Genomic DNA, 55,891 nt, shown 5'->3' with positions numbered 1-55,891 from the left:
CAGCGACGTGAGACCGCCGAGCAGGCGGCCGATCGGGGTGCGGGCGCCGGCGACGATGACGCTGGGGTTGTCGGACATTCTTCCTCCGGTGACGACGAAATGGTGAACCTTGGTGACTGTACTCGCGGGCGCCGAGGCCCGGCGAGGGGTCTCAGTCGGCGCGGGGTGAGTCACTCGTCACAGCGCCAGATCGGCACAATGTCACCATGAGCCTGAGCGACGTGCAGCACCTCTTCACCGCCATCGACCATGTCGGCATCGCGGTGCCCGACCTCGACGAGGCGATCGCCTTCTACACCGAGAAGTACGGCATGACGGTGGCCCACGAGGAGACGAACGAGGAGCAGGGCGTCCGCGAGGCGATGGTCCGGGTCGGCGAGAGCGACTCGATGATCCAGCTGCTCGCCCCCCTGTCCGCCGACTCGACTATCGGCAAGTTCCTCGACCGCAGCGGCCCGGGCCTGCAGCAGCTCGCCTACCGCGTGGCCGACATCGACGCCGTCTGCGCCACGCTCCGCGAGCGCGGCCTGCGGCTGCTGTACGACGAGCCGAAGCGCGGTACGTCGAACAGCCGGGTCAACTTCATCCACCCCAAGGACGCCGGCGGGGTGCTGGTGGAGCTGGTCGAGCCCGCCGCAGAGGGTCACTGAGCCCAGACGAACCTGACCTGCTCCCCCGGCCGCAGCTGGGCGAGCCGGTCAGTGTCCGCGTCGACGACCACGGCCACCACCGGGTAGCCGCCGGTGACCGGGTGGTCGGGACCGAAGACGACCGGCTCGCCCCCGGACGGGACCTGGATAGCGCCCCGGACGGCACCCTCGCTCGGGAGCTGCCGTGCGGGATCGGCCAGGTCGAGCCGGCCGCCGGCGAGGCGCACGCCCACCCGGTCGGAGTCCGGCGCCACGGTCCAGGTGCTCGACGTGAGCAGGGCCGCGTCGCGCACCCAGTCGTCGCGCGGGCCGCGGACCACGCGCAGGACGGGGCGGTCGTCGTACTGCTGCGCCGGTACGGCGTCGACCCTCATCTCGTCGGCGACCTCGTCGCCGATCGGCAGCACGTCGCCGGCGGCGAGCGGCGCCGGCCCGAGCCCGGCGAGCGTGTCGCGGGAGCGGGAGCCCAGGACCGGCGCGACGTCGAGACCGCCGCGGACCGCGAGGTAGGAGCGGAGCCCGTTGGGAGGTACGCCGAGCGTGAGCCGGCTGCCGGGGCGCAGCACGAGCACCGCACCGGTGGGCTCGGGACGACCGTCGAGCAGCAGCGGGACCGGAGCGCCGGTGACCGCCAGCCAGATGGTCCCGTCGACGGCCTGGACCTCGAGCCCGCCCAGCACGACCTCGAGCGCAGCGGCGCCGGGAGCAGTGCCGACCAGCCGGTTCGCGAGCTCGTACGACGACCGGTCGGCCGCGCCGGATCGACCGATGCCGATCGCAGCCCGTCCCGGGCGCCCGGCGTCCTGGAAGAGGGCCATCCCCGCCTGGTGGATCAGGAGTCCGGTCATGCGCGGCTGAACCGGACGGTCGTGCCGGCGTCGAGGAGCGCGGGCGGGTCGCGGTCGAGGTCCCACATCGCGACGTCGGTGCGGCCGATCAGCTGCCACCCGCCCGGAGACTCGCGGGGATAGACGCCGCTGAACTCCCCCGCCAGGCCGACCGCTCCGGCCGGGACCTTCGTGCGTGGACTGTCGCGGCGCGGCACCTCGAGCCGCGAGTCGCCGCCGACCAGGTAGGCGAAGCCCGGCGCGAACCCACCGAACGCCACCCGCCAGGTGGTGCCCGTGTGCGCCGCGACCACCTCGTCCTCCCCGAGCCCCGTCAGCCGCGCGACCTCGGCCAGGTCCGGTCCGTCGTACGTCACGGGGATCTCGACGGTGGATAGTCCCTGACGTTTCTGTCGCGAATCCGCCCGATCGACGACAGAAAAGTCAGGGACTATCCCGATTTCGGCCCGCGAGCGCAGATCGGCGAGGGGTACGCCGGGGCGGGCGACGAGGAGGACCGAGCGGGCGCCGGGCACGACGTCCTCGACCAGCTCGGCGAGCGCACCGGTCCTGACGGCGTCAGTGAGATCGACCACCTGGGTGACGTCGTCGACCTCCACGAGGAGGGCGCGGTCGCCGTACGGCAGCAGGCGGGGGCCTCGTCGAACAGTCATGCGAACGCCGCGACCGTCACTCCGGCGTCGGACAGGGCAGCGCGTACGGCGGCGGCCAGTGCCGGGGCCCCGGGTGAGTCGCCGTGGACGCAGACGGAGCGCACGTCGCCGGCGTCGGCCAGCCGGACCGCCTGCGCAGCGGCTGCGGCGGGATCGGTGATGAGCGCGCCAGGCTCCGCACGGGGCACCAGCGAGCCGTCGGGCCGGTAGGCACGGTCGGCGAAGCCCTCGCCGACTGTGGGCAGCCCCGCCTCCTCCGCGACGGTGAGGAGCAGCGAGCCCGGCAGGCCGAGGACAGGGAGGCCGCCGTACGCCACGACCGCGGCCACGACCGCCCGTGCCTGGCCCTCGTGCCGGGTCACCGCGTGGTAGAGCGCGCCGTGGGGCTTGAGGTAGCCGACCCGGCCACCGGCCGCCCGCGCGATGCCGTCGAGCGCCCCGAGCTGGTAGAGCACGTCGGCCGCGAGCTCGTCGGACGCGACGTCGACGAACCGGCGGCCGAACCCGGCCAGGTCGCGGTAGCCGACCTGGGCGCCGATCACGACGCCGTGGCGTACGGCGCTCTCACAGGTACGGCGCAGCGTCAGCGGATCGCCCGCGTGGAACCCGCAGGCGACGTTCGCACTCGTCAGGTGCGGGAGCAGCGCCTCGTCGTCGCCGAGCTGCCAACGGCCGAACGATTCCCCCACGTCGGCGTTGAGGTCCAGCGTGGACGGGCGACCCTGATGCAACGTCACGCCCCTTATCGTGGCCCACGCGGCAGTGAGACGCCTGTCACGAACCACCCAACCCGCGATTACCCACGGGTAATCTTCGCGACGGCCGCGCCAACACTCGATGCCACCCCACGCACAGGAACCAGGGAGACAACGACCGTGCAGCACATCCTCGATGCCATCCTCGCGGACGAGACGTCCTCGGCGGACTTCGCCAACCTCGAGCTTCCGGAGTCCTACCGGGCCGTGACGGTCCACAAGGACGAGGTCGACATGTTCGAGGGCATGACCGCCAAGGAGAAGGACCCCCGCAAGTCGCTGCACCTCGACGACGTACCGCTCCCCGAGCTCGGCCCGGGTGAGGCGTTCGTGGCCGTCATGGCCTCGGCGATCAACTACAACACCGTGTGGACCTCGATCTTCGAGCCGGTCTCGACCTTCGGGTTCCTAGAGCGCTACGGCCGCGAGTCCGAGCTCGCCAAGCGTCACGACCTGCCCTACCACATCGTCGGCTCCGACCTCTCCGGCGTCGTGCTCAAGACCGGCCCCGGCGTCAACAAGTGGAAGCCCGGCGACCGCGTCGTCGCGCACTGCCTCTCTGTCGAGCTCGAGGCGCCCGACGGCCACAACGACGCGATGATGGACCCCTCGCAGCGGATCTGGGGTTTTGAGACCAACTTCGGCGGCCTCGCCGACGTCGCGATGGTCAAGGCCAACCAGCTGATGCCCAAGCCCGAGCACCTCACCTGGGAGGAGGCCGCCTCGCCGGGCCTGGTGAACTGCACGGCCTACCGCCAGCTGGTCTCCGCCAACGGCGGCAACATGAAGCAGGGCGACAACGTCCTCATCTGGGGCGCCTCCGGCGGCCTCGGCGGCTTCGCCACCCAGTACGCCCTCAACGGCGGCGCCAACCCGGTCTGCGTGGTCTCCAACGAGGAGAAGGCGCAGATCGTGCGCAACATGGGCGCCGACAAGGTCATCAACCGCTCCGAGATGGACTTCAAGTTCTGGAACGACGAGGGCACGCAGCAGAACCCGAAGGAGTGGCTGCGCCTGGGCAAGGCCATCCGCGAGCTCACCGGCGGCGAGGACATCGACATCGTCTTCGAGCACCCGGGCCGCGAGACCTTCGGCGCCAGCGTGTTCGTCACCCGCAAGGGCGGCACCATCACCACCTGCGCCTCCACGTCGGGCTACATGCACGAGTACGACAACCGCTACCTGTGGATGAACCTCAAGAGGATCATCTCCAGCCACTTCGCCAACTACCGCGAGTCGTGGGAGGCCAACCGCCTCATCGCGCAGGGCAAGATCCACCCCACCCTCTCCCGCGTCTACTCCCTCGACGACGTCGGCCAGGCCGCCCTCGACGTGCACCACAACCTCCACCAGGGCAAGGTCGGCGTCCTTGCCCTCGCCCCCGAGGAGGGCCTCGGCGTGCTGAACCACGAGCTCCGCGAGCAGCACCTCGACAAGATCAACCTGTTCCGCGGTATCTGACCCGACCGCGGGGTCCGAGCGACCCACCGTGATTCCTTCGTAAGACGGACGCGCGGTGGGTCGTTCGGCACTAGATTGCGCACGTGATCGACCGCTGGGCGGGTCTGGTCGGGCGCCACGCCCGGCTGGTCCTCGCTGTCGCGGTGCTGATCGTGGTCGCGGCCGCCGGCTACGGCGCCGGCGTGTTCGACGACCTGGGCCGTGGCGGGTTCGAGGATCCCGACGCCGAGGGCTACCGGGCCGTCGAGGCCGAGCAGGCGCTCTTCGGCAACCACGCGATCGACGTGGTGGCGATCTACTCCAGTGACGAGCTGACCGCCGACGAGCCGGAGTTCCGCGAGGCGGTCGAGGCCGTCGTGGCCGACCTCGACGTACCCGAGGTCGTCGGGACGGTGCCGTACTACGCCCTCCCGGACGGCTCCGGCCTGGTCACCCCCGACGGCGACGCCGCCCAGGTCCACATCTCCCTCGCCGGCGAGACGCTCAACGAGCGCCTCATCAATTACGACGAGATCGAGCCACTGCTCCACGCCGAGGGCCTGGAGACCCACCTGGCAGGGCTGTACCCCGCCCACGCCGACGTCAACGTCATCACCGAGGAGGACCTCAAGCGGGCCGAGCTGCTCTCGCTCCCCCTGGTCGTGCTGCTCGCACTCCTGATCTTCGGGAGCCTCACCGCGTCAGCGATGCCGGCCCTGCTCGGCATCGTCGCCCTGCTCACCTCGATCGCGGTGATGCGCGTGCTGACGCTCTTCACCGACGTCTCGATGTTCTCGATCAACGTCATCTCGCTGCTCGGCATCGGCCTCGCCGTCGACTACTCGCTCTTCGTCGTCAGCCGGTTCCGTGAGGAGCTCGCGCTGCTGCCGCCCGACGATCCTGCGTCGGCGCGCACGGCCGTCGCGCGCACGCTGGCGACTGCGGGCCGCACCGTGATGTTCTCCGGGCTCGTCGTAGCGGCCGCGATGTCGAGCCTGCTGGTCTTCCCCCAGGTGTTCCTCAAGAGCATGGGGTACGGCGGCATCGCGGCGGTCCTGATCGCGATGCTGGCCGCGATCACGGTGCTTCCCGCGATCCTGGTCCTGCTCGGGCGTCGGATCGACTCCGGCCGGCTCCCGTGGCGGAAGGGCTGGGACAAGCCCGCCCCCGCGGGGGACGACGGCCGCTGGGCCCGGCTCGCCCGTGGCGTGATGCGGCACCCGATCGCGGTGCTGACCGTGACCGGGGTCTTCCTCCTCCTCGTGGCGTCGCCGTTCCTCGGCGCCAAGTGGGGCGGGATCGACCACCGGATCCTCCCCGAGGACGCACCCTCGCGGATCGCCGCCGACGAGCTGCTGGAGTTCGGGCCGGAGAAGTCCGTGGCCACCGCGGTGCTGCAGGACCTCGACGCGGCGGCAGTGACGTCGTACGTCGCGGAGGCGAAGGGCGTCTCCGGCGTCGAGGACGCCGTCGTCCTCGGGGTGGAGGGCGACGCCGCCCTGGTCCGGGTCGTCTGGGAGGGCAACAGCCAGTCGGAGGCCTCGCAGGAGATCGTCAAGGAGCTCCGGGAGATCGACCCGGAAACCGGGTCGGCGCTCGTCGGCGGCGTCACCGCCGACACCGTCGACCTGATCGCCTCCGTGCACGGCCACCTGCCGCTCATGGGCGGGATCGTCATCGGGGTGATGCTGGTGCTGCTCTTCATCGCGTTCGGGTCGCTGGTGCTGCCGATCAAGGCCATCGTGATGAACGCGTTCTCGATCACCGCCTCCTTCGGCGTCGTCACCTGGATCTTCAACGACGGCCACCTGTCCGGCCTGCTCGGCTTCACGTCGCCCGGGTTCCTCGAGGCCACCAACCCGATCCTGATGCTGGCGATCCTGTTCGGCCTGTCGATGGACTACGAGGTGTTCCTCCTCTCCCGGGTGCGCGAGCGCTGGGACGCCACCGGCGACCACGAGCTGTCCGTCGCCAGCGGCGTCCAGTCGACCGGGCGGATCATCACCAGCGCCGCGCTGCTGCTCGGTGTGGTCATCGGCGCGTTCGCCACCGGCGACATCGTGCTCATGAAGATGCTCGGCGTCGGCATGGTGGTGGCGCTGATCGTGGACGCGACGATAGTCCGCGCGCTGATGGTGCCGGCGACGATGGCCCTCCTCGGCCGGCTCAACTGGTGGGCGCCGGGCCCGCTGCGGCGGTGGTGGGAACGCTACGGGTTCCGGGAAGGGGCCGCCCTGGCCCCCGCCGGTCCCCCGCTGGCCGCCGCGGCGATGCCACCTCCGCCGCCCTCGAGCCCGCCGCCACCTCCGGCCCACCTCCCCACCGGCACCGATCTCGGGCAACAGCTCCGCGCCACCGGGCCGCTATCACTGCGGGCCGCGGTCGAGGTCGTCTCGGCGATCGCCCGCGCGCTCGCGGACCAGCCGCCGCCGGGCGGCGCCCACGGCGAGATCCGCCCGGGCGCCGTCCTCCTGCTGCCGGAGGGCAGCGGACCCCGCGCGGTGCTGGTGCCGCCGACGCGGATCTTCGGCCCGGACCCGGCGTTCGCGCCACCCGAGCCGTACGCCGGGCCGACACCCGCCGCCGACGTCTACGCGCTCGGCTGCCTGCTGTGGACCGCCGCGACCGGCGGCGCGCCGTTCACCGGCGCCACCATCGAGGAGGTCCGGCAGGCCCACCTGAGGCAGCCGGTGCCCCAGCTCCCCGGCAGGGAACCGCTGACGCTGGCCGTGAACCGCCTGCTGCGGCTGGCGCTGAGCAAGGACCCGATGCGGCGCTACTCCGGCGCCGAGGCTCTCCATGCCGACCTGCAGGTCGCACTGGGGCTTCCTGACACCGCGCCGCCGACCTCAGTTCCCGTGGGTTGACCGAAACACGCGCGACACGTGGCGATTTGCGAGGGGCGGGGGTGGGGAAACCGGAGTGGATCAGGGATCATGGACCGGACCTCGTTCACCTCGACCGCAAAGGGAGCTTCCCCCGCATGAGCGACCAAGGTCTTTCGATCTTCGACAACGAGCCCGGCACTGCCCCGCCGGAATCCGAGCCGGGGACCCCCCAACCCGACAACGAGACGACCCAGGTGATGCCCGTGACCACGTCCGCCCCCACCCAGCCGGCACAGCCCGCTCGCCCTGCGAGCCCGAGGCCCGCACCCCCCAGCGCAGCGGCGGCTTCCACAGCCTCACTGCCGGTGGTCAGGCGCGGCGGCTACGACCAGGCGGCGGTCGACGCCCAGATCCGGCAGCTCGCCAGCGAGAAGTCCGCGCTGGGGGCGAGCCTGACCGAGTCGGAACAGCGCGTCATCGAGCTCGAGGCAGCCCTGAAGGCCGCCAAGGCCGAGCTCGCCGAGACGGACAACCCGTCCTACGCCGGCCTGGGCGGCCGGGCGAGTGCGATGCTGCGACTGGCCGAGGAGGAGGCCGAGGAGATCCGCGGGACCGCCGAGCGCGACGCCGCCGAGATCCGCGACCAGGCCTCCCGCGACGCGAAGGCGGTCCGCGCCGAGGCGGCCCGCGAGGCCGAGGACATGCGTGCGGTCCAGCTGCGCGAGCTCGAGGAGAACCGGACCCGGCTGCTGGCCGACGCCGAGCAGGAGCTCGCCCTGGCACGCAGCACCGCGACCGACGAGCTCGCGGCCGCGAAGCGCGAGGCCGACCAGCTCCGGCTGGCCGCGCAGCAGGAGGCCAGCGAGCAGCGCAGCGCCGTGCAGCGCGAGGTCGAGCAGGCCCGCGCAGCTGCCGACCGCGAGGTGCAGGAGGCCCGGCGGATGCTCGCGGTGGAGAAGGAGCGGCTCGCCCGCGAGGCGACCGACCACCACAACACCGCCGTCGGCGAGACCCGGCGCCTGGTCGAGGAGGCGGAGCAGCGCGCCGCCGCCGCCGAGCAGCGCGCCGCCGAGGCGTCCCGCCAGGCGGCCGAGAACCGCGCCGCCGCGCAGTCCGAGTCGGAGGCGCTGCTGAGCCGGGCCCGCCGCGAGGCCGAGCAGATCGTCGCGTCGGCGCGCACGCAGGCGGACTCGATCACCGCGAGCGGCGAGGCCGACGCACAGCGCCAGCTGGCCGCGACCAAGGCCGAGCTGGAGCGGGTCAGCAAGCGACGGGCCGCGATCACGGCGCAGCTGTCCTCGCTGGCCGACCTCGTCGCCGGGTTCGACGAGAACGACGCCGAGGACCAGAGTTGAGGGTCGGCCGGCGGCGGACGACCGCCCAGGAGGGCGACGCGTCCGCAGCCGGCCAGGGGGCGGCCGAGCAGACGCTCGTCGACGGCTCGGCCGCCGTCCCCATGCCGTACGGCGAGCCGGGCGCGCCGTTCGACCGGCGCTCGCCGTTCTACATGGGCTTCGTCGGCGGTCTCGGGCTGCTGGTGGCGTACTGGCTGTTCCAGGCGCTGATCGGCATCGGCTCGGTGCTGATGCTCGTCGTCATCGCGTTCTTCCTCGCCGCCGGGCTCAACCCGTCGGTCGAGTTCCTGGAGCGACGCGGGGTCCGGCGCTCGTTCGCGTGCGCCCTGGTGATCGTCGCGGCGGTCGGGGTACTCGCGCTGTTCATCGTCGCGATCGTGCCGGTGATCGCCGACCAGATCTCCGCACTGTCGGCGAACGCCCCGATCTGGCTGGATGAGCTCCAGGAGAACAAGAAGGTCCAGGAGCTCAACGAGGAGTACGAGATCGTCGACAAGGCCAAGGCCTTCGTCACCGACGGCGACTTCGTCTCCACCCTCTTCGGCGGCGCGCTCGGCTTCGGCCTCAAGATCATCTCCGCGCTGTTCAACGCGTTCATCATCCTGGTGCTGACGCTCTACTTCCTCGCCTCGCTCAACACGACCACCCACGCGATCTACCGCCTCGCCCCCGCGTCGCGCCGCGAGCGGGTCACGAAGCTCGGCGACAAGGTGATCCACAACATCGGCGGATACGTGTCCGGGGCGTTCGTGGTCGCCCTGTGCGCAGGCTTCTCGTCGCTGATCTTCCTCTGGTTCACCGAGGTGCGGGAGTACGCCGTGGCGCTGGCGTTCGTCGTCGCGGTGCTCGACGTCATCCCGATGATCGGCGCCACGATCGGCGCGGTCGTGGTCTGCGCGATCGCGTTCGCGACCGACGTCAAGAGCGGCATCGCGGCCGTGATCTTCTACGTGATCTACCAGCAGATCGAGAACTACGTGATCTACCCGCGGATCATGGGGCGCTCCGTCGACCTCCCTGGTGCGGTCATCGTGATCGCCGCTCTGGTCGGCGCCGCGCTGCTCGGTGTCGTCGGCGCGCTGCTGGCGATCCCGGCCGCGGCAGCGGTCCTGCTGATCATCCGGGAGGTCGTCGTCAAGCAGCAGGACCTGCGCTGAGGAACCGGCGGGTCGCAGCCCTGGTTGCCGGCGTGGTCGCGACCGCGTTGGGACTGGTCGGTGCGGCCCGCCCCACCATCTGGTACGACGAAGCGGTCACCCTGAGTCTGCTGAGGCGCCCGTTCGGCGACACCTGGACCGTGCTCCGCGAGGTCGACGCGGTGCACGGTCTCTACTACGTGGTCCTGCGTGCCTGGACCCTGGTGACGGGCGACTCGATCGAAGCGGTGCGGGCGTTCAGCGCGCTCGGCGTCGGCGTCACTGCCGCAGCGACCGTGCTGCTCGTGGCGCGACACCAGCGACTCCGGGTGGCGGCGGCCGCTGGCTTCCTCACCGGCGTGGCGCCCGGGCTGGCATGGACCGCGGTCGACGGTCGCAGCTATGCCTGGTCGGCCGCGTTCGCCGTACTGGCCACGCTGGCGCTGGACACCGCCTGCCGGCGGCGGCGTCGACGCTACTGGGTCCTCTACGGTGCGGTCTGCCTGGTGGCCTGCTGGTGGCACCTCTACCTGGTCCTGCTCGCGATCGCTCATGGCGTCGCGATCTTCGTCGGGCTGCCCCGGGCGCGCGTCGCCTGGGGCGTCACCACGGCCGCCACCGCGACCGGCCTCGCACCACTGGCCGTCGTCGCCTGGAGCCAGCGGAGCCAGGTCGCCTGGCTCCTCAACGTCGAGTTCACCTGGCACCGGATGCTGCTCAACGAGCTGACCAGCGGTCAGGCGGCCGATCCGCCTGGGATCCGGGCGGTCCTCCTCGTCGGGATGCTCGCGCTCGGCGCCTTCGGCGTCTACCACCTGTGGCGCGACGGACGCCGCTGGCTGCCCGCGGTGCTCGCCCTGTGGGGCGGGCTGCCGACGCTGGTCGCCATCGGGTGCGCACTTGCGGGGGGAGGCATGCACCCGCGTTACGTGACGTTCGCTGTGCCGGCCGTCGCCATCGCGGCCACCGTCGGCGGAGCGGCGTTGCCGAAGCGGACTCCGTTGGTCGCCGCGCTCGCCGCGGTCGTCGTGATCACCCCGTGCGTGCTCGCCCAGCGCCACCCCGACGCGAAGCCCGGCAACCTGCGCGACCTCTCCGCCGCAGCCGGCGAGGTCGATGCCGACGCGGTCTACTACACCGCCACCACCGCTCGCAGCATCGAGTTCGCCTACCCGGGTCCGCTCGAGGGCCTGCCGGACCTCTCCGCACCATCCGACACCGCGCCGGACCCGTTCTTCGCAGGCATCCGTGACCCCGCGACGATCGACGAGACCGACGTCGCCGGACTCGAGATCCTCGTCTACGGCACCCGGAAGGTGCCCGTCGCGACCCGTCTCGTCGAGCTCGGCTGCCATCGACGGCAGGTCTCCCGGGACGACTTCTTCCTGGTCCGGCTGTACACCTGTCCCGGGGTCTAGCGACTCAGCCCTGCGGCCCGATGAAGTACGAGAGCGCCGCGCGGATGCCGCTGCGGGCCCAGGGGTCGACGCCGGCGGCCACCATCTGCTTGCTCACGCCACCGCCGAGGTGGACGGTGCCGTCGGCGCACCCGGTCTCGTAGACCGTCACCCGGTCCGTGCTGCCGCTCACCCCGTCCTTCAGGACGACGAACTCGACCGGCTCGTAGTCGCAGTCCACGCGTTGGTCCGGCGCAGCCTGCTGGGCCTCGATCGCCGCCTCCGCAGCCGAGGGATCGACCTGGGCGGCGTACGACAGCCCGAACCTGCCGTCGTCGGTCCGGCGGTAGGCACACACCCACGCGTACGGCTCCGGCGACGGGTCCTCGACGTCGATCACCGAGGTTCCCGCGCGCGGGAACCATCGAAGGCTCGGCTCGCAGAGCGTGTCCTCGCTCGGTCGCGCGCTTCCCAGGATCTCCTCGCGCAGCCCGGCGTCGTCGCTGGCGACCGTGACCGGGACGCCGTCGACCTCGACCGTCTCCTGGACGTAGCCGTTGGCGTACTCCACGACGCCCGGCTCGACCGCAGCGCCCAGCCAGACGTACGGCTGGGTGGGCTCCTCCTGCGGAGAGTTCTCGATCCACGGGTACCGGGCGCAGACGTCGGTCATCGTGATCGGCCGGCCGACCCAGCCCCGTTCGCCGGGGCGGCTGAGGTGGCTCCCGTCCGGGCCGACGTACGCCTCGGGGAAGCAGGCGACGACCTCACTGCCCGACTCGGCTGGGGCGCCGCCGTACCCCCAGTCGGCGGGTATGTCGACCGCGATCCCCTGCCAGTACTCCGTGCGCCGGTCTCCGTCGACGGGCGGCGCGTCGTCCGCGGTCGGGTCGGTCACCACCGGAGGCTCCTTCGAATCGCGTGGCCCGCCCTGGGTCGCGACCGCCACTCCGCCGGCCACCAGGACCACCGCGGCAGCGGCAGCGACCGAGCCCCAACGGGTACGGCGCCGTCGCCCCACCTCGGTCCGCACGCGCGCCGCCACCGGCGCGGTCACGTCGGCCTCGGCCGCGTGCCGCTCCAGGCCGGTCCGCAGCACCTGCTCGATCTCCCGCTCGTCCATCACGACTCCCCTTCTCGCGAAGCCTCGAGCTCGCGGCGCAGTGCCGCGAGCGCCCGGTGGACGTGGGAGCGCACCGTGGGCTCGGTGACATCGAGGATCGCGGCGATCTCGCCGTACTCGAGGTCCTCGTAGAACCGCAGCACCACCGCGGCCCGCTGCTGGGTCGGCAGCCGCGTGCACATCCGCCAGACGGCGTCCTGCTGGGCGACCGTCTGCGCCGGGTCGGTGCCCGCGGTGTCGCGCACCTCGGCGACCGGCGACTCCCGGCGCCCGCTCCGCCGCCAGGCGGAGATGTGCGCGTTCACGATCATCCGCCGCACGTAGGCGTCAGGGTCGTCATGCCGGCTGACGCGTGCCCACTTCTCACAGGCGCTGACCAGCGCCGTCTGCACGGCGTCCTCGGCTGCCTGCTGCGACCCGGTCACCAGGTAGCCGAACCGCAGCAGCGCGGCGGCCCTCGCCTCGACCCATGCGTCGAAGCCGGGCTCAACGGCCGCGCTGGGCTCGGTCACCCCCACATCCATGCACGACTCACGCCGTCACAGAGGGATCTGTTGCACCTCGACCGCAGATTTCTCACCGAGCTTGACCCCGACCACGCCGACGAGGACCAGCAGCCCGCCCACCAGCTGGAGCGGACCGGGCAGCTCACCGAGCAGCGCCCAGGCCCACAGCACGCCGGCCACGACCTCGGAGAGGGCGACGAACGACGCGAGCCGCGAGCCGAGGAGCCGGGCGGCGGCGATGCCGGCGACGTAGGCGAAGGACGCCGTCACCAGGCCGAGGAGCACCAGCGGCACCCACCAGGCCACGTCGGCGCCGCCGTACGACACCGAGGTGCGCTCGGCGCGCATCGGCAGCAGGCCGACGGCGCCGAGCGCCCCGAGCACGAGTCCACCGACGACGAGGCCGCCGGCCGCCAGCGTGATCGGCGGCAGGCCGGTGGTGTCGTCGGCCGAGATGACGAAGTACGCCGCGGCGCCGACCATCGCGGCCAGCGCCCACGCGACGCCGCCCGCGTGCAGGCCGAAGCCGGCGAACACGTCGAGCACGAACAGCAGCCCCAGCCCGGCGACGGCGGCGCCGGCGATCGTCAGCCTGCCCGGGCGCTGGTGGTGCCGCAGCCACAGCCAGATCACGACCGCTGCGGGGGCGGTGTACTCGATCAGCAGCGCGGGGCCCACATCGAGGTGCTGGACCGCGGAGAAGTAGCAGAACTGGGCTCCGGCCACCGCGAGCAGCCCGTAGAGCACGACGGTCGGCAGGCTGCGCCACAGCAGGTCCCACCGGCCGCGGAGCGCGACCAGCCCGAACGGGAGCACGACGAGCGCGCCCAGGCCGATCCGGACCAGCACGACGGCGCCGGCGCTCCACCCGTGGTCGAGCAGCGGCGAGGCCAGCGCCCCGGACAGCGCGAACGTGACCGCAGACAGCAGCGCGACCGTGATCCCGGTCGCGGACCGGGGCGGGACCGCCACCGGTGCGTCATGAGTCATCGTCGCCATGACCAATGACACTACTGGCGCGTGCGGTAACGTGTCAATGTGGTTTTCGCCCATGACACCGCAATGGCACTCCAGGCGGCCGTGACGCTGGTCAACTCCGACCTCGAGCCGGTCTCCCTGACGACCTCCGACGAGCTCGACGAGTTCCTCTCGGACTTCGGCTACACCGGCCGCCACGACGGCGACCAGGCCGAGGTCGACTCCGTCCGGGCCATCCTGCCGGTGCTGCGCGAGCTGCTGACGAGCGACCGGGACCGGGCGGCCGTGCTGGTCAACGAGATGCTGTTCAAGGCCAAGGCTCTCCCCCAGCTCGCGCGCCACGACGGCTACGACTGGCACCTGCACGCGGTCGCGCCCGACCGCCCGCTCGCGGACCGGATCATCGTCGAGACCGCGATGGCGATGATCGACGTCATCCGGGCCGACGAGCTGTCCCGGCTCGGGGTCTGCGCCGACGACGACTGCGAGGGACTGGTCCTCGACCTGTCGCGCAACCGCTCCCGCCGGTTCTGCTCCACCGCGTGCGGCAACCGCAACGCCGTCGCGGCCTACCGCGCCCGCCAGGCGTCGGGCGCCTGACAACAGCACGCCGCCCCTCGCACCAGTGGTGCGAGGGGCGGCGTGACCGTCGTCAGTGGGCTAGCTGCGAGTGCAGAACCACACCTGGATCTGGCCATCGTCCGTGAGGTCCAGCTTGAACGAGGCCTGCCCCTTCTTCTTCGCCCGGGTCTTGAACCGGGTGCCGTTGCAGGGGATGTCGCGCCCGGCCTGGAGGGTCGTCCCGAACTTCCCCGTCCGCGACGTGCGGACCCGGGCGATCGTCGTCCAGTCGTGGCCGTTCGCCCTGGCGCGCTGGATCAGCACGATCTTGCGCCGGAACCGGTTCGCCTCGCCCTGAGCCACGAGCGTGTTGTCGTCCTTCGCGAACACGTTGTACCGGCCGAAGCCGGCGCGCTCGGACGTCACCTCCTCGGCCTGGACGGGGCCGACGGACATCCCGAGGGTGACGGCCGCGGCGGCGACGGTTGCCGCCAGAATCTTGAGCATGCGCATGTAGAGCCTTTCGTTCATCAAGACGTGGGGGGTGGACAGACCCTAACTACCCCCGGTGTCCCCGCCCCACACACGGCCTGTCGATCAGTCAGCCGTCGAGGAAACGCCGCACGATCTCCCCGAAGACCTCCGGCTTCTCCGAGTGCACCCAGTGGCCGGCACCCTTGACGGTGACCCGGCGGACGCGCGGGAAGTAGCGCTCCATCGCACCGGCGTAGTCATCGAGGACGTAGCGCGACTCCGAGCCGCCGACCCACAGCACCGGTCCGTCGTACGGCGACGCCCCGTCGAGTGCGGCGGCCGGCCAGCCGCCGACCTCGTCGATCTCGGCGCGGAGCAGCTCCAGGTTGGGCTGCCAGCGCCAGACGCCACCCTCGCGGCGCAGGTTCTGCAGCAGGAAGCCGCGGACCCCGTCGTCCGGCACCGCGTCGCGCAGCGCGGCGTCGGCCTGGCCGCGGCTGCTCAGCGTCGTCAGGTCGATGGCCAGCATCGCGTCGATGTAGCGCACGAACTCCGACGCATGCTCGTAGGCCACCGGCGCGACGTCGACCACGCACAGCCGCTCCACGAGCTCCGGGCGGCGCAGCGCCAGCGCCATCGCGGTCTTGCCGCCCATCGAGTGTCCGACGAGCACGACCGGGTCGTCGGCCGTGAGCAGCTCCGCCACCTGGTCGGCGGCCGCGAGGAAGTCGAACCGGTCGCTCCACGGCGACCGGCCGTGGTCGGGCATGTCGACCAGCAGCACCCGGTGGTCGGTCGCGAGCGCCTTGGCCTGCTGGGTCCAGTTCCGCCCCTGCCCGAACAGGCCGTGGCAGAAGACGACCCGGCTGCCGTGCTCGCCGTACGACGTCGTGTGGAGTGGCACGGCGTCAGTCTCTCAGGCGCCCGCGCCGGCGCGCCCGTCCCTCGATCAAGCGAGCGAGCCCGACGGCGATCCAGGTGCCGATCCGGGCGGCCGGGCGCATGCAGAGATGCTCGGCGGCGGCATGCAACCCCGCTCGCAGACGCGACGTTCTCCATACTGAACGCGAGAGAAGGAGGTCGGCGTGGCTCGGGATGACGCTGAGTACGTCGAGTTCGTCGAGGCCGTGCAGGACCGGCTCCGGAGAACGGCGTACCTGATGACCGGCGACTGGACGCTGGCCGCCGATCTCACCCAGGAGGCGCTGATCAAGGTCTACGTCGCATGGCCGAAGCTCGAGCGCAAGGGCGGCCTGGCGTCGTACGCCCGTCGAACAGTGGTGTCGGCCGCGATCGACCACCACCGCAAGCGGGCCCGCCGCCCCGAGGTGCTCGTCTACCACCACACCGACCACGCCGTCGGTGAAGGCGACGGCGCCGGCGACCGGGCCGACCGCGCCCTGGTCGTGCAGGCGCTGCGCAAGGTTCCCGAGCGCCAGCGCGCGTGCATCGTGCTGCGGTACTTCGAGGACCTCTCGGTCGCCGAGACCGCAAGCATCCTGAAGTGCTCAGAAGGCAACGTGAAGAGTCAGACGTCGCACGGGATCGCCGCGCTCAAGCGCGAGCTCGCCGCCCTCGGAATGCCGAGCCTGACCCTTCCGATGGGAGCCTGAGATGAACGACCTCAACCAGCTCCTCCACGACGCGGCCGGGTCCGGCGACGACCACCGTCTCGACCCGCGGGACCTCCTCACCGCCGGCAAGCGCAAGGTCCGCAACCGTCGGCTCGCCCTCGCAGGCGGCGCGGTGGCCGCCGTCGTCGCGGCGGCCGCGCTCGTCACCGGGCTGCCGTCCGACGACGACCGCCAGGACGTGGTCGACGACCCGGACCAGCGCAGCTCGTCGTACGAAGAGGTCCGGATCCCCGTCGACGAGGTCGAGCGCCGCTGCAGCGTCGTTCTCAACGGCGAGGGCGAGAGCACCCGGTGGGTCGGCGGCGTCGACGAGGACGGCACCGCCGTGTCGGCGGCGACCACCGGTCAGCGGATCGAGAACCGCGAGGGTCACATCGCTGAGCTCCTGCCGGCCGGCACGAAGGGCGTCTCCTACTTTCCGCCCCCGCGGCGGAGGGAAGGGTGGTCCGGATCGGCGCTCCCCGACGCAGACGAGATCGGCGGGCTCTGCCTGATCCCGCAGGCGGACCTTCTCGACGGGGTCGAGAACGCTCAGGCCGCACCGCTGCCACCGGCGGACGACCACGCAGCCGTCGCCGACCTCTGCGCCCACCGCGCCGCCTACGACGTCGGCGGCTGGCAGGTGGTCGCAACAGCGGAGACGACCGACTACCTGTTCGCGATGCTGAGGTCGGACAACGGGTACTACGCGGCGTGCATGCTCGAGGCGGACGGTGGCGCCCTCCTGGACCTGGAGGGCCTGCGTCACCCCGCTGAACCCCGAACGGCTCCTGACCGGCGGTATCCCCCCTATGTCGGCGAGTGCGCCGACCAGGCCAACGGCGACGGGGTCTGCGTCGTGTACGGCGCGGATCTGGCCGATGGCTTCCGAGTCGACCTGGTGGGAGGCGAGCGCGTGCTGGCGACCTCGATTCCCACGAACGGGGCATACCTGGTCGCCGCGGAGATCTCCAACAGCGCCGAGGTCGCGATCCGGATCACGTCGCCTGACGGCGACGTCCTCGAAGAGGTCTACCTGGCCTCGCACGGGGCGCTCTAGGCGGTCCGATCAAGGGGCCGAAACTCAGGGGCGAAACTGCCGACATATGGGAGGCAAGCCCACGAACTCGGGCGGGATGAGTCAAGATGGGACGTGAAACTCCTTTTGCCGACCCTGGGGAGAAGTCTTGCGATCCGCTCTGTCCATCCGCGCCGCGCTCGTCCTGGCCACCGCAGTGCTGCTCGGCGGCACCCTGCTCGCCGTACCGTCCGGGCCGACACACGCCCTCCCACCCGAGGACACGGCTCGTGCGGCCGGCTGCCGGGCGCCGAACTGCTGGACCGCGATCTCGTTCAACACCAAGACCGGCTACTCCGGCTGGACGACGCCGGAACGCGGTCGGAGCACCAAGGCAGCAGCGATGAGGGCGGCGCTCGAGAAGTGCCGCAGCCGTCCCGTGAACGCCCGGGCCAGGAGCTCCTGCCTCCGCCCGTCCGTGCGCGAGGTGTACCGGCGCAACGGCTGTGTCGCGGTCTTCTTCCGGCGTCGTGACGGTCGGATCGTCGAGTGGGCCAGGGGCAAGGCCGACACCGAGACTCCCGCCAAGCGGCAAGCACGGCGGGCCGTCAACGACGGACCGGGTGAGATCGTCTTCTCGCGGCTCGCCTGCGGCCTGCGCCGCTTCTAGGTCCACGGGGACCGCGGATGGGACTCACGAACCTCCTCCGTTCGCTGCTGTCCCTCGGCGGTGTCGCGGTGCTCGCCTGCACCCTCCTGGCTCCCGTGTCGTCTGCATCCGCGCATCCGGCGTCGGTCGCGGCTGCGCCGGCCGTCGAGCGGACGACCGGCAGCGAGGGCGACGTCGGTTGCAACTGGCGGCGCAAGCGCTGCTACGGCGCGATCTCGCTGAACACCCGCACCGGACAGACCGGATTCGCGAACGACAAGCGGACGGCGGCGCGGGCGCAGCGGATCGCCCTCCGGAAGTGCAGGAGGCGCTCGGAAGCCACGACCGGCTTCCCGGGGCAGTGCAAGCCCGCTTACGTCGCCAGGAACAAGTGCCTCGCCGTGGCCATCAGGGTCAACGACGACGTCATCGTCGAGTGGGCTCCGGGCCGGCACTACGACCAGGCGACGGCCATCACCAACGCCCTCGCCAAGGTCCGTGGGCCCGGTGACGAGTACTTCCAGCGGGCGGTCTGCACCACGCGCACCCGCTGACCTGACGGGTACGACGTAGCGGCCCCCACCCGTCCGGATGGGGGCCGCTTCGTCGTACTGCGCCTGGGTGTCCAGGCTCACTGGTAGTCGTGGAAGCCCTTGCCGGTCTTGCGACCGAGGGCACCCTCGGCGACCTTCTGCTCGAGCAGCGCGGCCGGCGCGAACCCGGGCTCCTTGAACTCGGCGAAGAGCTCCTGCTGGATCGCGAGCGAGACGTCGTTGCCGACGACGTCGAGCAGCTGGAACGGCCCCATCGGGAAGCCGGCCTGCTCCTTGATCGCGGCGTCGATCTCGTCCATCGAGGCGGCGCCCGACTCGAGCAGCGTGACCGCGTCGTTGAGATAGGGGAACAGCAGGCAGTTCACGATGAAGCCGGAGCGGTCGCCGCACGAGACCGCGACCTTGCCGACGTTGGCGCAGAGCGCGAGCACCGTCTCGTTGACGTCGGCACCGGTGTCGGCGGTGGTGACGACCTCGACCAGCTTCATGATCGTGGCGGGGTTGAAGAAGTGCATGCCGATGACCGACTCCGGTCGCGACGTCGCCTCGCCCAGCTTGGTGATCGGCATCGACGAGGTGGTCGTCGCGAGGATCGCACCCGGCTTGCAGATCCGGTCGAGGTCCTTGTAGAGCTCGGTCTTGATCGCGAGGTCCTCGGCGATCGCCTCGACGACGATGTCGACGTCGCCCAGCGCCTCGCGCTCGGTCGAGCCGGTCAGCCGGTCGAGCACGTCGGACTTCGTGTCCTCGTCGATCTTGCCCTTCTCGACGAGCTTGGCGAGGCCCTTGTCGATGAAGGAGACGACCCCGGCGATCTTGTCCTCGCCACGCCCCACGAACACGACGTCGTAGCCGGCCTGCGCGAAGGCCTGGACGATGCCTGAGGCCATCGTGCCGGTGCCGACGACGCCGACCTTGCGGATCTCCCGCTTGAGCTCCGGCGCGGCGGCCTCGGCGCCGGCGGCCTCCTCGGCGAAGGTGCGGCCCTCGGTCGCCAGCTTCTCCAGAAGCTCGGCAGGCTCGTGCAGGTGGTCGCCGGTCTCGGCGAACCGCGCCGCGAGCTGGTCGCGCACGGTGGCGGCGCCGAGCTCGTCGATCACGGTCAGCGGGCCCTGGGGATAGCCGCAGCCGAACTTCATCGCGGCGTCGATGTCGGGGCTGGAGGCGTACGACGCCTCGTACATGCGCACCGCGTGGTTCAGGTACGGCAGCACCAGGGTGCTGAAGATCTGCTCGTTGGTCAGCGTCATGGAAGGAAGTGTCGCAAAACGCGGCCCCTTCTGTACCCGCAGGTAACTATGCGAGACAGATCCGGCCAGCTGGTGCCATCACGGGCGGTCCGGCGTCGATCTCCGCGGGCGCCACTGTAGGTTGGGCGACCGTGAGACTCGTCGTCGCGCGCTGCCAGGTCGACTACGCCGGTCGCCTCACCGCCCACCTCCCGATGGCCACCCGGGTGCTGATGATCAAGGCCGACGGGTCCGTGCTCGTCCACTCCGACGGCGGCTCCTACAAGCCGCTCAACTGGATGTCGCCGCCGTGCACGGTCCGCGAGGGCACGACCGACGACGGTGCGGTGGAGTGGACCGTGACCGCGAAGGCTGCCAAGGGAGCCGTCCCCGACACCTTGCGGATCCTCATCGAGGAGATCCACCACGACTCCAACCACGAGCTCGGCATCGACCCCGGACTCCAGAAGGATGGCGTCGAGAAGCACCTCCAGGAGCTCCTGGCCGAGCACCCGGGCACGCTGATGCCCGGCCTCTCGCTGGTACGACGGGAGTACCCCACCGCGATCGGCCCGGTCGACCTGATGTGCCGCGACGCCGACGGTGTCAGCGTGGCGGTCGAGATCAAGCGACGGGGCGAGATCGACGGCGTCGAGCAGCTGACCCGGTATCTGGAGCTGCTCAACCGCGACCCGCTGCTGGCGCCGGTCCGTGGGATCTTCGCCGCACAGGAGATCAAGCCCCAGGCGCGGGTGCTGGCGGGCGACCGGGGCATCACGTGCGCGCTCGTCGACTACGACGCCCTCCGGGGTCTGGACGACCCCACCGACCGACTCTTCTAGCCCGGGTCGGGTGCAAGCGACCGGGCCCGGCCGTCACCAATCCCGGACCCGGCAGTTGTCCAGGCAGCGACTCGGGTCGCCAAGTCACCGAAAGGCTCCTGGCATGGGGAAGCTCGCCACCGTGGCGTTGATCCTGATCGTCTCGGTTGTGGTCCAGCTGGGCGCGCCCGCGAGCACCACTGTGCTCGCGAGCACCACTGTGCTCTCGAGCACCGCTGCCCTCACGAGCACCGCTGCCCTCACCGGTCATCCGCCGGTCGTCCTGGTCCACGGTTACACCACGCGGGGCAGCCTCTGCGAAGGAATCAACCTGGCCAGCTACTGGCGCGGGGCGGAGACCGAGCTGACCGTGCGCCGCAACATCCCCGCGGCCGACGTGCTTCCGGTCAGCTTCTACAAGTGCGACACGAACGGCGTCGACATCACGGGGTCCGGACCGGGAACCGACTACCCGACCACGCGGACCAGCGGCGGCGCCCATCCCCGAGCGGGCTACACCAACGACGCATCCATCGTCCAGATCGCCCGCGACCTGGCGTGGTTCATCCACAACGAGTTCACGAGGGCGGGCCGGCCCGTCTACGCGGTGGGCCATTCCATGGGCGGACTCGTCATCCGCGAAGCGCTGCGCCGGGTGCAGATCCGCGATCCGGCGTTCCCACCCGCGCTGGACGTGCGCATCGCGCTGACGATCGCGACCCCGCACACCGGCTGGGCGAAGGAGTGCCACGCCAACACGCAGTGCGCGGAGATGACGCCCGGCTCACGGTTCCTCGCCGACCTGAGGACCAACCGCCGCCCACAAGGATCGAACACCACCGCATGGTGGGCGATGGGGTCGGAGGACGACGGGAAAACGCTGCTGTGCGACGGAATCCCGACCGACTCCGCGATGGCGATCAGAGGAGTCCATCTGATCTACGTCGATCCGTGCTACCGCCACTGCCAGTACCTCAACGACGATGCGCAGGAGCGCGACGCCGAAGGCAGTCTTGCCCTCCGCGGTCGGCACTCCTTGGCGATGTTGGGTCACGTCCTCAGATAGGGATCGGACAACCGTCCGGTCGTCGTCAATAGGATGTGGCCCGCCATGGCCACGATCTTCCACCTCGCCCTCGCCTCGGACTGGGCGGCCGCCCAGGACGCCGGCGCCTACACGGTCTCGACCCTGGGGCGGACCCTCGCCGAGGAGGGCTTCATCCACGCGAGTCGCGGGGATCAGTGGCCGACCGTGCGCGACAGGTTCTACGCCGACGTGACCGCGCCGCTGCTGCTGCTCCAGATCGACACCGACCGGCTCGACGTACCGGTGGTCGAGGAAACGGCCGCGCCGGGCTCGCCGGAGACCTTCCCGCACATCTACGGGCCACTCGCGCTCGATGCGGTGGTGAAGGCGATCCCCGTCCCGGTCCGCGGCAGCGTGACCACGCCCGCTACCCCGCCCGCGACCCCGCACGCCACTCCCCCGGCGCCCACGGGCGACTCCTTCGGCAGGTTCTTCCTGTCCGAGATGCTCGTCAACATGGCACTGCTGATCCTGATCCTGGTGACGACGGCGATCGGCGTCAGCGTCGGCAGCGCGATCGGCGGCGACATCGCCCTGGTCGCCGGGCTGGCCGTCGGCGTGCTCGTCGGCGGCGGGCTCGCACGCTGGCTCTACGTCCGCAGGCACGCCTGAGGCCATGGTTTCGAGGCTCGCCGGCTCGCACCTCAACCAGCGGCGGCGACGAGCTCCACGACCTCGTCCGCGCAGCCCCAGCTGAGCGTGACCCCCGCACCGCCGTGCCCGTAGCAGTGCACGACGCCGCCGACGCGCTCGAGCCGGACGGACGGCCGGGCAGGCCGGAGCCCGACCTTGTGCCGCAGCACCTTCGCCCCGCCCAGCGCCGGCACCAAAGCGGCCGCACGCTCGAGGATCGCGCGTGCGACGTCGGGGTCCGGCGTACGGCTCCACTCGTCGTGCTCCTCGGTGCCACCGACGACGATGTCGGAGGAACGCGGGACGACGTACGTCGGCATCGGGCCGTCGGTGTCCAGCCACCACTCGCGCAGGCCGACCTGCTCGACCACCACCACCTGGCCCCGGACGGGCACGACGGACCGGTCCCCCGCGAACAGCCGGGCACCCAGCCCGGCGGCGTCGACCACCACGTCGGCGCGGCCGTCGCCGGTCGGCGCCAGGCCGCCGAGGGACAGCCGGGTGAGGGTCCCGCCGAGCGCGGCCAGCCGCGCGACCAGCCAGTCCAGGTAGACCGGCATCTCCACCACCGGCGCGACGAACCTCCAGCCGTCGACGTACCCGGTCGGCAGCCCGTCCGTCGGCAAGACCCGCTCCAGCGACGGAACCGCACCTCGCCACCAGGGGTCGGCCTTCGTGCTGCGGAAGAGCTCGGTGCCGGACTGCATCCGGACGCCGGTCGCGGGATCCGGGGCCAGCTGGGCGAACACCTCGTACGACCGCGCGGCCCAGCCGGTCACCCGGTCCTGCGGCGCGGCCAGGTACGGGTACCAGAGCGCCGCTGCCACCGCTGACGTCGTCTCCCGCGGCAGGTCCCGGGCGAGTACGGCGACCTCGTGGCCGGCCTCGGCCAGCCGCACCGCGCTGGTCAGGCCGATCACGCCGGCACCGACGACGACCACCCTGGACACGAGCGCGTCCTCTGCGTCAGGCTCCCGCGGCCGTGGGCGCGGTCGGATCGGCAGCCCGGCGGCCCTGCTCGCGCGCGACGTACTCCTCGATGTCGTTGAGGTCGTCCTTGCTGCGGGTGACGATCGTGAGCAGGTCGCTCATCGTCGCGACCTCCTCCACCTGCTCCTTGATGAACCACTGCATGAACTGCTCGGAGGCGAAGTCGCTCTCCTCCCGTGCGATCCGGAGCAGGCTGTTGATCTGCTCGGTCACCCGCTTCTCCTGCGCGAGGGCGAGCTCGATCGGGGCGACGACGTCGACGAAGTCCGAGGCCGGCGCGTCGACGCCCGGGATCTGCACGGCCGCGTCGGTGTCGAGGAGGTACTGCACCATCATCATGGCGTGCTCGCGCTCCTCGAGCGCCTGCGCGTAGAAGAACGCCGCCATCTGCGGCATCGTCAGCGCGTCGTAGTGCACCGCGCACGCGAGGTACTGGTTGTGCGCAGCGAACTCGTTGCCGATCTGGACGTTGAGCTGATCGGTGAAGCGGGAGGCAGCCATGGCCGAAACCCTATCGCCCGGTCAGGCAGCCTTCTGCAGGTCCTTCTTGGAGGCCTTCTTGCCATCCTTGGCGCGCACCAGCACCCGCTTCTTGACGGCGTAGCCGTCGGGCAGGGTGCCCTCCTTGAGCATGCGCAACGGGCAGCGTCCGCACTTCGACTTGGAGACGCAGCACTTCGTCTTCGGCAGCTTGCGCGCCTTCGACTTCTTGCCCTTGCCCATGGACCGAGGGTAACGGTCCGAGGTGAGGCTTGCCTATGTACGGTCCGCCACACGGACCCGCGAGAACACCCAGGGCGCGGGGCGGGGCCGGGTCTAGGGTGCTCACGTGATCGAGATCTGGTTGAACCCCGCCTGCTCGAAGTGCCGGACCGCGGTCAGGGAGCTGGACGCGGCGGGCAAGGAGTACGTCGTACGCCGCTATCTCGAGGAGCCGCCGACCGTCGCCGAGCTCGAGGACGTGCTGGCCCGGCTCGGCCTGGAGCCCTGGGACATCGCCCGCACCGCGGACGCCGCGAAGCTCGGCGTCACCCTCCCGGCGAAGGACGTCGCGCACCGCCACGCGTGGCTCGAGGCGATGGTCGACCAGCCACGGCTCATCCAGCGCCCGATCATCACCGCCGCGGACGGCACGACCGTCGTGGCCCGCGACCCTGAGTCGCTGGCCCGGGTGATCGCCGCCGACTGAACCGACGCCGACCGACAGCCTCAGTCGAGGCCGTTGGCCTTGCGGATCACCTGGACGATGCCGCCCATGATCTCGGTGAGCCCGTAGTCCTTCGGGGTGTAGACGGCGGCCACGCCGAGCTCGACCAGCCGTCGGCCGTCGGACTCGGGGATGATGCCGCCGACGATCACCGGCACGTCGCCCATCCCGGCCTCCTTGAGGCCGTCGAGCACGCTCGGCACCAGCTCCATGTGCGAGCCGGACAGGATCGAGAGGCCCACGCAGTGCACGTCCTCGGCCACCGCGGCCGCGACGATCTGCTCAGGCGTCAGCCGGATGCCCTGGTAGATGACCTCGAACCCGGCGTCGCGGGCCCGTACGGCGACCTGCTCGGCGCCGTTCGAGTGCCCGTCGAGACCCGGCTTGCCGACGAGCAGCCGCAGCCGGCCACCCGAGTGACCCGCGAGCTCCTCGCCCGTCTTCTTCACGGCGTCGCGGACAGCGGTGAGCTCCGCGCCGGCCTCGGCCACGCCGACCGCGCCGCTCACGCCGGTCGGCGCACGGAACTCACCGAACACCTCGCGCAGCGTGCCGGCCCACTCCCCCGTGGTCGCGCCCGCGCGGGCGGCGGCCAGGGTGGCGGTCATCAGGTTGACGCCGCTCTTCGCGTCCTCCGCCAGCTTCGCCAGCGCGTCAGCGACCTCGGTCTCGTCGCGCTGCTCCTTCCAGGCCTCGACAGAGGCGAGCGCGGACTTCTCCGCCTCCGGGTCGGCAGCCATGATCGCGCCGTCGAGGTCCGCGGTCAGCGGGCTCGGCTCGGTCGTCTCGAACTTGTTGACGCCCACGATGACCTCGTCGCCGGCCTCGATCCGGCCGCGGCGGGCCGCGTGGGCGGAGACCAGCTCCTGCTTCATGTAGCCGGAGTCGACCGCGGCGATCGCGCCGCCCATCGCCTGCACCCGGTCGATCTCGGCCTTGGCCCCCTCGACGAGCTCGTTGACCTTCGCCTCGATCACGTGCGATCCGTCGAAGATGTCGTCGTACTCCAGCAGGTCCGACTCGAACGCCAGCACCTGCTGCAGCCGCAGCGACCACTGCTGGTCCCAGGGCCGCGGCAGGCCGAGCGCCTCGTTCCACGCCGGCAGCTGGACCGCGCGGGCGCGGGCGTTCTTCGACAGCGTCACGCCGAGCATCTCGAGCACGATCCGCTGCACGTTGTTCTCGGGCTGGGCCTCGGTGAGGCCGAGCGAGTTGACCTGGACGCCGTACCGGAACCGGCGCATCTTCGGGTCCTCGACGCCGTAGCGCTCACGGGTGATCTCGTCCCAGAGCTGGTTGAAGGCGCGCATCTTGCACGTCTCCTCGACGAACCGGACGCCCGCGTTGACGAAGAACGAGATCCGGCCGACGACCTTCTCGAAGTCCGCCTCGTCCACCTGGCCGGAGCTCTTCACCTGGTCGAGCACCGCGATCGCGGTGCACAGGGCGTAGGCGAGCTCCTGCGTCGGGGTCGCCCCCGCCTCCTGCAGGTGGTAGCTGCAGATGTTGATCGGGTTCCACTTCGGGATCTGGTGGACCGTGTAGGCGATCATGTCGGCGATCAGCCGCAGCGAGTGCTCCGGCGGGAACACGTAGGTGCCCCGCGAGAGGTACTCCTTGATGATGTCGTTCTGGGTGGTGCCGGCGAGCTGCGCGGCCACCTCCTCCGGCGACAGGTCGGGGTTCTGCTCCTCCGCCGCGACCTGGTACATCGCGAGCAGCCACATGGCCGTCGCGTTGATCGTCATCGAGGTGTTCATCTCGACGAGCGGGATGTCCTTGAAGAGCTTGCGCATCTCACCGAGGTGCGGCACGGGTACGCCGACCTTGCCGACCTCGCCGCGCGCGAGCGGGCTGTCGGGGTCGTAGCCGGTCTGCGTCGGGAGGTCGAACGCCACCGACAGTCCGGTCTGGCCCTTGGCCAGGTTCGTGCGGTACAGCGCGTTGGAGGCCTCAGCCGTGGAGTGGCCGGCGTAGGTGCGCATCACCCACGGTCGGTCCTTCTGGGGCCTGGCACTCAAGGTCTCGCTCATAAGGGGCAGGATAAAGCGGTTGCTACCCCCAGGTAACGCCCCGGACGTGTGGGGTTTCCGACACGGATCGCGCCGGGTCAGACCGCGATGGCCTCGCGCTCGACCTCGAAGAACCGGATCAAGTGGCTCAGGTGCAGCATCCGGCGCACCGCCGGGCAGGCATCCCGCAGGACGATCCGCTGACCGCCGCGGAGGGCGAACCGGCTGGCGACCGCCAGCACCTTGAGGGCGGTGAGGTCGATGGTTTCCACCTCGGACATGTCGATCGTGATGGCGCCGTCGTGGTGACGCAGGTGGTCGTAGACGGCGTTGCGCACCTCACCCGTGCTCCGGACGTCGAGGTCGCCGCTCAGCATCAAGGTCGGGCCGTCGGTCATGATCTGCATGTCCTCCCCTCCCTCGGTGTGGTCGATCACGCTCGTGGTGACTCTCTACCCACCATGACGCGCGACAGACCGATTCGGTTGCATGCCCAGCGGGTCGGTGTGTCGCAGGTCACACCGGCTGGCGCCGTACGCTCTGGTCATGGTCAACCTCACCCGCATCTACACCCGCACCGGCGACGCCGGTGAGACCCGGCTCGGCGACATGAGCGTCACGTCGAAGACGGACCCGCGGCTGGTGGCCTACGCCGAGGTCGACGAGGCCAACGCGCACCTCGGCGTCGCACTCGCCAGCGGCGGCCTCGACGAGGACGTCGTGAAGGTCATCACCCACGTGCAGAACGACCTCTTCGACGTGGGCGCCGACTTCTGCACGCCGGTGGTCGCCAACCCCGAGTACCCGCCGCTGCGCATCGAGCAGGAGTACGTCGACCGGCTCGAGGCCTGGTGCGACCACTACAACGCACTGGTCCCGAACCTGCGCTCCTTCATCCTCAACGGAGGCACCCCGGCGGCCGCTCACCTGCACGTCGCCCGGACCGTCGTACGACGAGCCGAGCGGGCCGCGTGGGCGGCGTACTCCGTCCACGGCGACACCATGAACAAGCTCGCGATCACCTATCTCAACCGGCTCTCGGACCTGGTGTTCATCCTGGCCCGCTACGCCAACCGCGAGAACGGGGACGTCCTCTGGGTGCCCGGCGGTGAGCGGGGCAAGTGAGGCCTCTGCTCGCTGCGCTCGTCGCCGTCGCGGTGCTGCTCGGCACCGCCGGGTGCAGCGACGACGAGCCCGCCGCCGAGGAGCGCACGTCGGAGCACGCGCGGAGCGAGAAGGGCAAGACGGACAAGAAGCCCCGCGCCGAGACGCGACCCAGCGAGTCCCGGCCCAGCGAGCCCCGGCCCAGTGCTCCCCCACTGACGACGACGTTCGTGCCGGCCGCGAGCCCCCGCGAGCTGGCGGAGCGCCTGACCACCGCCGAGGACCTGGCTCGCGACGACAGCACGGCTGACGACGTCCGGCAGGCGGCGGCGTTCGAGGCCCAGCTCCTCTACCGCCAGCTCGGGCGGACACCGGAGTGGGAGCGGACGGCGCGCGCCGCCGTACCCGATCGGTACCGCGCCGACCTCGACGCGCACCTGACCGCCCGGCACTCCTTGCGCAGCGTGCTGACCACGCTGTCCGACGAGCTGCCGGCGTGGGAGATCGTCGAGCCCGCCCCGACCGCCGACCTGCTGCGGTTCTACCGCGAGGGCGAGCGGGTCCACGGCGTCCGGTGGGAGCTGCTCGCCGCGATCAACCTGGTGGAGACGGGGTTCGGAAAGATCCGCGGCCTCTCGACCGCGGGTGCGCAGGGGCCGATGCAGTTCATCCCCTCGACCTGGGCGGCGTACGGCGAGGGCGACATCGACGACCCCCACGACGCGATCCTCGGGGCGGCCAACTACCTCGCCGCGAACGGCGGCGACACCGGCACGATCAGCGGGGCGGGCGTCGAGAACGCCCTCTACCGCTACAACAACCACGGCGGCTACGTCGCTGGGATCCTGTCCTACGCCTCCATCCTCGAGCGCGACCCGCGAGTGTTGGGCGAGCTGGTGCGCTGGCAGATCCTCTACCTCTCGACGATCGGCGACCTGTGGCTCCCGATCGGCTACCGGGAGACCGCGCCGGTGCCCGTGCGGGTGTACGTCCGGCAGCACCCCGAGCGGCACCTCGGCACCGTCACCGACTGACCTGTGGAGGACCGACGGGACTGTCGTGGCCGCGTGCCACGATGGGCGGGCCGTGGACGTCCTTGCATCACTGACCGACGAGTTCCTCGAGGAGCACTTCGCCCCCGAGACGCTGGAGCGCGCGCGGGGCTACCTCGACCGGATCGACGGCCCGCCGCACCTGCAGCTGCTGAGCGCCGGATCGGTCACGGCGACGGCGTACGTCTACGGATCCGCGCCGACGGCGTACCACGTGCAGCTGCACTGCGAGGTCGGGCGGCCCAGCGGTCGCAGTCGCTCCCGCACCGCCGGCTGGATCTTCAGCCTCTGCACCTGCCCGGTCCGCAACATGTGCAAGCACGGCGCAGCCGTCGCCCTGAGCATGCGCGACGGTCACGTCGGCGCCGAGCGGGTGCCGGAGTGGGAGCGTCAGCTGGGGTCGCTCGTCGAGGACCTGTCACGGACCGCCGACCGAGAGGTGGCGCAGTTCCCGCTCGCCCTGCAGTTCTCGCTGGAGGAGCAGCGGATCTACTCCTACCGCGACGACGGGCCGCTCCTCGGCCTCCGGCCGCTCCGACCCGGCGCCAAGCAGGCGTGGATCAAGACGGGTGCCGACTGGCCCGACATCCCCGGCGCCGTCGTCGCCCGCACACTCCTTCCCGAGCACGCCGACACGATCGGCGCGCTGCACGGCGCGCTCCAGCGGCACCGCGGCTACCAGCCGGCCGGCACCGCCCCGACCCTCGCCCAGTTCGGACCCCACCTACTGCGGCTGCTGCGTGCCGCCGAGGCAGCCGGCGTCGCGTTCGTCCCGGTGCCGCCGCTGACGGGCGTCACCCTTCGTGAGAAGCCGGTGGGCCTGACGGCCGAGATCACCAGCGACGGCTCGATCGCACGGTTGACGCTCGGCGTCGACGTCGACGGGGAGCTGCGGCGCGGCGAGCGGGTCCGGTTCATCGGCAACGACCGGATCGTGGCGCTGCTCGACGACGGTCACCTGCAGATCGCCGAGCTCGATCGTGACGTGCCGACGGTCGCGCGCCGGCTGATCGAGGACCAGCCGCTCGAGGTGCCGGCGGCGGAGATCGACGCGTTCCGGGAGCGGCTGGCCGGGCTGCTCCGGCACCTGACGGTCCGCTCCCCCGACGGGTCGGTCGACGTACCAGTGCCGGTCCGGCCGACACTGGTGGTCACCGTCGGCTGGGTCAGCTCGACCACGGCCGAGCTGATCTGGGAGTGGCGGTACGACGACGCCCACCGCTGCGGACTCGACGCCAGGGACCTGCTCGACGGCCTGCGCGACCGGCGCACCGAGACCACGATCCGGGCGACGGTGCCGTCCGGCCTGCTGGGACGACGGTCGGTGCGCGACGGCGACGCCCTGTCGCTGGCGATCCACGACCTCCCGCACCTGAGGGAGCTGCCCGACATCGAGGTGGTCGAGGAGCAGCGACCGGACTTCCGGGAGGCGACCTCGGCGCCGGTGATCAGCTTCGACGTCGTCACGCCCGCAGCGGACGCCGAGGCCGACCGGGTCACCGACTGGCTCGATCTCGCGGTGACCGTCAACGTCGAGGGCGAGCGGATCCCGCTGCCCGACGTGATCGCCGCGCTCACGCTCGAGCACGAGTTCCTGGTCCTGCCGAGCGGTCTCTTCATCGCGACCGACCGGCCGGAGTTCGACCGGCTGCGCGAGGTGGTGGCCGCTGCCGCCGAGCTGCGGGAGCGCGACGGCGACCGGATCGGCATCGGCACCCACGACCTCGGCCTGTGGGCCCAGCTGGCCGAGACCGGCATCGTCGACGCCCAGGCCGCCGCGTGGGTCGCGCGCGCCCAGGCCCTGCGGGACCTCAAGGAGATCCCGCGACCGGAGCCGGTCGGCCTGGTGACCGACCTGCGGTCCTACCAGCGCGAGGTGTTCTGGTGGCTGGCCTTCCTCTGGGAGCACGGCCTCGGCGGGATCCTGGCCGACGACATGGGTCTCGGCAAGACCCTGCAGGTGCTGGCGCTGATCCACCACGCCCGCGAGCGGCGCCCGGAGGACGGGCCGTTCCTCGTGGTCGCGCCGACCAGCGTGGTGACCGCCTGGGCGCACGAGGTCGAGCGCCATGCTCCGGGCCTGCGGCTGGGTGTCTGCGGTCGTCGTACCGATGACGTCGCCGCGATCGCCGCCGACAGCGACGTCGTCGTCACGACCTACACCGTGCTGCGGCTCGCGCACGCCCGCTACGCCGCCGTGCAGTGGGGCGGTCTGGTCCTCGACGAGGCGCAGCAGGTCAAGAACCACCAGAGCAAGACCTACGCCGCGGCCCGGACCGTCGCCGCGCCGTTCAAGCTCGCGGTCACCGGCACGCCGTTCGAGAACCGGTTGATGGAGCTCTGGGCGCTGTTGTCGATCACCGTGCCCGGCCTCTACCCCTGGCCGCGCCTCTTCAACGAGCGGGTCGCCCGCCCGGTCGAGCGCGACGGGGACAAGGCGGTGCTCGACCGGTTCCGCGCCCGGATCCGGCCGTTCCTCCTGCGCCGCACCAAGGAGCTGGTCGCCAGCGACCTCCCGCCCAAGCAGGAGCAGGTGCTCGACGTCGTGCTCGAGCCGAAGCACCGCAAGATCTACGACACCCACCTGGCCAAGGAGCGGCAGCGGATCCTCGGCCTGGTCGAGGAGGACTTCGCCCGCAACCGGGTGGCGATCTTCAGCGCGCTCACCAAGCTGCGCCAGCTCGCCCTCGACCCCGCGCTCGTCGACCCGGCCCACGACGCGGTCGGGTCGGCCAAGCTCGACCTGCTCGTCGACCACCTCGAGGAGATCACGGCCGAGGGCCACCGGGCGCTGGTGTTCAGCCAGTTCACGTCGTTCCTCACCCGGGTCCGGGACCGGCTGGCCGCGGAGGACATCGGTGCGACCTACCTCGACGGCTCGACCCGCGACCGGGCGGGCGTGATCGACGAGTTCCGGGCCGGTGGTGCACCGGTCTTCCTGATCTCGCTCAAGGCCGGGGGCGTCGGGCTCACCCTGACCGAGGCCGACTACGTCTTCGTGCTCGACCCGTGGTGGAACCCGGCCGCCGAGGCGCAGGCCGTCGACCGCGCGCACCGGATCGGTCAGACCGCCCACGTCCACGTCTACCGGCTCGTCGCGACCGACACCATCGAGGAGAAGGTGATGGAGCTCAAGGGCCGCAAGGCCGAGCTCTTCGCCCAGGTCATCGACGGCGAGGGCGTGATGAGCACCGCGCTCGACGCCGACGACATCCGCGGGCTCTTCGACTGACTAACGTCTCAGCAGAGCCACCATCTCGTCGTACCCGCGCTGCTCGGCGTGCTGCAGCGGCGTCACGCCGTCCCCGTCGGCGATGCCCGGGTCGGCGCCCGCCGCCAGCAGGATCCGCACGATCTCCTGGTGGGCGGCGCCGCCGTCGCCGAGGATGATCGCCTCGAGCAGGGCGGTCCAGCCGAGGTCGTTGACGTGGTTGAGGTCGATGCCGGTCCGGACGACCCGGCGGACGTAGTCGACGTGCCCGCGCTCGCTGGCCGGGATCGGCGACAGGCCGCCGTACCGGTTGCGGATCGTCAGGTCCGGGTTCGCGGGCAGCAGCGCCTCGAGCATGGCGACGCTGCCGGTCACCCCGGTCACGAGCCACGGGGTGTCGTGGCGGTCGTCGAGCGCGTCGGGGTCGGCACCCATCGCGACGAGCAGCTCGGCGACGGCGACGTGGTCGTAGGTCGCGGCGAGCAGCAGCGCGGTGCGGTCGTGCTCGTCCCGGGACTCGATGTCGGCGCCGGCGCGGAGCGCGACGGCGACCGCATCGGCGTCGCCGTCCGCCGCGGCCCGCAGCAACGCCGCGGCCGGATCGGTCGGCTGGTCGGCAGTGGTCACGTTCTCCAGGATCCTCTCCAGTCCGTCGAGCCCGCGCTCGCGGGCCATCTCCAGCGGGGTCAGGCCGGCCGAGGTCGACCGGTCCTGCAGCCGCACGCCACCGGCTGCCAGCACCCGGACCGTCGTCGCGTACGACGTCGTGTCCTCGCCGAGCCAGACCGCCTCGTGGATGGCCTGGTAGCCGATCCGGTTCACGTGGTCCCGGTCGATGCCGGCCCGGAGCAGCTCGCCGACCACCAGGCCGTGGCCGCGCTCGGCCGCGCGGATCAGGCCGGTGCCGTTCCAGCTGTCCTTGTCGTTGATCGCCGCCCCGTTGCGAAGCGTGAGGCGGAGCAGGTCGAGGTAGCCCTCGCTGGTCGCGATGAGGTACGCCGACTGCTCGGTCTCGTCCTTCGCGTTCACGTCCGCGCCCTGCCGCACCAGTCGCCGCGCCCGCCGTACGTCGTCGGCCCAGGCCGCGTCGCGCAGCCGCTCGTCGAGCGCGGCCTGGTCGGCCGGGTCCGGCTCGGCGGACGAGCTGGAGGCGCTCGGGGAGCCCGGCGCGGCCGGGGTGCGGTCGACGCTGCCGGACGACTCCGGCCTGGGGGTCGACCCGCCGTCCCCGCACGCGACCAGGGCGAGCGCGAGCGGGAGGACGGCAAGGACGGTGCGCCTCATCGGGTGGGGTCGGTGACGACGTCGTACGGCCCGGACGCCACCGTCTCGTCGAACTTGCTGTCGACGTAGAGGATCCGGCCGTGCAGGGCCTTCGCGGTCGTCAGCACCCGGTCGGGCGAGCTCGCCACCTGGTCCAGGAGCACGGCGCGGCTGCCGTCGGTCGTGAGGCGCAGCGTCGCGACCATCCTGCTGAAGTTGCGGACCACGGTGAGCCGGTCACCCTGACGGACCAGGCCGTCGGCGTTGACCAGGTCGGCACCGCCGGTCGCGACCTGACTGACTTCGCCGGTCCGGGTCGAGAAGCGCCACAGCTGCCCGGTGTTGCCCTGGGCGACGACGAAGGCGCTGCGGTCGGCGGTCAGCACGATGCCGCCGAGGTTGAACCCGGACCGCCGCTCGATGGTGCCCGTCGCGTCGGCCCACAGGGTCGCCTGCCAGCCGGTGCCCTCGTCGGCGACGCGGAAGACCTGGGCATCGTTGGAGTTGGTGAAGTACGCCGCGCCGTCCGGCCCGATCGCCACGTCGTTGAGGAACACGTCGGTGCCGGGGGCACGGAGGGCGGCGAGCAGGTTACCCTCCGCGTCGTAGACCCAGAGGTCGGGGCGGTCGTTGCCGATGCCGTTCGGGCCGCCGGCGACGTAGACCCGGCCGGCGTCGTCGACGGTGATGCCGCGCGCGGTGAACCGCCCGTCGGTGCCGTCGCCGGCCAGCCACTGCGCGGTCTGCGCGGAGTCCACCGAGCCCCGGTGCAGCTCGCCCCGGTCACCTCGCTGACGTAGAACACCCCGCGGCGCTGGTCGGCGCCGATGCCCTCGAACTTCGAGCCCGCCGGGTTGGCCGGGCCGACGGGGTCGCCGGCGAGCTGGTACGTCGACGGCCGGCCGGGCTCCTGGTCCGCCAGCGCCGGCGCGGCGCCGATGGTGGCCGCGGCCGCGGTGGCGGCGAGCAGGGTGCTGGTCACGAGGGTGGTGCGCTTCATCGATCTCTCCTGGGTGCTGGAATCTCGGATGGCTCCACTCTGCGGCCCGGACCCGGCCCCGGACGTCCGGCAGCCGGCTACCTCTCGATAGCCAATTGGTTGATGCCGTCGGTGTGCCCGCTCCCTAGGCTGTTCCGACCATGACCGCTCCGTCCGCAGACCCTGGCGTCCACGGGATCCTCGCTCCCGCCGTACGGCTCGACCGGTGGCTGCTGATGATCCTCGTCGTCCTGCTCGTCACCTGCTCCGTCCGGTACGTCGACCGGCACGGTCTCGACGCGACCGGTGCTGCCGTGCTGGCGGGTGCGCTGGTGCTGGCGCTCGCCTACGCCACCCGGTCCCTGCTGCCGGGCCGCACCTGGTGGCCGACGGCCTGGATCGCCGGGATGGTCGTGCTCTGGGGCACGCTCACCGCCGTGGCACCGTCGTTCGCGTGGTGCGCGGTGCCCGTGGCGTTCGCGGTGCTCAGGGTGCTGCCGTTCGCCTGGGCGGTCGCGACCGTCGTCCTGATGACCGCGCTGCTCATCGCGGCGTGGCAGCGGATCACCGACGGCTTCGACCCGGTCCAGGTTGCGGGTCCGGTCGGCGTCGGCCTCCTCACGGTCCTCGCCTACCGCGCGCTCGACCTGGAGTCGCGCGCCCGCCAGGACCTGCTCGACCGGCTGGTCGAGGCACAGGACGAGCTCGCCGAGGAGCAGCAGCGCACCGGCGCTCTCGCCGAGCGGACCCGTCTCTCCCGCGAGATCCACGACTCCGTGGGGCAGGGCCTGTCGAGCATCAACCTGCTCCTCCAGGCCGCCGAGCAGAACTGGCAGTCGCAGCCCGCGACCGCCCGGGAGCACGTCGCCACCGCCGCAGCGACCGCCCGCGAGGGCCTCGACGAGGTCCGGCGCGTCGTACGCGACCTGGCACCGGCGGACCTCGCCGCAGACACCACCGGCACGGCGCTGCCCGCGGCGCTCCGGCGGGCGGCCGAGCAGGCGGCGCCCGGGATGCAGGTGGAGGTGCGCGTCGACGGTGCGCCCGGGGTCGTCCCGGCCTCGGTCGCCGCTGCGCTCGTGATGACCGCGCGCGGCGCACTCGCCAACGTCCGGGAGCACGCCGGGGCACAGCGCGTCGCCGTCACGCTCACCCACCACGTCGACGAGGTGCTGCTCGACGTCCGCGACGACGGCCGCGGATTCGTCCCCGGCCAGGTCCGCCCCAGCGGCACCCGGGGAGACGGGCTGGCCGGCATCGTCGCCCGCGCCGAGGCGCTCGGCGGCCGCGCGGACATCGAGAGCGCACCGGGCGAGGGCACCACCGTGTCGGTGCGCTTCCCCGTCGAACCCGTGGAGGGACCGCTGTGATCCGGATCGTGCTGGTCGACGACCACCCCGTCGTGCGTGCCGGGCTCCGCGCGCTGATCGACGGGCAGGATGACCTGTCGGTCATCGGCGAGGCCGACGGCCTCGACCGCGCGCTGGCCACCGTCACCGCGGACCGGCCCGACGTCGTGCTGATGGACCTCAGCCTCGGGGCAGGCGCGGTCGGCGGTGCCGACGTGACGGCCGCCCTCCGGGCGCTCGACGAGCCGCCCGAGGTGCTGGTGCTGACGACGTACGACACCGAGTCCGACATCCTGCGCGCCCTCGACGCCGGAGCGCGGGGCTACCTGCTCAAGGACGCCCCGCCCGACGAGCTGTTCGCCGGCATCCGTGCCACGGCCCGCGGGGAGACGGTGCTGGCACCGTCGGTCGCCGCGACGCTGGTCCGGCGTACGACGCCCGGGGCCACCCCGATCACCGAGCGGGAGGTGGAGGTCCTGGAGCTGCTCTCCCGCGGCCTCGGCAACAAGGAGATGGCGCGGGAGCTGTTCGTGTCCGAGGCGACCGTGAAGTCCCACCTCTCGCACATCTACACCAAGCTCGGGGTCGACACCCGCGCCGGCGCGGTGGCAGCCGCGATCGAGCGCCGCATCATCCGCACCTGAGCGCCTCGCCCTCGACCTACCGGTTCCAGTCGGTGCCCGGCGGCTTGGCCTCGAGCCACGCCTGGAAGCCGGTGAGGGAGGCGAGGCTCATCGCCAGCTCGACCTCGCCGGAGCGCGACGCACAGCGGATCACGACGTGGTCGGGGTAGAGCGAGGCCTGCTCGGCCCCGATGGGCTCGCGCCGGCCGTCGTACGTGAGCTGCTCACGCCACCAGACGCGCTTCGGCTTCGGCCACAGCGTGAAGATCCGGAACCACTCGAGCTTCTCCCCCGAGTAGCGCCCAATCCCCAGCACCCAGCCCTGCCCCGCGGTGTCGGAGCTGAGCCGGTGGCTCAGCTCGAACGTCCCGCCGTGCCGGGCCAGGACCCGGCGCCGGACGACCAGCCCGACGCCGTAGGCCAGCAGCAGGAGCAGCACGATGCCCGAGACATCGAGCAGCCACTCCCACCACGCCATCGACGGACTCTAGTGGCCCGGACCCGAGGAGACCTTTTCGGCAGCCCGGAGCCGCGCCTCGGCACGGCGCACGCGCCGCTCGGCCTCGTTGTTGGCGCCGATGAGGCCACGCGCCTCCTCGAGCTCAGCCTTCGCCTTGTCGACGTGGATGTCCTCGCCGAGCTCGATGTGCTCGGAGAGGATCGACACCCGGTTGTTGGCCACCGAGAGGAACCCGCCGTCGACGGCAGCGACGACCACGTCGTCGGTGCCCTCGACCTGGATCTCCACCACGGCCTCGGCCAGGAGCGACAGCGCCGGGGCGTGGTCGCGCAGCACGCCGATGTCACCCTCGGTCGTGCGCGCGATCACCATCGCCGCGTCGCCGGACCACACGGTGCGGTCCGCTGCGACGAGCTCGACGTGCAGCGCCTCGGTGTCAGCAGCGCCCGTGTGGTCCGCCATGTCAGAGGCTCTTCTGGATCTCGGCCCACTTGGCCTCGACGTCCTCGAGGCCACCGCACATGAAGAACGCCTGCTCGGCCACGTGGTCGTACTCGCCGTCGGCGATCTTGTTGAACGCCTCGATGGTGTCGGCCACCGGCACGGTCGACCCCTCGATGCCGGTGAACTGCTTGGCGACGTAGGTGTTCTGCGACAGGAACCGCTGGATCCGGCGGGCCCGGCTGACGATGACGCGGTCCTCCTCGGACAGCTCGTCGACACCGAGGATCGCGATGATGTCCTGGAGCTCCTTGTTGCGCTGGAGGATCTGCTTGATCCGGATCGCGCAGTCGTAGTGCCCCTGACCGATGTACTGCGGGTCGAGGATCCGCGAGGTCGAGGTCAGCGGGTCCACGGCCGGGTAGATACCGAGCGAGGCGATCTCGCGCGAGAGCTCGGTCGTCGCGTCGAGGTGGGCGAACGTCGTCGCCGGAGCCGGGTCGGTGTAGTCGTCAGCCGGCACGTAGATCGCCTGCATCGAGGTGATCGAGCGGCCACGCGTCGAGGTGATCCGCTCCTGGAGCGTGCCCATCTCGTCGGCGAGGTTGGGCTGGTAGCCCACCGCGGACGGCATCCGGCCGAGCAGCGTCGAGACCTCGGAACCGGCCTGGGTGAACCGGAAGATGTTGTCGACGAACAGCAGCACGTCCTGGTTCTGGACGTCACGGAAGTACTCCGCCATCGTCAGCGCCGAGAGGGCGACACGAAGACGCGTGCCCGGCGGCTCGTCCATCTGGCCGAAGACCAGGGCGACCTTGTCGAACACCCCGGCTTCCTGCATCTCGACGATGAGGTCGTTGCCCTCACGGGTGCGCTCGCCGACACCGGCGAACACCGACACACCACCGTGGTTCTTGGCGACGCGGGCGATCATCTCCTGGATCAGCACGGTCTTGCCGACGCCGGCACCACCGAAGAGGCCGATCTTTCCGCCGGTCACGTACGGCGTCAGCAGGTCGATGACCTTGATGCCGGTCTCGAACATCTGGGTCTTGGACTCCAGCTGGTCGAAGGCGGGCGCCTTGCGGTGGATGCCCCAGCGCTCCGTGACCTCGTACGCCTCGCCCTCGTCGAGGTTGAGGACGTCGCCGGTCGCGTTGTAGACGTGGCCGAGAGTGATGTCACCCACCGGGACCGTGATCGGGCCGCCGGTGTCGGTCACCGGCGCGCCGCGGACGACACCGTCGGTCGGCTTCAGCGAGATGGCGCGGACCAGGCCGTCGCCGATGTGCTGGGCGACCTCGAGCGGGAGGACCGTGGTCTCCCCGGCGAGCTCGACCTCGACCTCGAGCTTGTTGTAGATCTCCGGCATCGCGTCGGCCGGGAACTCGATGTCGACGACAGGGCCGATGACCCGCGCGATCCGACCGGTGGTCCCAGTCTCAACGGCCTCTTCAGCGGTTGCAGTCATTGTGTTCTCCCAAAACTCTATGGGTTGGTTCTTCGTGGGTCAGTCGGGTTGAGCGGGTCAGTCGGTCAGTCGTTGGCAGCGGCCTGAGCGTCGGCCAGCGCGTTCACGCCACCCACGATCTCGCTGATCTCCTGGGTGATGCCGGCCTGGCGGGCCTGGTTGGCGATCCGGGTGAGCTTCTTGATGAGCTCGTCGGCGTTGTCCGTCGCCGCCTTCATCGCCTTCTGCCGGGCGGCCAGCTCGGAGGCGGCCGCCTGCAGCAGGCTGTAGAAGATCCGGCTCTGGACGTACTGCGGCAGCAGCCCGTCGAGCACCTGCGACGCCGACGGCTCGAACTCGTAGAGCGGCAGCAGCTCGTCCTCCTCGGGCGGCTCCTCCCCCTCGACGACCTCCAGCGGAAGCAGCCGTACGGCGGTCGGCTCCTGCACGAGCATCGAGCGGAACCGCGTGTAGACGATGTGGACCTCGTCGACATCCTCGTATCGGGCTTCCTCACCCTGCTGCTCCGCCGAATCAGCAAGGAACGCCTCGATGAGGGCCTTCCCGATCTCCGCTGCCTTGTCGTAGGTCGGCTGGTCGGAGAACCCGGTCCAGGACTCGACGAACGGACGCTCGCGGAACTTGAAGTAGGCCTCGGACTTCCGGCCGGCCAGGAACCAGTCGATCTCCTTGCCCTCGTCCCGCAGGCGTCCCGCGAGCCGCTCGGCCTCCTTGAGCACGCTCGAGGAGTAGGCGCCGGCGAGACCGCGGTCGCTCGTGATCACGAGCACCGCCGCCCGCTTCGGGTTCTCCTCCTCGCGGGTCAGCGGGTGGTCGACGTTGGAGAACGTCGCGACCGCCGACACGGCCCGGGTGAGCTCCCGCGCGTACGGCGCGGCCTGCTGTGCTCGCTGCTGCGCCTTGATGATCCGGGACGCAGCGATGAGCTCCATGGCGCGCGTGATCTTCTTCATCGACTCGGTCGACTTGATCCGCGCGCGGTACTCCCGCAGCGATACAGCCATGGCTAGTCCTCAGCCTCGCTTCTGCTTGACGATCTGCTCCTGCTCGAGCTCGTCGTCGGCCAGCGACTCGGCCTCGGGCTCGTGGCCGACCTTGATGCTGTTGCCCTCGGACGTCTCGAACTGGTCGAGGAAGGAGTCGTACGCCGCGGCGACGCCGTCCTCGTCCTCGAACTTCTGCGTCTCGCGGATGGCGGCCAGCAGGCCCTCGTGCGAACGACGAAGGTAGTCGAGGAACTCGTGCTCGAACCGCAGCACGTCCTCGGTCGGGACCTGGTCGAGACGGCCGCTGGTGCCGAGCCAGAGCGACACGGTCATCTCGGGCAGCGGGTAGGGGCTGTAGGCGGGCTGCTTGAGCAGGGCCATCAGCCGCTGACCGCGGGCCAGCTGCTGGCGCGAGGCCGCGTCGAGGTCGGACGCGAACATCGCGAACGCCTCCATCGCGCGGTACTGCGCCAGGTCGACCTTCAGCGAGCCGGTGACGGCCTTCATCGCCTTGGTCATGGCCGCACCACCGACGCGCGACACCGAGATGCCGACGTCGATCGCGGGCCGCTGGTTGGCGGCGAACAGGTCGGACTGCAGGAAGATCTGGCCGTCGGTGATCGAGATGACGTTGGTCGGGATGTACGCCGAGACGTCGTTGGCCTTGGTCTCGATGATCGGCAGGCCGGTCATCGAGCCGGCGCCGAGGTCGTCGGAGAGCTTCGCGCAGCGCTCGAGCAGCCGGGAGTGCAGGTAGAAGACGTCACCCGGGTAGGCCTCGCGGCCCGGAGGACGACGCAGCAGCAGCGACACGGCGCGGTAGGCCTCGGCCTGCTTGGTCAGGTCGTCGAACACGATCAGGACGTGCTTGCCGGCGTACATCCAGTGCTGGCCGATGGCCGAGCCGGTGTAGGGGGCGAGGTACTTGAAGCCGGCCGAGTCGGACGCGGGGGACGCGACGATCGTCGTGTACTCCAGCGCGCCGGCCTCCTCGAGGGCGCCGCGCACAGCGGCGATGGTCGAGCCCTTCTGACCGATCGCGACGTAGATGCAGCGCACCTGCTTCTCCGGGTCACCGGAGTCCCAGTTCAGCTTCTGGTTGATGATCGTGTCGATCGCGACCGTGGTCTTGCCGGTCGAGCGGTCGCCGATGATCAGCTGACGCTGGCCACGACCGATCGGGGTCATCGCGTCGATCGCCTTGATGCCGGTCGCGAGCGGCTGGTGCACCGACTTGCGCGCCATCACGCCGGGCGCCTGGAGCTCGAGGATGCGGCGACCCTCTGCCTCGATCTCGCCGAGCCCGTCGATCGGGGTGCCGAGCGGGTCGATCACGCGACCCATGAACCCGTCGCCGATCGGGACCGACAGCACCTCACCGGTACGGCGGACCGTCTGGCCCTCCTCGATCTTGTCGAAGTCACCGAGGATGACGACGCCGATCTCGCGCTCCTCGAGGTTCAGGGCCAGGCCCCGGGTGCCGTCCTCGAACTCGAGCAGCTCGTTGGCCATCGCCGACGGCAGGCCGCTCACGCGCGCGATGCCGTCGCCGGCGGAGACGACGTGGCCGATCTCCTCCTTGCTGGCCGCGGAGGGCTCGTAGTCGGCGACGTACTTGGCGAGGGCGTCGCGGATCTCGTCCGGACGGATGGAGAGTTCCGTCATCTCAGTGCCTTCTCTCTGGTTCTTCTGGAACGTACGTAGGTGATGTCGGTGAGCGAGCTGGTCGGGATCTCGAGATCCGCGTCAGCCGGCGAGCTTGCGGCGGGCGTCGTCGAGGCGGCTGGAGATCGTGCCGTCGATGACGTCGCCGCCGATCTCGACCTTGATGCCACCGATGACATCCGGGTCGACGACGATGTTGAGGTGGACCGGCCGGCCGTACTGCTCGGTGAGCGCCGCCTCCAGCCGCTGGACCTCGCTCTCGCCCAGCGGGCGAGCGACCCGGACCGTCGCCACGTCGCGCCCGTGGACGTCGGCGGCGACCTTCTCGTAGTCCTCGAGCGCCACGGCGACGCTGCGGTGGCTACCGGTCAGGGCCTGCTTGACCAGGATGACCGTGGCCGGGAGCACCTTGCCGTCGAGCAGGGTGTCGACCAGCGCTGCCTTGTCGTCCGCGCTGCGAGCACGGTCCGACAGGGCGTTGCGGAGGTCGGGGCTGTCGTTGACGATGCTGCGCACCGAGAACAGCTCGTCGACGACCTGGTCCGCGTCGCGGCCCGTGGAACGGACGGCCGCCACGACACCGACGTACTCCAGCGCGTCGGCGAGGTCGCGGGTGCGCGTCCACCGACGACCCACCGCGTCCTTGAGCAGGTCCAGCGTGGCCGGGTCGACCTTGCCGTCGTACAGCTCCGAGACCAGACCGGTCTTGGCCTCGCTCGGAAGGGCGAAGTCGGTGGCGAACCGCCGCAGCGCGCCTTCGGAGCGGAGGTTCGCCGCGACCGCGAACAGGTCCTGGGCGACCGTGGCCGATCCCTCGACCCCGTCGACCAGCGCGGCGACGGCTTCGCTGGAGGCCGCTCGGAACGAGAGCATCAGTTCGCCCCCGGGGTCCCGGTCTCGAGCTCGGCGAGGAACCGCTCCACGACGCGCCCCTGACGAGCGTCGTCGTCGAGCGACTCGCCCACGATGCGACCCGCGAGGGTCGTCGCCAGGCTGCCGACCTCACCACGGAGCGAGGTGACCGCCTGCTGGCGCTCGGCCTCGATCTGGGCCTTGCCGTGCTCGACGATCCGCGAGGACTCGGCCTGGGCCTGCTCCCGCATCTCGGCGACGATCGCCGCGCCCTGCTCGCGCGCTTCCTCTCGGATGCGCGCAGCCTCGTGCCGGGCGTCGGCGAGCTGTGCCTCGAGCTCGGCGAGCTTGGCGTCAGCCTCGGCCTGCTTCGTCTCGGCTGCGGCCAGGCCGCCCTCGATCGCCTGCGTGCGCTCGCTGAACGTCTTCTCGAAGTTCGGTGCGACGAACTTCCAGATGAGGAAGAAGAGGATGCCGAACACCACGAGGGCGATGACAACCTCGATCCACTCGACTGCGAGCGGGCTCGGCTCGTGGCCTCCCTCTGCAGCGAGGATCACCAACAGTGATTTCATGGACCTGACCTTGTCGATCTACTTAGACGGGCGATCGGTACGCAGGACGGGAGTCGTCGGGGACGACTCGCGTCACTGCGTGCTTTCGCCGGTCAGGACGAACGCGAGCGCGATGCCGATGATGGCGAGCGCCTCAGCGAGCGCGAATCCGAGGATCGCGATCGACTGCAGGCGGCTCTGCGCCTCGGGCTGGCGGGCAACGCCGTTGATGTACGCGGCGAAGATGAGACCGATGCCGATACCCGGGCCAATGGCAGCCAGGCCGTAACCGATCATGTTGAGAGAGCCACCCATGGCTACTTTCCTTTCGGGTTGTTTTCTCGTGTGAGAACTGTGGGATTGACGGTGAACGAGGCGCGGATCAGTGCTCGTCTGCGAGCGCGCCCTGGATGTACATGGCGTTGAGGAGCGTGAAGACGTAGGCCTGCAGGAACTGGACCAGGATCTCGAGGAAGCTGATCGCGACGGCCAGCACCCAGGCGAGCGAGCCCGCCACGATGTTGATGGGCGAGGCGGTCTCGATCAGGTAGAGGCCACCGGTCGCGAACAGGACCAGCAGGATGTGGCCGGCGAACATGTTGCAGAAGAGACGCAGGGCCAGCGTCACCGGCCGGACCAGGATGTTGGAGAAGAACTCCAGCGGCACCAGCAGCGGGTACATCACGGGGCTCACGCCGCTCGGCACGCTCTGCAGCTTGAGGTAGCCGATCGGACCGTGCTTGTACATGCCGACGCCGTTGTAGACCAGCCAGGACAGGCCGGCCAGGGAGTAGGCCATGCTCGCGCGGCTGAACGTCGGGAACTGGATGAACGGGATGCTGGCGAACAGGTTGTTCACCAGGATGAAGAAGAAGATCGCGGCCAGGTAGGGCACGAACTTCTGGAAGTCGTGGGCGCCGATGATGTCGCGGGCGACGCTGTTGCGGACGAAGCCGTAGGCCCCCTCGCCGGCGAACTGGAGCTTGCCCGGCACCATCGCCCGCTTGCGGGAGGCGAGGTAGAGGAAGCCGAAGACGAGGATCGCTGCCAGGACCAGCTGGACCATCGGCTTTGTCACCGCGGTGCCCGCGATGCCGGGAAGGTCGAAGATCCCGGGGCCCGGGGCCTCGAACGGCTCCGCCGTGATGGTGGCTTCGGTGGCTACGTTGATCACCGGAGTCTCCTTACTCGTCGTCCTGGTCTGGGTGCTGCGGGAGCTGCGCTGTCTGTTCGGGCCGGAAGCGAGCGAAGGTCAGGTAGAGCCCCAACGCCGCGCCCGCCAGGATCCCGATCGCCACCAGGTAGCGGGTGCCGAGCCAGCGGTCGGCCAGCCAGCCCAGGAACCCGTAGAACGCGACCCCGGCCACGATGTAGCCGAACGCATGCCACGGATCGCCCTTCGGCTTCTCCTCGGGCTGACTCATTGCGCCCCGGACAATAGCAGGGGGTGGAGGTCATCGCGCACCGCCCTCTGCTGCCGGACGAGCGGCCTCCGAGGGACCGTTCACCGACTGTTCGCCAGGGGTCTCGAACGCGGGGATCCGGGCCTTCGCCGAGGCGATCAGCTGGGCCGACGTCCAGGCCAGGACACCGACGATGATCGCCCCGCCGAGCCAACCACGGTCGAGGTTCTCGTCGAGCACGCCGGCGCGGTTGAGGCCGACGAACACGACCAGCATCAGCAGCACCTGCATGGTGTAGGTGAGCATCGCGACGAGGAGCGAGGCCACCGGCATCAGCCGGGACACCGCATCGACCGCGAACGCACCGAACGAGAAGATGACCAGGGTGATCACGGTGCCGACGAGGGCGCCGTACGCCGCCGCCTCGCCGCCTGTCAGCACGGCCGCCAGGACCACCAGCACGCCGACCACCGTGGTCACCGCGGCCGCGAGGACCAGCGGTCCGGGGGTGGTGGTCGTCAGCATCGGCGGCCGCCCTTCCAGGTGACTCGGTGGCAGTGGGTCACTGGCGCTTTCTGAGCACTTCCTGAGCGCTCGTGAAAGTTATCACAAAGTCTGGGGCGTCTTCGAATCGGGGTCCGGGCCGGGCCCGTCTCCCCCCTCGCCGGCACTCTCGACGCCACCCTCGCCGACCTGCCCCGAGCTCGGGAGGTGCGGCACCAGGAAGGTCAGCCCGACGGTCACCACGAACGCGGCGCCGATGCCGATCCAGACCGCCAGCTCGTCGTACAGGCTGGCCACGACGGTGCCGAAGGCGATCAGCCCGGCCCACAGCCACATGATGATCACCGCGCGGCGGTGCGAGTGCCCGATCTCCAGCAGCCGGTGGTGCAGGTGCTGCTTGTCGGGCGCGAACGGCGATCGCCCGGCAGCCGTGCGTCTCACGACGGCGAGCAGAAGGTCGGCGAGCGGCACGACCAGGATCAGGATCGGCAGGGCGACGGGCAGCAGCATCGGCAGCAGGCTGGCCCGCGCGCCGTCGGCGCCCTCGGCGATGTCGATCAGGGAGAACTGGGTCGTGACCGTGAGACCGGTCGCGGACAGCACCAGGCCGAGCAGCATCGAGCCGCTGTCACCCATGAACAGCCGGGCCGGATGGAAGTTGTGCACGAGGAAGCCGGCGCACGCCCCGGCCAGCGCGGCCGACAACAGGGCCCCGGTGGTTGCCCGCTGGACCTCGTTGATGACCGTTAGCTGGTAGCAGAAGAGGAAGAAGGCCAGCGCGCTGATCCCGATCACGCCCGCGGCGAGGCCGTCCAGACCGTCGATGAAGTTCACCGCGTTGACAGTCGCGAGCACGATCACCGCGGTCAGCAGCGCACCCTGGGTCGGGTCGAGCACGAACTGCGAGCCGTCCCGCTGGAAGAAGTAGCGGAACTGGATGCCCGAGTAGACCAGGACCCCGACCGCGACCACCTGACCGCCGAACTTCGTGAGCGCGTCGAGGTCGAAGATGTCGTCGAGGACGCCGACCGCGCAGACCAGGGCGCCGGCGGCCAGCACGGCGAACGCGTCCTCGAACACGAACGGCTGGCTCCCCGACAGGAACGGCAGCTCCCGCGCGACGAGGAAGGCGGCGAAGAGGCCGCCCAGCATGGCCAGGCCGCCGAGGTACGGGACCGGCTCGGCGTGGACGTCGCGGTCACGGACCTTGGCGACGGCGCCGGTGCGGATCGCGATCTCCCGCGCGACGACGGTCAGCAGATAGGTCACCGCCGCAGCGACCAGGAAGACGACGAAGTACTCGCGCATCGGTCAGCGGTCGCCCTCGGCGTCGGGCTGGTCGGGGCTGTCCGTCTCGTCGGTCTCGACCGTCAGTCCGCTCTCCGCGAGGGCCTCGTCGAGCTGCGCCACCGTGACCATCCCGAGGCGCAGCAGCCGCGGGCGGTCGCCGGTCACGTCGACGATCGTGGACGGGACGGCGCCGGCGGTCGCGCCGCCGTCGACGACGACGGCGACCCGGTCCCCCAGCATCGCGACGGCGTCGGCGGCGTCGGTGGCCGCCGGGCTGCCGGTCCGGTTGGCGGAGCTGACCGCCAGCGGCCCGGTGCGGTCGAGGATCTCGCGGGTGAGGTCGTGGTCCGGCATCCGTACGGCGACGGTCCCGCGGGTCTCCCCCAGGTCCCACCGCAGGGAGGGCTGCTCGTGGCAGACGAGGGTGAGCGGCCCGGGCCAGAACGCGGCGGTGAGCGTCCGGGCGTAGTCCGGCACCTTCACCGCGAGCGCATCGAGCGTGGTCGCGGTGCTGACCAGCACCGGCGGCGGCATCTCGCGGCCGCGGCCCTTCGCGTCGAGCAGCCGGGCGACCGCATCCGGGTCGAACGCGTCGGCCGCGACGCCGTAGACGGTGTCGGTCGGCAGCACGACGAGCCGGCCACGCTGGATCGCGAGCGCGGCGGCGTCGACGGCGGCCTCGCGCTCGCCGTCCGCCCCCGAGCCACTCGCGTCGTAGACCTGTGCCGAACCGGACTGACTCACGGCGCCCATCCTGTCACTCCGCCCTTCGCTCACCGCGGAGCGTCCGTCGTGCCGTGACGAAGCGGGGGCGGCCGTTGAGGTCGGCGTGGTCGCGGACCTCCTCCCAGCTGCCTTCGGCGACGAACACGGCCGGCGCCGACTCCCCCTGCGCGTCGGCGTGCTCGACCCCGACCACGCCGCCGGGGCGGAGCAGCTCGGCGGCCCGGACCGCGAGCGCGCGGATCGCGTCGAGGCCGTCGTCGCCGGAGAAGAGGGCCAGGTGGGGGTCGTGGTCGCGCGCCTCGACGGCCACCGACTCCCAGGCGTCGAGCGGGACGTACGGCGGGTTGCAGACCACGACGTCCACGGTGCCGAGCAGGTCGTCGAACGCCGTCCGGAAGTCGCCCTGCCGCAGGTCCACCCCGGTGCCGGCGAGGTTGCGCTCGGCCCAGGCGTGGGCGGGCTCGTCGAGCTCGACCGCGTGCACCCGGGCCCACGGCACCTCGGAGGCGATCGCCGCGGCGATCACGCCGGAGCCGGTGCACAGGTCCACGACGACCGGCTCGGTCAGCCCCGTGGCCGAGCGGGGGTGCCGCTTCGCCTTGGTCAGGTGGTCGACGGCCCAGCCGGCGAGCAGCTCGGTCTCGGGCCGCGGCACGAAGACACCGGGACCCACCGCCACCTCGCCGTACCGGAAGTAGGCGATGCCGGTCAGGTGCTGGAGCGGCTCGCGCGCCGCCCGCCGGGCCACGAGCTCGTCGTACGCCGCCACTGCCGCGGCAGGGACGTCGGTGACCAGCGCGAGCCGGCTCCGCGTGGTGCCCAGCGCGTGCGCCAGCAGCTCGGCGGCGTCGTGCTCGGGGCTGGCGACGCCCGCCGCGTGCAGCCGGGCGGCCCCCGCAGCGATCGCCTCCCGCGGCGTCACTGCTCCAGGGCCTCGAGCCGGCCGGCCATGTCCGCGTCGATGCAGGAGTCGAGCACCGGCTGGAGGTCGCCGTCGAGCACCTGGTCGAGGTTGTAGGCCTTGTAGCCGGTGCGGTGGTCGGCGATCCGGTTCTCGGCGTAGTTGTAGGTGCGGATCCGCTCGGAGCGGTCGACGGTGCGGACCTGGCTGCGGCGGGCCTCGCTGGCCTCCGCGTCGGCCGCCTCCTGCGCCGCGGCGAGCAGGCGGGCGCGCAGGATGCGCATCGCCTGTTCCTTGTTCTGCAGCTGGCTCTTCTCGTTCTGGCAGCTCACGACGATGCCGGTCGGCAGGTGCGTGATCCGGACCGCGGAGTCGGTCGTGTTGACGCTCTGCCCGCCGGGGCCGCTGCTGCGGAAGACGTCGATCCGCAGCTCGTTGTCGTGGATCTCGACGTCGACGGCCTCGGCCTCCGGCACGACGAGCACGCCGGCCGCGCTGGTGTGGATCCGGCCCTGCGACTCGGTGACCGGCACCCGCTGGACCCGGTGCACGCCGCCCTCGAACTTGAGCAGGCCGTACGGCGCCTGCCCCGGCTCGGCCTTGGCCGCCTTCACCGCCATCGTCACCGACTTGTAGCCACCCAGATCCGACTCGGCCGCGTCGAGGATCTCCGTCTTCCAGCCGCGCTGCTCGGCGTAGCGGGTGTACATCCGGAGCAGGTCGCCGGCGAAGAGCGCGCTCTCGTCGCCGCCCTCCCCCGACTTCACCTCGAGGATCGCGTCCTTGTCGTCGGCAGGATCGCGGGGCACGAGCAGCCGGCGGAGCCGCTCGGCAGCCTCCTCCTGCTGCGCGCGCAGCTCGGTGACCTCGTCGGCGAAGGTGGGGTCGTCAGCGGCCAGCTCCGCCGCGGCACCGGCGTCGTCGCCGTACTGCTGCCACTCACGCCAGACGGCGATGATCGCGCCGAGCTCGGCGTACCGGCGGTTGAGCGTGCGGGCGAGGCGGGCGTCGGCGTGGGTCTCGGGCAGCCCCAGCCGGCCCTCGAGCTCCGCATGCTCGGCGAGCATGCCCTCCACTGCTTCGAACACGATGTCCCCTAGGAAATGACGAGCGCCGACCGACCCGCAGTGCGGGAAGGTCGGCGCTCGAAGACAACTACTTGCCGGCGGTCTTCTTGGCGTAGCGGGCCTCGAACCGGGCGACGCGGCCACCGGTGTCGAGGATCTTCTGCTTGCCGGTGTAGAACGGGTGGCACTGCGAGCAGACGTCGGAGTGGATCGTGCCGGAGCTCACGGTGCTACGGGTCGTGAAGGTGCTGCCGCAGGTGCAGGTCACCTCGGTCACGACGTAGTCGGGGTGGATGTCCTTCTTCATGGTGTCCTCATCTCTTGTGCTCCGGGTCGCCGTGCTTGTGCAGGCGTGAACCGGAGCCGACACGTGATTGTAGAAGCGTCTGGTCGTGTCGCCTATTCCGCGATCAGTCTTCCTGGCCGGGTGCGGGAGTGGTCTTCTGCACCTGCATCAGGAAGTCGATGTTGGTCGGCGACTTCTTCAGCTTCTCGAGCAGCACCTCGAGCGCCTGCTGGCTGTCGAGCGCGGAGAGCACGCGACGCAGCTTCCAGATGATCGCCATCTCCTCCTTGCTCAGGAGGAGCTCCTCGCGCCGGGTGCCGGACTGGATGACGTCGATCGCCGGGAAGATCCGCTTGTCGGCGAAGTCGCGGCGCAGCCGGATCTCCATGTTGCCGGTGCCCTTGAACTCCTCGAAGATCACCTCGTCCATCTTCGAGCCGCTGTCGATGAGCGCGGTGGCGAGGATGGTCAGCGAGCCGCCGTTCTCGATGTTGCGGGCCGCACCGAAGAACTTCTTCGGCGGGTAGAGCGCGGCGGAGTCGACGCCGCCGGACAGGATCCGGCCGCTCGCCGGCGCTGCCAGGTTGTAGGCGCGGCCGAGACGGGTGATGCCGTCCAGGAGTACGACGACGTCGTGGCCGAGCTCGACCAGCCGCTTCGCGCGCTCGATGGCGAGCTCCGCAACCATCGTGTGGTCGCCCGCCGGCCGGTCGAACGTGGACGAGATGACCTCGCCCTTGACCGAGCGCTCGAAGTCGGTGACCTCCTCCGGACGCTCGTCGACCAGCACCACCATCAGGTGGCACTCGGGGTTGTTGGTCGTGATCGAGTTCGCGATCTGCTGCAGGACCATGGTCTTGCCGGCCTTGGCCGGCGAGACGATGAGGCCGCGCTGGCCCTTGCCGATCGGCGATGCGATGTCGATGACCCGCCCGATCAGGTTGGTCGGCTCGGTCTCCAGCCGGAGCCGCTCGCTCGGGTAGAGCGGGGTCAGCTTCGCGAAGTCGACGCGGTGCCGCGCCTGGTCGGGGTCGACGCCGTTGACGGTGTCGATGCGCACCATCGGGTTGAACTTCTCCCGGCGCTCCCCTTCGCGGGGCTGGCGCACCTGGCCGACGATCGCGTCACCGCGGCGCAGGCCGTACTTCCGCACCATCGACAGCGAGAGGTAGACGTCGTCGGGACCCGGCAGGTAGCCGCTGGTCCGGACGAAGGCGTAGTTGTCGAGGACGTCGAGGATGCCGGCGGCCGGCACCAGGACGTCGTCCTCGAGGATCGTGGTGTCGGGCTCGTTGCGGCCACCGGCCACCACGGGCCGATTGCGGTCGCGGCCGCGGCGGCGCCGGTTGCGGCGGCTGCCGCCCTCGCCGTCGTCGCCTGCCTGGCCCTGCTGACCCTGGTCCTGCTTCTCGGCGCCCTGCTTGTTCTGGCCCTGCTTGTCCTGGCCGTCCTGCTGCTTCGGCTGGCCCTGCTTGTCCTGGCCCTCCTGCTGCTTCGGCTGGCCCTGCTGCTTCTGCTGGCCCTGGCCCTTCTGCTGGCCCTGACCCTTCTGCTTGTCGTCGGCCTTCGGCTTGTCCTCCGACGTCGGCTTGGCGTCGTCCTTGGGCCGGTCGGCCTTGGGCCGGTCAGCCTTGGGCTGGTCCGCCTTGGCCTCCTGGTCCGCCTTGGCCTTCTGGTCCGCCTTGGCCTTCTGGTCCGCCGGCGGCTTGTCGTCCGCCTGGGGGACCTGGCTCTTCGGCTGCGCCTGGGCCGCCTTGATGGCAGCCACTAGGTCGGCCTTCTTCATGCCGCCGGCGCCGGCGATGCCCATGCCGCCCGCCATCGCCTTGAGGTCGGCGAGGAGCATGGTGTTGAGTCCACCGCTGCGCTTCTTCGGCGCGCTGCCGCCGGCACCGTCGGTGCTCGCGGCAGGGGTGGTGGATTCGAGAGTCTCTGTCACGTGAGGTCCTTCCCACGTAATACGGCCGCTCCGCTCCGCGCGGGAGGGAGGGCGTTTGGTCAGATCTTCCTCAGGCGGACATAGGCCGACCGTGGCGAGGAAGGAGATGCGCGCGATGAACGCGCGGCGCCGGGAACCGAGTGGCCGAGTACCTACGACGCACGCTCAGGGTACCACCGTCGTACGGAGCCCGAGGCATCACCATGCGACGGCGCCGCGGGAGTCGATCCCGAGCTGCAGCGCGGTCCATCCTTCCGGACAGCGGGCCATCAGGCCGTCGGTGGCGTCGGTGAACGCGAGCACGGTCGGCCCGGCTCCGGACACGATCGCCGGGACCCGATCGGCCCGCAGCGCGTCGACCAGGTCGAGGGTCTCCGGCATCGCCTCGCGGCGGTAGTCCTGGTGGAGCCGGTCGGCGGTCGCACGCCACAGCTGCTCGGGACGGCCGCCGAGCGCGGCGACGAGCAGGGCCGCCCGGCCGGCGTTCGTCGCGGCGTCGGCGTGCGGCACCTCCTTCGGCAGGAGACCGCGGGCCAGCTCGGTCGAGACCGGCTCCGCCGGGATGAAGACGACGGCGCCGATCCGCGGGTCGACCTCGGACGGTACGGCGTAGAACGACCCGTCGGGGTCCTGGCCCGCGATCACGAACCCGCCGAGGAGAGCGGGCGCGACGTTGTCGGGATGACCCTCGAGCCGGGCGGCCAGGTCGAGCAGCCCCTCGTCGCCGAGCAGCAGCCGGCCGCCCGCGACCAGCTCGCGCGCGAGCCACACGCCGGCGACGATCGCGGCCGAGGACGACCCGAGACCGCGCGCGTGCGGGATCACGTTGACGCACGAGAGCCGGAGGCCGGGCGGTTGCACGCCGAGCTCGTCGAAGGCGGCCCGCATCGCCTGCACGACCAGGTGGCGCTCGTCGAGCGGCACCTCGTCGCTGCCGGACCCGTCGACCTCGACGACGAGCCCGCTGCCGGTGACCTCCGCCTCGAGCCGGTCCCGCAGGTCGAGGGCGAGGCCCAACGCGTCGAAGCCCGGGCCGAGATTGGCCGAGGTGGCCGGCACGGAGACCCGCACCGGTCCGGGTGCGAACGTGGTCACAGCCCGGCGGCCTCGGCGACCGCAGCGACCTCCGGGACGACGACGTCGTCGACGACGGTGCCCCCGTTCTCGGCGAAGCCCTCGAGCGCGGTGACCGTGTCCTTGAGTCCGTGGCCGGTCACCGTGATCACGACGGTGGTGCCGGCGTACGACTCGCCCTGCTCGAGCTCCTGGAGCAGGCCCGCGACGCCGGCCGCACTGGCCGGCTCGACGAACACGCCGTCGTTGCGGGCGAGGTCGCGCTGGGCAGCGAGGATCCGCTCGTCCGAGACCGAGGCGAACCGGCCGCCGGACTCGGAGGCGGCGTCCTCGGCGAGCTGCCACGACGCCGGGTTACCGATCCGGATCGCGGTCGCCCGGGTCTCCGGGTGCGGGAACGGCTGACCGGTGACCAGCGGGCTCGCGCCGGCCGCCTGGAAGCCGCGCATCACCGGCTTGCGGGTGATCCGGCCGAGGTCGGCGTACTGCCGGTAGCCGAGCCAGTACGCCGAGATGTTGCCGGCGTTGCCGACGGGGAGGAGGTGGTAGTCGGGGGCGTCGCCCAGGAAGTCGGCGATCTCGAAGGCCGCGGTCTTCTGGCCCTCGAGCCGGACCGGGTTGACCGAGTTGACCAGTGCGACGGGGTACGACGCCGCCAGTTCCTTCGCCAGCCGCAGGCAGTCGTCGAAGTTGCCCTTGACCATGATCACCTGGGCGCCGTGCAGGATCGCCTGCGCCATCTTGCCCGCGGCGATCTTGCCCTCGGGCACCAGCACCAGCGGGTTGAGCCGGGCCTTGGCGGCGTAGGCGGCCATCGACGCCGACGTGTTGCCGGTCGACGCGCAGACGACGGCCTCGGCACCCTCGTGCTTGGCGACCGAGATCGCCGCGGTCATGCCGCGGTCCTTGAACGACCCGGTCGGGTTGTCGCCCTCGACCTTGAGGTGCACCTGCGCGTCGGTGAGCTCCGAGAGCCACTCCGAGTGCACCAGCGGGGTGCCGCCCTCACGGAGCGTGACCGCAGGGGTGTCGGCCGGGATGTCGAGGAGGTCGCGGTACTCCTCGATCACGCCGCGCCACTGGCGGGTCCGCACGGCGAGCCCGTCGCCGCCGCTCACGCTGGTCATTCGTCGGTCCCTTCCACCCTCATCACCGAGGTCACCTCGCGGACAGTGTCCATCCCGCGCAGCTCCTCCACGGTGGCCGAGAGCTGGGCGTCGGTCGCCTCGTGGGAGACCACGACCAGCTGCGCGTCGTCGCCGCGCCCCTCCTGCCGGACCGTCTGGATCGACACGTCGTGCGTCGCGAACGCGGTCGCCACCGCGGCCAGCACGCCGGCGCGGTCGTCGACGTCGATCGCGACGTGGTAGCGGGTACGGGTCTCCCCCATCGGCAGCACCGCCCGGTCGGCGTACGCCGACTCGCCGACGCCGCGGGTGCCCTGCCGGTGGTTGCGCGCGACGGAGACCAGGTCGCCGAGGACGGCACTCGCCGTCGGGGCGCCGCCGGCGCCCGGGCCGTAGAACATCAGCTGCCCGGCGGCCTCGGACTCGACGAACACCGCGTTGTAGGCCTCGCGCACGCTGGCCAGCGGGTGCGACCGCGGGATCATCGCGGGGTGCACCCGCACGCTCACGGCCTCCTCGCCCGACTCGGTCGCGTTGAGCTCGGCGATCGCCAGCAGCTTGACGACGCAGCCCATGTCGGTGGCCGACCGGACGTCGCCCGAGGTGACGTCGCTGATGCCCTCACGGTGCACGTCGGCGGCGGTGACCCGGGAGTGGAAGGCGAGGCTGGCGAGGATCGCCGCCTTCGCCGCCGCGTCGAAGCCCTCGACGTCGGCGGTCGGGTCGGCCTCGGCGTAACCGAGCGCCTGCGCCTCCTCGAGGGCCTCCTCGAACCCGGATCCCTGGGTGTCCATCTTGTCGAGGATGAAGTTGGTGGTGCCGTTGACGATGCCGAGCACCCGGGTGACCTTGTCGCCCGCGAGCGACTCGCGCAGCGGTCGCACGATCGGGATCGCGCCGGCGACGGCCGCCTCGTAGTAGAGGTCGCGGCCGGCCTTCTCCGCGGCCTCGTAGAGGGTCGGGCCGTCCTCGGCCAGCAACGCCTTGTTGGCGGTGACGACCGATGCGCCGTTCTCGAGGGCCGCCAGGATCAGGGACCGGGCCGGCTCGATGCCGCCGATGACCTCGACCACGACGTCGATGTCGCCCCGCGTCACCAGGCCGAGCGCGTCGGTGGTCAGCAGCCCGGCGGGGACGTCGACGTCGCGCGGCGCGTCAAGACGTCGGACGGCGACCCCGGCGATCTCGACAGGAGCGCCGACCCGCGCAGCGAGGTCGCCCGACTGCTCGCCGAGCAGCCGCACCACCTGCGAGCCGACGACACCGCAGCCCAGCACGGCCACCTTGAGGGGCTTGTCACCCTCCGTATTCACAGCACTCACCCGACATCCGTCGCCAACAGGTCGTCCTCAGTCTCCCGCCGTACGACGACGCGCGCGACTCCGTCCCGTACCGCGATCACCGGCGGCCGCAATGAGTGGTTGTAGTTGGAGGCCATCGAGCGACAGTAAGCACCCGTGCCCGGCACCGCCACCAGGTCGCCAGGAGCGACGTCGCCGGGGAGGAACTCGTCGCGGACGACGATGTCGCCGGCCTCGCAGTGCTTGCCGACCACGCGCGCCAGGACCGGGACCGCGTCGGACCGGCGGGCGGCCAGGGTGCACGAGTAGTCGGCGTCGTAGAGAGCGGTGCGGATGTTGTCGCTCATCCCGCCGTCGACGCTGACGTAGGTGCGGACGGCGCCCGCGTCGAGCATCACCGGCTTGACGGTGCCGACGGTGTAGACCGTGCACATCGCCGGGCCGACGATCGCGCGGCCGGGCTCGATCGACAGCCGGGGCTCCTCGACGCCGAGCGCACGGCACTCGTGCTCGACGATCTTGCCCATCTCGGTGGCGAGCTGCGCCGGGTCGGACGGGTCGTCCTGGGTCGTGTAGGCGATGCCGAAGCCCCCTCCGAGGTCCATCTCGGGCATCGTCACGCCCAGTTCGTCCGACACCCGGGCGTGCAGGGCGAGCACCCGGCGGGCCGCCACCTCGAAGCCGGAGGAGTCGAAGATCTGGCTGCCGATGTGAGAGTGGAGGCCGAGCAGCTCGATGCCGGGAGCGGCCCCGAGTCGTCGTACGGCCTCGAAGGCGTCGCCGGAGGTGATCGAGAAGCCGAACTTCTGGTCCTCGTGCGCGGTGGCGATGTACTCGTGCGTGTGCGCCTCGACGCCGGCGGTCACCCGCACCATCACCCTCGCCGACATCCCGGTGTCCTGGGTGATCATCGCGAGCCGGTCGACCTCCTGGAAGGAGTCGACGATGATCCGCCCGACCCCGTCCGCGACCGCACGGCGCAGCTCGGCGACCGACTTGTTGTTGCCGTGGTAGCCGATCCGCGCCGGGTCGAAGCCGGCGCGGAGCGCGACCGCCAGCTCGCCCGCCGAGCAGACGTCGAGGCAGAGGCCCTCCTCCGCGATCCAGCGGGCGACCGCCGTACAGAGGAAGGCCTTGCCTGCGTAGTAGACGTCCCAGCCGGCGAACGCGTCACGGAACGCCCGGGCACGGGCCCGGAAGTCGTCCTCGTCGAGGACGTAGGCCGGCGTGTTGTGCTCGGCGACGAGGTCGGCCAGCGGCACGCCCCCGACCACCAGGTCGCCGTCGTCCGTCTTGTGGGCCGTGCCGGACCACAGCAGCGGGACGAGCGCGTTGACGTCGCGGGGCGCCTGCAGCCAGGACGGTCCGCGGAGGGCGCCGGGCGCGTGCGCCCAGCCTGCTTCGTGGGTCATGTCGCCTCTCCCGCGCTCACATGCGCTCGGGCGCCGAGACGCCGAGCAGGCCGAGGCCGTTGGCCAGCACGACCCGGTTCGCCTCGACCAGCATCAGCCGCGCGCGGTGGAGCTCGCCGATCTCCTCGTCGCCCATCGGCAGCACCCGGCAGTTGTCGTAGAACCGGTGGTAGACCCCGGCCAGCTCCTCGAGGTAGCGGGCGACCCGGTGCGGCTCGCGCAGCTCTGCCGCCGCCTTGACGACCCGCGGGAGCTCGCCGAGCGCGCGGAGCAGCTCGCCCTCCTTCTCGTGGGTGAGCAGCTCCGGGTGCGACTCCGCCACCACCCCCAGGTC

At 71.2% G+C, this 55,891-nt stretch carries 60 protein-coding genes (2 of these 60 cut by a window edge); 21 read left to right on the top strand and 39 right to left on the bottom strand.

Translation table 11 applies throughout. The annotated features are described in order from the left end of the window. Positions 1–78, bottom strand: partial view of an acetyl-CoA C-acetyltransferase gene (locus D0Z08_RS11890; protein ID WP_118925455.1) — the 5' end (the start) only. The gene continues 1,113 nt to the left of window position 1, outside the view; only the first 78 of its 1,191 coding nucleotides appear in the window; the start codon lies at positions 76–78; its stop codon lies beyond the left edge, outside the window. A gap of 128 nt (positions 79–206) precedes the next feature. On the opposite strand from D0Z08_RS11890, the gene mce reads away from it, so the two are divergent. Further along, complete coding sequence (gene mce / locus D0Z08_RS11885; protein ID WP_118925454.1) at positions 207–650, top strand: methylmalonyl-CoA epimerase; 444 nt, start codon at positions 207–209, stop codon at positions 648–650. Here mce and D0Z08_RS11880 read toward each other — a convergent pair. The 3 genes from D0Z08_RS11880 to D0Z08_RS11870 are packed head-to-tail and all read right to left on the bottom strand — an operon-like array spanning position 644 to position 2,882. Then, complete coding sequence (locus tag D0Z08_RS11880; protein ID WP_118925453.1) at positions 644–1,498, bottom strand: 5-oxoprolinase subunit C family protein; 855 nt, start codon at positions 1,496–1,498, stop codon at positions 644–646. The two genes, mce and D0Z08_RS11880, sit on opposite strands and share 7 nt — an antisense overlap. Next, complete coding sequence (locus D0Z08_RS11875; RefSeq protein WP_118925452.1) at positions 1,495–2,151, bottom strand: 5-oxoprolinase subunit B family protein; 657 nt, start codon at positions 2,149–2,151, stop codon at positions 1,495–1,497. Before D0Z08_RS11875 ends, D0Z08_RS11880 begins: the two co-directional genes overlap by 4 nt. Further along, positions 2,148–2,882 carry a LamB/YcsF family protein gene (locus tag D0Z08_RS11870; RefSeq protein ID WP_182481280.1) on the bottom strand — a complete coding sequence of 245 codons (735 nt, stop codon included), beginning with the start codon at positions 2,880–2,882 and terminating at the stop codon, positions 2,148–2,150. The genes D0Z08_RS11875 and D0Z08_RS11870 overlap by 4 nt, the downstream gene beginning before the upstream one ends. 144 nt (positions 2,883–3,026) lie before the next feature. On the opposite strand from D0Z08_RS11870, the gene ccrA reads away from it, so the two are divergent. The 5 genes from ccrA (at position 3,027) to D0Z08_RS11845 (ending at position 11,083) form a co-directional block, all read left to right on the top strand. Then, complete coding sequence (gene ccrA / locus D0Z08_RS11865; RefSeq protein ID WP_118925451.1) at positions 3,027–4,367, top strand: crotonyl-CoA carboxylase/reductase; 1,341 nt, start codon at positions 3,027–3,029, stop codon at positions 4,365–4,367. Between the two features lie 83 nt (positions 4,368–4,450). Next, complete coding sequence (locus D0Z08_RS11860) at positions 4,451–7,213, top strand: efflux RND transporter permease subunit (RefSeq protein WP_118925450.1); 2,763 nt, start codon at positions 4,451–4,453, stop codon at positions 7,211–7,213. Positions 7,214–7,539: 326 nt separating this feature from the next. Beyond that, positions 7,540–8,529 (top strand): coiled-coil domain-containing protein, encoded by a 990-nt coding sequence (locus tag D0Z08_RS11855; RefSeq protein ID WP_245993895.1) that lies wholly within the window; start codon positions 7,540–7,542, stop codon positions 8,527–8,529. After that, the gene (locus tag D0Z08_RS11850; RefSeq protein ID WP_245993894.1) at positions 8,526–9,686 is read left to right on the top strand and encodes an AI-2E family transporter; all 1,161 of its coding nucleotides are present in this window, start codon (positions 8,526–8,528) and stop codon (positions 9,684–9,686) included. Before D0Z08_RS11855 ends, D0Z08_RS11850 begins: the two co-directional genes overlap by 4 nt. Before the next feature lie 32 nt (positions 9,687–9,718). Continuing rightward, positions 9,719–11,083 carry a glycosyltransferase family 39 protein gene (locus tag D0Z08_RS11845; RefSeq protein WP_118925448.1) on the top strand — a complete coding sequence of 455 codons (1,365 nt, stop codon included), beginning with the start codon at positions 9,719–9,721 and terminating at the stop codon, positions 11,081–11,083. Positions 11,084–11,087: 4 nt separating this feature from the next. Here D0Z08_RS11845 and D0Z08_RS11840 read toward each other — a convergent pair whose 3' ends face one another. Genes D0Z08_RS11840 through D0Z08_RS11830 form a run of 3 tightly spaced genes read right to left on the bottom strand, consistent with a single transcriptional unit; the run spans position 11,088 to position 13,690 of the window. Then, positions 11,088–12,185: a hypothetical protein gene (locus D0Z08_RS11840; RefSeq protein WP_118925447.1), complete on the bottom strand. Its 1,098-nt coding sequence runs from the start codon at positions 12,183–12,185 to the stop codon at positions 11,088–11,090. Beyond that, the gene (locus tag D0Z08_RS11835) at positions 12,185–12,697 is read right to left on the bottom strand and encodes a SigE family RNA polymerase sigma factor (protein WP_245993893.1); all 513 of its coding nucleotides are present in this window, start codon (positions 12,695–12,697) and stop codon (positions 12,185–12,187) included. The genes D0Z08_RS11840 and D0Z08_RS11835 overlap by 1 nt, the downstream gene beginning before the upstream one ends. A 27-nt stretch (positions 12,698–12,724) precedes the next feature. Continuing rightward, on the bottom strand, positions 12,725–13,690 hold the full coding sequence (locus D0Z08_RS11830; protein ID WP_118925445.1) for an EamA family transporter: 966 nt from the start codon (positions 13,688–13,690) through the stop codon (positions 12,725–12,727). Positions 13,691–13,729: 39 nt separating this feature from the next. On the opposite strand from D0Z08_RS11830, the gene D0Z08_RS11825 reads away from it, so the two are divergent. Next, positions 13,730–14,269: a CGNR zinc finger domain-containing protein gene (locus D0Z08_RS11825; RefSeq protein WP_118925444.1), complete on the top strand. Its 540-nt coding sequence runs from the start codon at positions 13,730–13,732 to the stop codon at positions 14,267–14,269. A 60-nt stretch (positions 14,270–14,329) separates the two neighbouring features. On the opposite strand, the gene D0Z08_RS11820 is transcribed toward D0Z08_RS11825, so the two are convergent. Next, positions 14,330–14,737 (bottom strand): hypothetical protein, encoded by a 408-nt coding sequence (locus D0Z08_RS11820; protein ID WP_147381414.1) that lies wholly within the window; start codon positions 14,735–14,737, stop codon positions 14,330–14,332. Between the two features lie 94 nt (positions 14,738–14,831). Continuing rightward, the gene (locus tag D0Z08_RS11815; RefSeq protein ID WP_118925442.1) at positions 14,832–15,608 is read right to left on the bottom strand and encodes an alpha/beta fold hydrolase; all 777 of its coding nucleotides are present in this window, start codon (positions 15,606–15,608) and stop codon (positions 14,832–14,834) included. 181 nt (positions 15,609–15,789) lie between these two features. Between D0Z08_RS11815 and D0Z08_RS11810 the strand changes: the two genes are divergently transcribed. The 4 genes from D0Z08_RS11810 (at position 15,790) to D0Z08_RS11795 (ending at position 18,538) form a co-directional block, all read left to right on the top strand. After that, positions 15,790–16,317: a SigE family RNA polymerase sigma factor gene (locus D0Z08_RS11810; RefSeq protein WP_118925441.1), complete on the top strand. Its 528-nt coding sequence runs from the start codon at positions 15,790–15,792 to the stop codon at positions 16,315–16,317. Between the two features lies 1 nt (position 16,318). Next, the gene (locus tag D0Z08_RS11805) at positions 16,319–17,377 is read left to right on the top strand and encodes a hypothetical protein (RefSeq protein ID WP_118925440.1); all 1,059 of its coding nucleotides are present in this window, start codon (positions 16,319–16,321) and stop codon (positions 17,375–17,377) included. Positions 17,378–17,504: 127 nt separating this feature from the next. After that, positions 17,505–18,005, top strand: coding sequence for a DUF4189 domain-containing protein (locus tag D0Z08_RS11800; protein ID WP_118925439.1), 501 nt, complete (start codon positions 17,505–17,507; stop codon positions 18,003–18,005). 17 nt (positions 18,006–18,022) lie between these two features. After that, on the top strand, positions 18,023–18,538 hold the full coding sequence (locus D0Z08_RS11795; RefSeq protein WP_118925438.1) for a DUF4189 domain-containing protein: 516 nt from the start codon (positions 18,023–18,025) through the stop codon (positions 18,536–18,538). A gap of 77 nt (positions 18,539–18,615) precedes the next feature. Here the strand turns inward: D0Z08_RS11795 and D0Z08_RS11790 are convergent, their stop codons facing one another. Continuing rightward, a complete protein-coding gene (locus D0Z08_RS11790) occupies positions 18,616–19,788 on the bottom strand; it encodes a 3-hydroxyacyl-CoA dehydrogenase family protein (RefSeq protein ID WP_118925437.1) in 1,173 nt (390 codons plus the stop codon). A 131-nt stretch (positions 19,789–19,919) separates the two neighbouring features. On the opposite strand from D0Z08_RS11790, the gene nucS reads away from it, so the two are divergent. From nucS to D0Z08_RS11775, 3 genes are all read left to right on the top strand, one after another. Further along, a complete protein-coding gene (nucS, locus tag D0Z08_RS11785; RefSeq protein WP_118925436.1) occupies positions 19,920–20,609 on the top strand; it encodes an endonuclease NucS in 690 nt (229 codons plus the stop codon). 103 nt (positions 20,610–20,712) lie between these two features. Then, on the top strand, positions 20,713–21,654 hold the full coding sequence (locus D0Z08_RS11780; protein WP_118925435.1) for an esterase/lipase family protein: 942 nt from the start codon (positions 20,713–20,715) through the stop codon (positions 21,652–21,654). 45 nt (positions 21,655–21,699) lie between these two features. Further along, on the top strand, positions 21,700–22,287 hold the full coding sequence (locus D0Z08_RS11775; protein ID WP_118925434.1) for a DUF952 domain-containing protein: 588 nt from the start codon (positions 21,700–21,702) through the stop codon (positions 22,285–22,287). A gap of 32 nt (positions 22,288–22,319) precedes the next feature. Here D0Z08_RS11775 and D0Z08_RS11770 read toward each other — a convergent pair whose 3' ends face one another. From D0Z08_RS11770 to D0Z08_RS11760, 3 genes are read right to left on the bottom strand one after another with little or no spacing between them, the layout of a single operon-like run. Continuing rightward, positions 22,320–23,258 carry an FAD-dependent oxidoreductase gene (locus D0Z08_RS11770; protein WP_118925433.1) on the bottom strand — a complete coding sequence of 313 codons (939 nt, stop codon included), beginning with the start codon at positions 23,256–23,258 and terminating at the stop codon, positions 22,320–22,322. Positions 23,259–23,274: 16 nt separating this feature from the next. After that, complete coding sequence (locus tag D0Z08_RS11765) at positions 23,275–23,799, bottom strand: ferritin (RefSeq protein WP_118925432.1); 525 nt, start codon at positions 23,797–23,799, stop codon at positions 23,275–23,277. Positions 23,800–23,820: 21 nt separating this feature from the next. Continuing rightward, positions 23,821–24,021: a hypothetical protein gene (locus tag D0Z08_RS11760; RefSeq protein ID WP_118925431.1), complete on the bottom strand. Its 201-nt coding sequence runs from the start codon at positions 24,019–24,021 to the stop codon at positions 23,821–23,823. Between the two features lie 106 nt (positions 24,022–24,127). Between D0Z08_RS11760 and D0Z08_RS11755 the strand changes: the two genes are divergently transcribed. Beyond that, positions 24,128–24,487, top strand: a complete 360-nt coding sequence (locus D0Z08_RS11755) for an ArsC/Spx/MgsR family protein (protein WP_245993892.1) — start codon at positions 24,128–24,130, stop codon at positions 24,485–24,487. A 20-nt stretch (positions 24,488–24,507) separates the two neighbouring features. On the opposite strand, the gene D0Z08_RS11750 is transcribed toward D0Z08_RS11755, so the two are convergent. Continuing rightward, on the bottom strand, positions 24,508–26,538 hold the full coding sequence (locus tag D0Z08_RS11750) for a protein meaA (RefSeq protein WP_220454153.1): 2,031 nt from the start codon (positions 26,536–26,538) through the stop codon (positions 24,508–24,510). A 77-nt stretch (positions 26,539–26,615) separates the two neighbouring features. Beyond that, entirely contained in the window at positions 26,616–26,954 is a 339-nt protein-coding gene (locus tag D0Z08_RS11745; RefSeq protein WP_245993891.1) for an STAS domain-containing protein, read from the bottom strand. Between the two features lie 109 nt (positions 26,955–27,063). Here D0Z08_RS11745 and D0Z08_RS11740 point away from each other — a divergent pair, with 109 nt between their 5' ends. Genes D0Z08_RS11740 through D0Z08_RS11730 form a run of 3 tightly spaced genes read left to right on the top strand, consistent with a single transcriptional unit; the run spans position 27,064 to position 31,905 of the window. After that, complete coding sequence (locus D0Z08_RS11740; protein WP_118925430.1) at positions 27,064–27,642, top strand: cob(I)yrinic acid a,c-diamide adenosyltransferase; 579 nt, start codon at positions 27,064–27,066, stop codon at positions 27,640–27,642. Further along, positions 27,639–28,655: a lytic transglycosylase domain-containing protein gene (locus tag D0Z08_RS11735; RefSeq protein ID WP_118925429.1), complete on the top strand. Its 1,017-nt coding sequence runs from the start codon at positions 27,639–27,641 to the stop codon at positions 28,653–28,655. The genes D0Z08_RS11740 and D0Z08_RS11735 overlap by 4 nt, the downstream gene beginning before the upstream one ends. 52 nt (positions 28,656–28,707) lie before the next feature. Next, on the top strand, positions 28,708–31,905 hold the full coding sequence (locus D0Z08_RS11730; protein WP_118925428.1) for a DEAD/DEAH box helicase: 3,198 nt from the start codon (positions 28,708–28,710) through the stop codon (positions 31,903–31,905). On the opposite strand, the gene D0Z08_RS32650 is transcribed toward D0Z08_RS11730, so the two are convergent. Together D0Z08_RS32650 and D0Z08_RS11720 are read right to left on the bottom strand one after the other, a co-directional pair. Next, positions 31,906–33,168, bottom strand: coding sequence for an ankyrin repeat domain-containing protein (locus D0Z08_RS32650; RefSeq protein WP_220454152.1), 1,263 nt, complete (start codon positions 33,166–33,168; stop codon positions 31,906–31,908). It abuts the gene before it with no gap. After that, complete coding sequence (locus D0Z08_RS11720) at positions 33,165–33,905, bottom strand: SMP-30/gluconolactonase/LRE family protein (protein ID WP_245993890.1); 741 nt, start codon at positions 33,903–33,905, stop codon at positions 33,165–33,167. Before D0Z08_RS11720 ends, D0Z08_RS32650 begins: the two co-directional genes overlap by 4 nt. A 69-nt stretch (positions 33,906–33,974) precedes the next feature. On the opposite strand from D0Z08_RS11720, the gene D0Z08_RS32955 reads away from it, so the two are divergent. Genes D0Z08_RS32955 through D0Z08_RS11710 form a run of 3 tightly spaced genes read left to right on the top strand, consistent with a single transcriptional unit; the run spans position 33,975 to position 36,119 of the window. Further along, on the top strand, positions 33,975–34,238 hold the full coding sequence (locus D0Z08_RS32955) for a hypothetical protein (RefSeq protein ID WP_245993889.1): 264 nt from the start codon (positions 33,975–33,977) through the stop codon (positions 34,236–34,238). A gap of 49 nt (positions 34,239–34,287) precedes the next feature. Further along, positions 34,288–35,496: a sensor histidine kinase gene (locus D0Z08_RS11715; protein ID WP_118925427.1), complete on the top strand. Its 1,209-nt coding sequence runs from the start codon at positions 34,288–34,290 to the stop codon at positions 35,494–35,496. Then, entirely contained in the window at positions 35,493–36,119 is a 627-nt protein-coding gene (locus D0Z08_RS11710; RefSeq protein WP_118925426.1) for a response regulator, read from the top strand. The genes D0Z08_RS11715 and D0Z08_RS11710 overlap by 4 nt, the downstream gene beginning before the upstream one ends. A 16-nt stretch (positions 36,120–36,135) precedes the next feature. Here the strand turns inward: D0Z08_RS11710 and D0Z08_RS11705 are convergent, their stop codons facing one another. The 22 genes from D0Z08_RS11705 to argS all read right to left on the bottom strand — a co-directional run. Continuing rightward, the gene (locus D0Z08_RS11705; protein ID WP_118925425.1) at positions 36,136–36,576 is read right to left on the bottom strand and encodes a DUF2550 domain-containing protein; all 441 of its coding nucleotides are present in this window, start codon (positions 36,574–36,576) and stop codon (positions 36,136–36,138) included. A gap of 9 nt (positions 36,577–36,585) precedes the next feature. Beyond that, a complete protein-coding gene (locus tag D0Z08_RS11700) occupies positions 36,586–37,020 on the bottom strand; it encodes a F0F1 ATP synthase subunit epsilon (protein WP_118925424.1) in 435 nt (144 codons plus the stop codon). Between the two features lies 1 nt (position 37,021). Further along, positions 37,022–38,470, bottom strand: a complete 1,449-nt coding sequence (atpD, locus tag D0Z08_RS11695; RefSeq protein ID WP_118925423.1) for a F0F1 ATP synthase subunit beta — start codon at positions 38,468–38,470, stop codon at positions 37,022–37,024. Between the two features lie 65 nt (positions 38,471–38,535). Continuing rightward, positions 38,536–39,474 carry a F0F1 ATP synthase subunit gamma gene (locus D0Z08_RS11690; protein ID WP_118925422.1) on the bottom strand — a complete coding sequence of 313 codons (939 nt, stop codon included), beginning with the start codon at positions 39,472–39,474 and terminating at the stop codon, positions 38,536–38,538. 9 nt (positions 39,475–39,483) lie between these two features. Next, complete coding sequence (gene atpA / locus D0Z08_RS11685) at positions 39,484–41,121, bottom strand: F0F1 ATP synthase subunit alpha (protein ID WP_118925421.1); 1,638 nt, start codon at positions 41,119–41,121, stop codon at positions 39,484–39,486. Positions 41,122–41,202: 81 nt separating this feature from the next. After that, entirely contained in the window at positions 41,203–41,994 is a 792-nt protein-coding gene (locus tag D0Z08_RS11680; protein ID WP_118925420.1) for a F0F1 ATP synthase subunit delta, read from the bottom strand. Then, positions 41,994–42,548 carry a F0F1 ATP synthase subunit B gene (locus D0Z08_RS11675; RefSeq protein WP_118925419.1) on the bottom strand — a complete coding sequence of 185 codons (555 nt, stop codon included), beginning with the start codon at positions 42,546–42,548 and terminating at the stop codon, positions 41,994–41,996. The genes D0Z08_RS11680 and D0Z08_RS11675 overlap by 1 nt, the downstream gene beginning before the upstream one ends. 72 nt (positions 42,549–42,620) lie before the next feature. After that, positions 42,621–42,842 carry an ATP synthase F0 subunit C gene (gene atpE / locus D0Z08_RS11670; protein ID WP_118925418.1) on the bottom strand — a complete coding sequence of 74 codons (222 nt, stop codon included), beginning with the start codon at positions 42,840–42,842 and terminating at the stop codon, positions 42,621–42,623. 67 nt (positions 42,843–42,909) lie between these two features. Continuing rightward, positions 42,910–43,701, bottom strand: coding sequence for a F0F1 ATP synthase subunit A (atpB, locus tag D0Z08_RS11665; protein WP_245993888.1), 792 nt, complete (start codon positions 43,699–43,701; stop codon positions 42,910–42,912). Positions 43,702–43,711: 10 nt separating this feature from the next. After that, complete coding sequence (locus D0Z08_RS11660; protein WP_118925417.1) at positions 43,712–43,951, bottom strand: AtpZ/AtpI family protein; 240 nt, start codon at positions 43,949–43,951, stop codon at positions 43,712–43,714. Positions 43,952–43,981: 30 nt separating this feature from the next. Further along, positions 43,982–44,455, bottom strand: coding sequence for a hypothetical protein (locus D0Z08_RS11655; protein ID WP_118925416.1), 474 nt, complete (start codon positions 44,453–44,455; stop codon positions 43,982–43,984). A gap of 81 nt (positions 44,456–44,536) precedes the next feature. Then, on the bottom strand, positions 44,537–45,742 hold the full coding sequence (locus tag D0Z08_RS11650) for a glycosyltransferase family 4 protein (RefSeq protein WP_118925415.1): 1,206 nt from the start codon (positions 45,740–45,742) through the stop codon (positions 44,537–44,539). Positions 45,743–45,745: 3 nt separating this feature from the next. Further along, entirely contained in the window at positions 45,746–46,468 is a 723-nt protein-coding gene (locus D0Z08_RS11645; protein WP_245993887.1) for an L-threonylcarbamoyladenylate synthase, read from the bottom strand. Positions 46,469–46,481: 13 nt separating this feature from the next. Beyond that, positions 46,482–47,372 (bottom strand): peptide chain release factor N(5)-glutamine methyltransferase, encoded by an 891-nt coding sequence (gene prmC / locus D0Z08_RS11640; protein ID WP_118925413.1) that lies wholly within the window; start codon positions 47,370–47,372, stop codon positions 46,482–46,484. After that, positions 47,369–48,439 (bottom strand): peptide chain release factor 1, encoded by a 1,071-nt coding sequence (prfA, locus tag D0Z08_RS11635; RefSeq protein WP_118925412.1) that lies wholly within the window; start codon positions 48,437–48,439, stop codon positions 47,369–47,371. Before prfA ends, prmC begins: the two co-directional genes overlap by 4 nt. A 67-nt stretch (positions 48,440–48,506) precedes the next feature. Beyond that, positions 48,507–48,725, bottom strand: a complete 219-nt coding sequence (gene rpmE / locus D0Z08_RS11630) for a 50S ribosomal protein L31 (protein WP_118925411.1) — start codon at positions 48,723–48,725, stop codon at positions 48,507–48,509. A 103-nt stretch (positions 48,726–48,828) separates the two neighbouring features. After that, positions 48,829–50,643, bottom strand: coding sequence for a transcription termination factor Rho (rho, locus tag D0Z08_RS11625; protein ID WP_245993886.1), 1,815 nt, complete (start codon positions 50,641–50,643; stop codon positions 48,829–48,831). A 198-nt stretch (positions 50,644–50,841) separates the two neighbouring features. Further along, a complete protein-coding gene (gene thrB, locus D0Z08_RS11620) occupies positions 50,842–51,738 on the bottom strand; it encodes a homoserine kinase (protein WP_118925410.1) in 897 nt (298 codons plus the stop codon). After that, positions 51,735–52,844 (bottom strand): threonine synthase, encoded by a 1,110-nt coding sequence (gene thrC, locus D0Z08_RS11615; RefSeq protein WP_118925409.1) that lies wholly within the window; start codon positions 52,842–52,844, stop codon positions 51,735–51,737. The genes thrB and thrC overlap by 4 nt, the downstream gene beginning before the upstream one ends. Beyond that, positions 52,841–54,157 carry a homoserine dehydrogenase gene (locus D0Z08_RS11610; protein WP_118925408.1) on the bottom strand — a complete coding sequence of 439 codons (1,317 nt, stop codon included), beginning with the start codon at positions 54,155–54,157 and terminating at the stop codon, positions 52,841–52,843. Before D0Z08_RS11610 ends, thrC begins: the two co-directional genes overlap by 4 nt. Positions 54,158–54,162: 5 nt before the next feature. Then, on the bottom strand, positions 54,163–55,557 hold the full coding sequence (gene lysA / locus D0Z08_RS11605) for a diaminopimelate decarboxylase (protein ID WP_118925407.1): 1,395 nt from the start codon (positions 55,555–55,557) through the stop codon (positions 54,163–54,165). A gap of 16 nt (positions 55,558–55,573) precedes the next feature. Continuing rightward, positions 55,574–55,891: the end of an arginine--tRNA ligase gene (argS, locus tag D0Z08_RS11600; protein ID WP_118925406.1), read on the bottom strand. Its footprint extends 1,338 nt past the window's final position; 318 of the gene's 1,656 nt are visible here — the last part of the coding sequence; its start codon lies beyond the right edge, outside the window; it ends in the stop codon at positions 55,574–55,576.

The sequence above is a fragment of the Nocardioides immobilis genome (genome assembly GCF_003515065.1).
GTDB lineage: Bacteria > Actinomycetota > Actinomycetes > Propionibacteriales > Nocardioidaceae > Nocardioides > Nocardioides immobilis.
Note: the sequence above shows the minus strand (reverse complement) of the source record. Positions and strands in the feature narration are given on the sequence as shown.

Coding starts and splice junctions, on each gene's coding strand:
- mce (WP_118925454.1), top strand. CDS start 207: ATGAGCCTGAGCGACGTGCAGCACCTCTTCACCGCCATCGACCATGTC.
- D0Z08_RS11880 (WP_118925453.1), bottom strand. CDS start 1,498: ATGACCGGACTCCTGATCCACCAGGCGGGGATGGCCCTCTTCCAGGAC.
- D0Z08_RS11875 (WP_118925452.1), bottom strand. CDS start 2,151: ATGACTGTTCGACGAGGCCCCCGCCTGCTGCCGTACGGCGACCGCGCC.
- D0Z08_RS11840 (WP_118925447.1), bottom strand. CDS start 12,185: ATGGACGAGCGGGAGATCGAGCAGGTGCTGCGGACCGGCCTGGAGCGG.
- D0Z08_RS11830 (WP_118925445.1), bottom strand. CDS start 13,690: ATGGCGACGATGACTCATGACGCACCGGTGGCGGTCCCGCCCCGGTCC.
- D0Z08_RS11820 (WP_147381414.1), bottom strand. CDS start 14,737: ATGCTCAAGATTCTGGCGGCAACCGTCGCCGCCGCGGCCGTCACCCTC.
- D0Z08_RS11805 (WP_118925440.1), top strand. CDS start 16,319: ATGAACGACCTCAACCAGCTCCTCCACGACGCGGCCGGGTCCGGCGAC.
- D0Z08_RS11795 (WP_118925438.1), top strand. CDS start 18,023: ATGGGACTCACGAACCTCCTCCGTTCGCTGCTGTCCCTCGGCGGTGTC.
- D0Z08_RS11790 (WP_118925437.1), bottom strand. CDS start 19,788: ATGACGCTGACCAACGAGCAGATCTTCAGCACCCTGGTGCTGCCGTAC.
- D0Z08_RS11780 (WP_118925435.1), top strand. CDS start 20,713: ATGGGGAAGCTCGCCACCGTGGCGTTGATCCTGATCGTCTCGGTTGTG.
- D0Z08_RS11775 (WP_118925434.1), top strand. CDS start 21,700: ATGGCCACGATCTTCCACCTCGCCCTCGCCTCGGACTGGGCGGCCGCC.
- D0Z08_RS11765 (WP_118925432.1), bottom strand. CDS start 23,799: ATGGCTGCCTCCCGCTTCACCGATCAGCTCAACGTCCAGATCGGCAAC.
- D0Z08_RS11760 (WP_118925431.1), bottom strand. CDS start 24,021: ATGGGCAAGGGCAAGAAGTCGAAGGCGCGCAAGCTGCCGAAGACGAAG.
- D0Z08_RS11750 (WP_220454153.1), bottom strand. CDS start 26,538: ATGAGCGAGACCTTGAGTGCCAGGCCCCAGAAGGACCGACCGTGGGTG.
- D0Z08_RS11740 (WP_118925430.1), top strand. CDS start 27,064: ATGGTCAACCTCACCCGCATCTACACCCGCACCGGCGACGCCGGTGAG.
- D0Z08_RS32650 (WP_220454152.1), bottom strand. CDS start 33,168: ATGAGGCGCACCGTCCTTGCCGTCCTCCCGCTCGCGCTCGCCCTGGTC.
- D0Z08_RS32955 (WP_245993889.1), top strand. CDS start 33,975: ATGCCCTCGAACTTCGAGCCCGCCGGGTTGGCCGGGCCGACGGGGTCG.
- D0Z08_RS11715 (WP_118925427.1), top strand. CDS start 34,288: ATGACCGCTCCGTCCGCAGACCCTGGCGTCCACGGGATCCTCGCTCCC.
- D0Z08_RS11705 (WP_118925425.1), bottom strand. CDS start 36,576: ATGGCGTGGTGGGAGTGGCTGCTCGATGTCTCGGGCATCGTGCTGCTC.
- D0Z08_RS11700 (WP_118925424.1), bottom strand. CDS start 37,020: ATGGCGGACCACACGGGCGCTGCTGACACCGAGGCGCTGCACGTCGAG.
- atpD (WP_118925423.1), bottom strand. CDS start 38,470: ATGACTGCAACCGCTGAAGAGGCCGTTGAGACTGGGACCACCGGTCGG.
- D0Z08_RS11690 (WP_118925422.1), bottom strand. CDS start 39,474: ATGGCTGTATCGCTGCGGGAGTACCGCGCGCGGATCAAGTCGACCGAG.
- atpA (WP_118925421.1), bottom strand. CDS start 41,121: ATGACGGAACTCTCCATCCGTCCGGACGAGATCCGCGACGCCCTCGCC.
- D0Z08_RS11680 (WP_118925420.1), bottom strand. CDS start 41,994: ATGCTCTCGTTCCGAGCGGCCTCCAGCGAAGCCGTCGCCGCGCTGGTC.
- D0Z08_RS11675 (WP_118925419.1), bottom strand. CDS start 42,548: ATGAAATCACTGTTGGTGATCCTCGCTGCAGAGGGAGGCCACGAGCCG.
- atpE (WP_118925418.1), bottom strand. CDS start 42,842: ATGGGTGGCTCTCTCAACATGATCGGTTACGGCCTGGCTGCCATTGGC.
- D0Z08_RS11660 (WP_118925417.1), bottom strand. CDS start 43,951: ATGAGTCAGCCCGAGGAGAAGCCGAAGGGCGATCCGTGGCATGCGTTC.
- D0Z08_RS11655 (WP_118925416.1), bottom strand. CDS start 44,455: ATGCTGACGACCACCACCCCCGGACCGCTGGTCCTCGCGGCCGCGGTG.
- D0Z08_RS11650 (WP_118925415.1), bottom strand. CDS start 45,742: ATGCGCGAGTACTTCGTCGTCTTCCTGGTCGCTGCGGCGGTGACCTAT.
- rpmE (WP_118925411.1), bottom strand. CDS start 48,725: ATGAAGAAGGACATCCACCCCGACTACGTCGTGACCGAGGTGACCTGC.
- thrC (WP_118925409.1), bottom strand. CDS start 52,844: ATGACCAGCGTGAGCGGCGGCGACGGGCTCGCCGTGCGGACCCGCCAG.
- lysA (WP_118925407.1), bottom strand. CDS start 55,557: ATGACCCACGAAGCAGGCTGGGCGCACGCGCCCGGCGCCCTCCGCGGA.